General features: G+C 60.1%; 47 protein-coding genes (2 of these 47 cut by a window edge). 26 read left to right on the top strand and 21 right to left on the bottom strand.

The window, feature by feature from the left end; genetic code table 11:
- Positions 1-613: the 5' portion of a UbiA-like polyprenyltransferase gene (locus tag CLV84_RS14840; protein WP_104420562.1), read on the bottom strand. Its footprint begins 266 nt before the window's first position; the window shows 613 of its 879 coding nt (coding positions 1-613); the start codon lies at positions 611-613; its stop codon lies beyond the left edge, outside the window.
- Between the two features lie 149 nt (positions 614-762).
- Between CLV84_RS14840 and CLV84_RS14835 the strand changes: the two genes are divergently transcribed.
- The 9 genes from CLV84_RS14835 (at position 763) to gatB (ending at position 9,293) form a co-directional block, all read left to right on the top strand.
- On the top strand, positions 763-2,067 hold the full coding sequence (locus CLV84_RS14835; RefSeq protein WP_104420561.1) for an LVIVD repeat-containing protein: 1,305 nt from the start codon (positions 763-765) through the stop codon (positions 2,065-2,067).
- 25 nt (positions 2,068-2,092) lie between these two features.
- Positions 2,093-2,896 (top strand): hypothetical protein, encoded by an 804-nt coding sequence (locus CLV84_RS14830; protein ID WP_104420560.1) that lies wholly within the window; start codon positions 2,093-2,095, stop codon positions 2,894-2,896.
- A 4-nt stretch (positions 2,897-2,900) separates the two neighbouring features.
- Positions 2,901-3,455, top strand: coding sequence for an RNA polymerase sigma factor (locus tag CLV84_RS14825; protein WP_104420559.1), 555 nt, complete (start codon positions 2,901-2,903; stop codon positions 3,453-3,455).
- Positions 3,445-4,719 carry a hypothetical protein gene (locus CLV84_RS14820; protein WP_104420558.1) on the top strand — a complete coding sequence of 425 codons (1,275 nt, stop codon included), beginning with the start codon at positions 3,445-3,447 and terminating at the stop codon, positions 4,717-4,719. The genes CLV84_RS14825 and CLV84_RS14820 overlap by 11 nt, the downstream gene beginning before the upstream one ends.
- Before the next feature lie 41 nt (positions 4,720-4,760).
- Positions 4,761-5,162, top strand: a complete 402-nt coding sequence (locus CLV84_RS14815) for a hypothetical protein (RefSeq protein ID WP_104420557.1) — start codon at positions 4,761-4,763, stop codon at positions 5,160-5,162.
- The gene (locus tag CLV84_RS14810; RefSeq protein WP_104420556.1) at positions 5,159-5,692 is read left to right on the top strand and encodes an acyl-CoA thioesterase; all 534 of its coding nucleotides are present in this window, start codon (positions 5,159-5,161) and stop codon (positions 5,690-5,692) included. The genes CLV84_RS14815 and CLV84_RS14810 overlap by 4 nt, the downstream gene beginning before the upstream one ends.
- Positions 5,689-6,462 (top strand): exodeoxyribonuclease III, encoded by a 774-nt coding sequence (locus CLV84_RS14805; RefSeq protein ID WP_104420555.1) that lies wholly within the window; start codon positions 5,689-5,691, stop codon positions 6,460-6,462. Before CLV84_RS14810 ends, CLV84_RS14805 begins: the two co-directional genes overlap by 4 nt.
- A gap of 5 nt (positions 6,463-6,467) precedes the next feature.
- Positions 6,468-7,592 carry a cysteine desulfurase family protein gene (locus CLV84_RS14800; RefSeq protein WP_104420554.1) on the top strand — a complete coding sequence of 375 codons (1,125 nt, stop codon included), beginning with the start codon at positions 6,468-6,470 and terminating at the stop codon, positions 7,590-7,592.
- Positions 7,593-7,859: 267 nt separating this feature from the next.
- Entirely contained in the window at positions 7,860-9,293 is a 1,434-nt protein-coding gene (gene gatB / locus CLV84_RS14795; RefSeq protein WP_104420553.1) for an Asp-tRNA(Asn)/Glu-tRNA(Gln) amidotransferase subunit GatB, read from the top strand.
- 59 nt (positions 9,294-9,352) lie between these two features.
- Here the strand turns inward: gatB and CLV84_RS14790 are convergent, their stop codons facing one another.
- Entirely contained in the window at positions 9,353-10,492 is a 1,140-nt protein-coding gene (locus CLV84_RS14790) for an NAD(P)/FAD-dependent oxidoreductase (RefSeq protein WP_104420552.1), read from the bottom strand.
- 110 nt (positions 10,493-10,602) lie between these two features.
- Between CLV84_RS14790 and CLV84_RS14785 the strand changes: the two genes are divergently transcribed.
- Positions 10,603-12,144: a cryptochrome/photolyase family protein gene (locus CLV84_RS14785; RefSeq protein ID WP_104420551.1), complete on the top strand. Its 1,542-nt coding sequence runs from the start codon at positions 10,603-10,605 to the stop codon at positions 12,142-12,144.
- On the opposite strand, the gene CLV84_RS14780 is transcribed toward CLV84_RS14785, so the two are convergent.
- Both CLV84_RS14780 and xrtK read right to left on the bottom strand, forming a co-directional pair.
- Positions 12,139-14,934, bottom strand: coding sequence for an MSEP-CTERM sorting domain-containing protein (locus CLV84_RS14780; protein WP_104420550.1), 2,796 nt, complete (start codon positions 14,932-14,934; stop codon positions 12,139-12,141). The genes CLV84_RS14785 and CLV84_RS14780 overlap by 6 nt on opposite strands.
- Positions 14,927-15,436, bottom strand: a complete 510-nt coding sequence (gene xrtK / locus CLV84_RS14775; RefSeq protein WP_104420549.1) for an exosortase K — start codon at positions 15,434-15,436, stop codon at positions 14,927-14,929. Before xrtK ends, CLV84_RS14780 begins: the two co-directional genes overlap by 8 nt.
- Before the next feature lie 227 nt (positions 15,437-15,663).
- On the opposite strand from xrtK, the gene sucC reads away from it, so the two are divergent.
- Entirely contained in the window at positions 15,664-16,866 is a 1,203-nt protein-coding gene (gene sucC / locus CLV84_RS14770) for an ADP-forming succinate--CoA ligase subunit beta (RefSeq protein ID WP_104420548.1), read from the top strand.
- Between the two features lie 78 nt (positions 16,867-16,944).
- On the opposite strand, the gene CLV84_RS14765 is transcribed toward sucC, so the two are convergent.
- The 16 genes from CLV84_RS14765 to CLV84_RS14690 form a co-directional block, all read right to left on the bottom strand.
- Positions 16,945-17,961 carry a hypothetical protein gene (locus tag CLV84_RS14765; protein ID WP_104420547.1) on the bottom strand — a complete coding sequence of 339 codons (1,017 nt, stop codon included), beginning with the start codon at positions 17,959-17,961 and terminating at the stop codon, positions 16,945-16,947.
- Between the two features lie 27 nt (positions 17,962-17,988).
- Entirely contained in the window at positions 17,989-18,660 is a 672-nt protein-coding gene (locus CLV84_RS14760; protein ID WP_104420546.1) for a hypothetical protein, read from the bottom strand.
- Positions 18,661-18,717: 57 nt separating this feature from the next.
- A complete protein-coding gene (locus tag CLV84_RS14755) occupies positions 18,718-22,221 on the bottom strand; it encodes a pyruvate carboxylase (RefSeq protein WP_104420545.1) in 3,504 nt (1,167 codons plus the stop codon).
- A gap of 364 nt (positions 22,222-22,585) precedes the next feature.
- Positions 22,586-23,074: a phosphoribosyltransferase family protein gene (locus tag CLV84_RS14750; RefSeq protein WP_104420544.1), complete on the bottom strand. Its 489-nt coding sequence runs from the start codon at positions 23,072-23,074 to the stop codon at positions 22,586-22,588.
- A 24-nt stretch (positions 23,075-23,098) separates the two neighbouring features.
- Positions 23,099-25,375: a glycogen debranching protein GlgX gene (gene glgX / locus CLV84_RS14745; protein ID WP_104420543.1), complete on the bottom strand. Its 2,277-nt coding sequence runs from the start codon at positions 25,373-25,375 to the stop codon at positions 23,099-23,101.
- Between the two features lie 123 nt (positions 25,376-25,498).
- Entirely contained in the window at positions 25,499-25,861 is a 363-nt protein-coding gene (locus CLV84_RS14740; RefSeq protein WP_104420542.1) for a CoA-binding protein, read from the bottom strand.
- A 201-nt stretch (positions 25,862-26,062) separates the two neighbouring features.
- A complete protein-coding gene (locus CLV84_RS14735; protein WP_104420541.1) occupies positions 26,063-26,710 on the bottom strand; it encodes a MarC family NAAT transporter in 648 nt (215 codons plus the stop codon).
- Between the two features lie 34 nt (positions 26,711-26,744).
- Positions 26,745-27,038 (bottom strand): hypothetical protein, encoded by a 294-nt coding sequence (locus CLV84_RS14730; RefSeq protein ID WP_104420540.1) that lies wholly within the window; start codon positions 27,036-27,038, stop codon positions 26,745-26,747.
- Between the two features lie 2 nt (positions 27,039-27,040).
- Positions 27,041-28,213, bottom strand: coding sequence for a thiolase family protein (locus CLV84_RS14725; RefSeq protein ID WP_104420539.1), 1,173 nt, complete (start codon positions 28,211-28,213; stop codon positions 27,041-27,043).
- A gap of 31 nt (positions 28,214-28,244) precedes the next feature.
- Positions 28,245-30,644, bottom strand: a complete 2,400-nt coding sequence (locus CLV84_RS14720; RefSeq protein WP_104420538.1) for a 3-hydroxyacyl-CoA dehydrogenase/enoyl-CoA hydratase family protein — start codon at positions 30,642-30,644, stop codon at positions 28,245-28,247.
- Between the two features lie 431 nt (positions 30,645-31,075).
- Positions 31,076-31,831: a hypothetical protein gene (locus CLV84_RS14715; protein ID WP_104420537.1), complete on the bottom strand. Its 756-nt coding sequence runs from the start codon at positions 31,829-31,831 to the stop codon at positions 31,076-31,078.
- A gap of 14 nt (positions 31,832-31,845) precedes the next feature.
- Positions 31,846-34,299, bottom strand: coding sequence for a YfhO family protein (locus CLV84_RS14710; RefSeq protein ID WP_104420536.1), 2,454 nt, complete (start codon positions 34,297-34,299; stop codon positions 31,846-31,848).
- 9 nt (positions 34,300-34,308) lie between these two features.
- Entirely contained in the window at positions 34,309-35,349 is a 1,041-nt protein-coding gene (locus CLV84_RS14705) for an NAD(P)H-dependent glycerol-3-phosphate dehydrogenase (RefSeq protein WP_104420535.1), read from the bottom strand.
- A 203-nt stretch (positions 35,350-35,552) separates the two neighbouring features.
- On the bottom strand, positions 35,553-35,951 hold the full coding sequence (locus tag CLV84_RS14700) for an RNA-binding S4 domain-containing protein (RefSeq protein WP_104420534.1): 399 nt from the start codon (positions 35,949-35,951) through the stop codon (positions 35,553-35,555).
- Positions 35,952-35,960: 9 nt separating this feature from the next.
- Entirely contained in the window at positions 35,961-36,182 is a 222-nt protein-coding gene (locus tag CLV84_RS14695; protein WP_104420533.1) for a hypothetical protein, read from the bottom strand.
- Between the two features lie 41 nt (positions 36,183-36,223).
- Positions 36,224-36,781: a GNAT family N-acetyltransferase gene (locus CLV84_RS14690; protein ID WP_104420532.1), complete on the bottom strand. Its 558-nt coding sequence runs from the start codon at positions 36,779-36,781 to the stop codon at positions 36,224-36,226.
- A gap of 147 nt (positions 36,782-36,928) precedes the next feature.
- Here CLV84_RS14690 and CLV84_RS14685 point away from each other — a divergent pair, with 147 nt between their 5' ends.
- The 9 genes from CLV84_RS14685 to CLV84_RS14645 all read left to right on the top strand — a co-directional run bounded on the left by CLV84_RS14685 (position 36,929) and on the right by CLV84_RS14645 (position 46,092).
- Positions 36,929-37,831: an MBL fold metallo-hydrolase gene (locus CLV84_RS14685; RefSeq protein WP_104420531.1), complete on the top strand. Its 903-nt coding sequence runs from the start codon at positions 36,929-36,931 to the stop codon at positions 37,829-37,831.
- Positions 37,832-37,969: 138 nt separating this feature from the next.
- On the top strand, positions 37,970-39,376 hold the full coding sequence (gene uxaC / locus CLV84_RS14680) for a glucuronate isomerase (protein WP_104420530.1): 1,407 nt from the start codon (positions 37,970-37,972) through the stop codon (positions 39,374-39,376).
- Positions 39,373-40,407 (top strand): sugar kinase, encoded by a 1,035-nt coding sequence (locus tag CLV84_RS14675; RefSeq protein WP_104420529.1) that lies wholly within the window; start codon positions 39,373-39,375, stop codon positions 40,405-40,407. Before uxaC ends, CLV84_RS14675 begins: the two co-directional genes overlap by 4 nt.
- 65 nt (positions 40,408-40,472) lie before the next feature.
- The gene (locus tag CLV84_RS14670; RefSeq protein ID WP_104420528.1) at positions 40,473-41,141 is read left to right on the top strand and encodes a bifunctional 4-hydroxy-2-oxoglutarate aldolase/2-dehydro-3-deoxy-phosphogluconate aldolase; all 669 of its coding nucleotides are present in this window, start codon (positions 40,473-40,475) and stop codon (positions 41,139-41,141) included.
- Entirely contained in the window at positions 41,138-42,127 is a 990-nt protein-coding gene (locus tag CLV84_RS14665; protein ID WP_104420527.1) for a TRAP transporter substrate-binding protein, read from the top strand. The genes CLV84_RS14670 and CLV84_RS14665 overlap by 4 nt, the downstream gene beginning before the upstream one ends.
- The gene (locus CLV84_RS14660) at positions 42,117-42,545 is read left to right on the top strand and encodes a TRAP transporter small permease (RefSeq protein WP_104420526.1); all 429 of its coding nucleotides are present in this window, start codon (positions 42,117-42,119) and stop codon (positions 42,543-42,545) included. Before CLV84_RS14665 ends, CLV84_RS14660 begins: the two co-directional genes overlap by 11 nt.
- Positions 42,545-43,831 (top strand): TRAP transporter large permease, encoded by a 1,287-nt coding sequence (locus CLV84_RS14655; RefSeq protein ID WP_104420525.1) that lies wholly within the window; start codon positions 42,545-42,547, stop codon positions 43,829-43,831. The genes CLV84_RS14660 and CLV84_RS14655 overlap by 1 nt, the downstream gene beginning before the upstream one ends.
- A gap of 81 nt (positions 43,832-43,912) precedes the next feature.
- A complete protein-coding gene (locus CLV84_RS14650) occupies positions 43,913-44,503 on the top strand; it encodes a Uma2 family endonuclease (protein ID WP_104420524.1) in 591 nt (196 codons plus the stop codon).
- Between the two features lie 416 nt (positions 44,504-44,919).
- Complete coding sequence (locus CLV84_RS14645) at positions 44,920-46,092, top strand: alpha/beta hydrolase (RefSeq protein WP_104420523.1); 1,173 nt, start codon at positions 44,920-44,922, stop codon at positions 46,090-46,092.
- 90 nt (positions 46,093-46,182) lie between these two features.
- Here CLV84_RS14645 and CLV84_RS14640 read toward each other — a convergent pair whose 3' ends face one another.
- The gene (locus CLV84_RS14640) at positions 46,183-46,665 is read right to left on the bottom strand and encodes a YciE/YciF ferroxidase family protein (RefSeq protein ID WP_104420522.1); all 483 of its coding nucleotides are present in this window, start codon (positions 46,663-46,665) and stop codon (positions 46,183-46,185) included.
- Positions 46,666-46,841: 176 nt separating this feature from the next.
- Between CLV84_RS14640 and CLV84_RS14635 the strand changes: the two genes are divergently transcribed.
- The 6 genes from CLV84_RS14635 to CLV84_RS14610 form a co-directional block, all read left to right on the top strand.
- Positions 46,842-48,236, top strand: coding sequence for a c-type cytochrome domain-containing protein (locus tag CLV84_RS14635; RefSeq protein WP_104420521.1), 1,395 nt, complete (start codon positions 46,842-46,844; stop codon positions 48,234-48,236).
- An 8-nt stretch (positions 48,237-48,244) separates the two neighbouring features.
- A complete protein-coding gene (locus CLV84_RS14630; RefSeq protein ID WP_104420520.1) occupies positions 48,245-49,267 on the top strand; it encodes a twin-arginine translocation signal domain-containing protein in 1,023 nt (340 codons plus the stop codon).
- A 48-nt stretch (positions 49,268-49,315) separates the two neighbouring features.
- Entirely contained in the window at positions 49,316-51,961 is a 2,646-nt protein-coding gene (locus tag CLV84_RS14625) for a DUF1553 domain-containing protein (RefSeq protein ID WP_104420519.1), read from the top strand.
- Between the two features lies 1 nt (position 51,962).
- Positions 51,963-53,438, top strand: a complete 1,476-nt coding sequence (locus CLV84_RS14620; RefSeq protein WP_104420518.1) for a DUF1501 domain-containing protein — start codon at positions 51,963-51,965, stop codon at positions 53,436-53,438.
- Positions 53,439-54,894: 1,456 nt separating this feature from the next.
- Positions 54,895-55,194, top strand: coding sequence for a hypothetical protein (locus CLV84_RS14615; RefSeq protein WP_104420517.1), 300 nt, complete (start codon positions 54,895-54,897; stop codon positions 55,192-55,194).
- 430 nt (positions 55,195-55,624) lie between these two features.
- Positions 55,625-57,671: the 5' portion of a galactose-binding domain-containing protein gene (locus CLV84_RS14610; protein WP_170067717.1), read on the top strand. The gene runs 992 nt beyond the window's last position; 2,047 of the gene's 3,039 nt are visible here — the first part of the coding sequence; the start codon lies at positions 55,625-55,627; the stop codon falls past the right edge of the window.

Raw genomic sequence — 57,671 nt, 5'->3', positions numbered from 1 at the left:
CCCCTAAGCGCACCGGAATAGAATACAACTCCTCTTCGCGGTCGAAAGACTCGTCCTGCAGCGCGTAGATGATGTCGAAACCGGATACCCACAGTAACACCACCACCCCGTAAAGTACCGGGAGCAGCGCCCAATGGGCGGTCACCGCCAGGTAAGCGCCTACCGGTGCCAGTGCCAATCCCAGTCCGAGAACGAAGTGGCAAAGGAAGGTGAAGCGTTTGGTGTAGCTATACCCGAGGATCACCAGCAGAGCGACCGGAGAAAGCGCCAAGCAGAGCGGGTTCAAAAAACCGGCCGTAACCACGAAAAGGCCGGCGTTGACCAGCACGAACACCAGCGCCGCGCGGGCTGAGATGGTGCCGGCGGGAATCTCCCGGACCGCCGTACGGACGTTCTTCCGGTCGATATCGCGGTCGAGCCAGCGGTTAAATCCCATGGCCGCCGACCGGGCGAATATCATACACCCGATCACCAGCAACAGCTTGCTCGGGGGGAAAGTGCCGTGATCCATCACCCCAAGAAAGAACCCCAACAACGCGAATGGCAGGGCAAATACGGTATGGGAGAACTTGACGAGCGACAGAAAATCGCCGACCCTGCGCAGGGAGGACATGGTGAGCTGGATAATTGAACTACAAAGGTAATCGGTACCGCAATGGCGGGGGCGTCGGGTCGGAGATCCCCGCCCCTCGCAATTAATTACTACCAACGTCCAACGACGGGCGCTCGGTTTTACGTCTTCGGTATAAAATACCCTGCGCGATGTACAAGATCTTACCCCTGCTTATCCTGAGCGCGGTCCTGACGGGCTGCCTGGAAGACGAGTGCAACGAAACCCTCACCTATACGGCCTGGCACCCGGTAGTAATCAGCGCCCAGGAATGGCGCACCGATGAATTTTCCCTGACCTCCCCGGACCAGGTCTGCGATCCGAGCGGATTTTACGTCTACGGCGACATCCTTTTCGTGCTCGACCGCAGCAAAGGATTGCACATCATCGATAACGCCGACAACGCCAATCCCCGGCCGCTCCACTTTCTCCACATTCCCGGTGGGGAGGGCATCTCGGTGCGCAATGACATGCTCTACGTCAATCAGTATGTCGACCTGCTTGCCTTCGATATCTCCGACCCCACGGAACCCGTTTTTCTGAGCCGCACGGAGAATGTATTCGATGCCCAATCCAATTTCGCGACCGGGGTAATGGGCAACGGGGACGTGACCGTCGACTGGATCGAAGGCACCGAAACCTTTCAGTCCGACTGCAACGACCCCTTCAGCGGTCAGGGCTGGCGTTGGCGGGATCAAACGCTCTTCATCAGTAGTTCCATGGATTTTGCCGCGGCGGTCAATTCCTTTTCCAACACCGCCGGCACCCCCAGCGGAGGCGAGCAGCTCGGCGTAGGCGGAAGCCTGGCCCGCTTCACCATCAATAAAGGCACCCTTTACGCCGTCGACAACAGCAGCCTGCGGGTATTCTCCCTCTCCGATCCCAAACAACCGGAGTTCATCGGGATCAACCGGATGAACTGGGGCATCGAAACCATCTTCCCCTACCGGGATCAACTCTACATCGGCGCCAACGACGGTATGTACATCTACGGTATCGAGGATCCGCTCGCACCGGAGCTGTTCGCTACGGTGCAGCACGTCCGCAGCTGCGATCCGGTGGTCGTCCAGAACGACATGGCCTACGTGACCATGTGGGGCGGTTCCGATTGCGGCAACGTGCAGGATCAACTCATGGTGGTCGACGTGAAAAACCCCCGATCGCCGAAAACGCTGCAGATGCTACCGATGTCCAACAGCCACGGTCTCGGAGTGGATGGGGACAAACTTTTCCTCTGTTCCGGACCGGAAGGACTCAAGGTACTCGAGCTGTTGAGCGACGGTACGGTGGGCGCCGAGCTGCACGCTACCCGGGATTTCCCCGCAAAGGACGTTATTGTCTTGCCCGGCCAGCGGGAGCTGATCGTGCTGGGGTGGGAAACCGCGGGCATTAAGCAATTCGACTACGACGGTTCCGGTCTGCCCACCGCGGTCGGTGAGATCGCGATTTGTGACTAACTTTCTCAGCCTACCTTTCCCCTCGATGCGCCTCTCGCTGCTTATTTACGGTCTTCTTCTTGCCTGCTACTGTCCGGCCCAATCGCGGTCGGATACCGGGCTGGCCGATATCGTGGAGGTCCGGGGAGAACCGGACCTCATCGGCACCCTGATCGGCTACCGGTACGGGGAAAGCGTCACGATCGTTGTCCGAAACGGCGAGGTGGTGACCATACCCTGGGACCGGGTAGGCCGGGTCACCTTCCGTCAGGAAAACACCTCCGAGCCGATCGATACGGAAAACTGGTTCACCCGGGATACGCTGGAAGTACTGCCCGGACGGCGGTGGCGGCACCAGTTGCTGGTCACTACCGGTTTAGGGAATGAGTCCTTCGGTGATGGATTCGGAAGTTTTGGGTCGGTCGGCCTGATCGGACCCGGCGTACACTACCACCTGCTCTATTCCCGGGGCAGGTTGGCCGTGGGGCCCGGAGCCGGATTCGAAGTGATGAACGTGCGGCGGGGCGAGCGCCTGGCTTCCGCCACCGCGCTGGCGGAGTACCACCTGGGCCGGGGAAGGATACGACCCTTCGGCCGGCTCCTGGCCGGGGCCAACCTACCGGTGGGAAGCGATAGCACCCCGATGAGCGGCCGATCGGTCGGCCGTACGGTACACCCCTCCTTCGGATTGCTGCTGGCGCCACCCCGCGGCCGTTGGATGCAGCTGAGTATCGATATCGGCTACCGCTTTTCCGATGTGCGCTTCACGGGCCTGACCGCGAACTTGGAAGAACTCGAGCGGGATATCGGCTACCAACGATTCACCTTCGGCCTAGCGGCCAGATTTTAGCGCTTTGCCAGATTACACGAACGAACGGGAATTGGTCGAGGCATGTCTCCAAAACGACCGCCGGGCCCACGAGGCCTTCTACCGGAGGTTTGGGCCACCGGCCCTGAGCGTCTGTCGCCGGTACGCGCCGGGACGGGAAGAAGCCATCGAGCTCCTGAACGGGGGGATGATGAAAGTTTTCGAGAAACTGGACCAGTTCCGGTGGGAAGGAAGCCTCGAAGGCTGGGTCAAACGGCTGGTATTCAACGCCACCATCGATCACTTCCGGCGCCACCGGCGCAAACCCACCCTGGAGATCGCCCACTGGGACCAACCCACCGAGGATACCGTTACCCACCGGCTGTACGCCGAGGACCTCCGCAACCTTATCGATCTGCTGCCCGAAACCAGCAAGGAGGTCTTCTGGCTCTTCGCCGTCGAAGGCTACAGCCACGCGGAAATTGCCACCAAACTCCACTTCAGCGAGGGCAATAGCCGCTGGCACCTGAACAAGGCCCGCCAGATGCTGCGCGAACGCCTGAACCAAGAACCCCACAAATTCAACCGCTATGCCGGATAATAAAACAGACTGGACGCCGGACGAAGCCTTCTGGAACGAAGCATGGGCGGATATGGAGGATCGCCTGGGCCGCAAACGGCGGCGGCGGCTCGTGCTGTTTCCGTGGCTACTAGGGCTCGCGCTGCTATTGGGCGGCGGAGCGCTGGTGCTACGCAACTGGAACGGCCCGGACCCCTCCTCCCAAGCCACCGGCCAACTTCCCCTGCCCTCCGACCCGGCACCGGCGACCGAGCACCCGCCCGTGGCGGCCAAAGCACCCGCGAGCTACTCCGGGGAAGCAAGCGCGGAAACCGTGAGACGGCGTCCGGATCCCGTGACACGGAATGATTATCCCCGAGAATCCCCGGTCCGCCCCTCGGCTTCCACCGCCCCGGAGCGACTAACCGGGAAAGCGGTAAGGGAATCACTTCTCCCTCCTGATGCCCCCACTGCTCCCGCGCCCCGTTCGCCCGAATCCTTTGCCTCGGAAGCAACTCCGACGGTTTCCGTCGCGCTGGTTCCGTTGGCAGACTTTGAATTGGGAAGTCCCGCCCCGGAACTTCCGGACATTAACCTTGCCAATGAAAAAGCCCCGCCCCTAACGCCCGCGCAACCCGGTGGCCGGTACGCCCTGGCCGTCGGCACCACCGGCTATGTAGGCAGTTTCCTACCCGGCGGTTACCTGCAGTTCGGTCGGCGATTTGGGAAGGGAGCATGGTTTTTCCCGGTAGCGATGCGGTATGATTACGGCCGGCGGACGCTTTCGGTGGGCGAGGATCGCGACCTGGCGGAAGCCCTAAACCTCGTTACGGCCGACGTCGATCCGCAGTTGTCCTGGGCCCTGCAATCCAGTTTGGGGGAAAACAATCGGAACGTAGTAGTGACCCATTCGGTGGAGCTGCGTGGCGGCATTGGCCGGCGGTTCGGATCGCGGTTTACCCTGTCGGCGGGCGGGGCTATCGCCTACCTGCTGGGGGGCAACGGTCCCCGCATCACCAACCTCGGCAACGGCAATTACTACGCCCTGCGGGTGGATGCGGCCCGATTTGGGTTTTCGAACTTCTCCTCGGCCAGCCCTACGTACGGGAACACGGCCGGAGGATCTACCCTAAGTGACGACATCAACAAATTATCGGCAAATGCCTGGCTATCGGTCGATTACCACCTTGTATCGAAGTTTAGCTTACGACTGGGCTTCACGCAGCAGTTGACCCCCCTGTACGCCACGGATGCCCTCCGATTAGAGGCAAGCCGACTGGATGTCGGCGCACTCTACCGCTTTTAGGCTTAGGAGTCGTACCTTCGCGGCCCAATTGCGTATCGCCTATGAAAAAAGACATCGCAACGCCCGAAGTAACCGACGTGAGCGTGGCCGTAGTGCCCCGGATGGACGCCGGAGAGGAGCTGTGGGATATCTACCTGATCAATGCGGGAGATCAGCCACTGGAGAACGTACTCGTGACGAGCCAGGGCTACGGAAGCATCGACGGCGTGGACAAGACGACCACCGTCCTGCGGCATTTCCACCAGTCGCTTCCGCCACGGGAAGCCATCCGGATCGAGCCGATCCAACCCAGCCTCTTCGGTATAAATAACGAATACTGGGTCAGCTTCAACAACGGCGAGCACATGCTCGACAAGCGTTACCTCTTCAAGGCGGGAACCATTCGCCAAGAAGCGCTGCGCACCCTCCCCATCCTCGATCGCCCGGGAGTGATCATGTCATGAGCGATCGGCCGGCTCCGAAGCGCGTAGCGGAGAGTTTCACGACCATGTCGGAGCTCGTCATGCCCAACGACACCAACCCACAGGATAACCTCATGGGAGGAAATATGCTGCGTTGGATGGACATCTGCTGCGCCATCTGCGCCGGTAAGCACTGCGCTCGGCCCGTCGTCACGGCCAGCGTGGACAATGTCGCCTTCAACAGCGCCATTCGCAACGGGGAGGTGATTACCCTGGAAGCCTGCGTGACCCGGGCGTTCAACACCAGCATCGAGGTCTACGTGGAAGTGTTCGCCGCCACCATGCAGGGCACCCACCCTCGCCGCACCCACCACGCCTACTTTACCTTTGTGGCCCTGGACAAGGACAACGGCTCGCCGGTATTGGTACCCCAGCTGATCCCCCTCACCGAAACGGAGGAACAGCGGTACGAAGCCGCCCTGCGCCGCCGGGAACTCCGGCTGGTGCTAGCCGGACGGCTGAAACCCGCCGATGCCGCTCACCTCCAGGAACTGTTCAATAGCAAACCATGAAAATCGTTACCTACAACGTCAACGGAATCCGCGCCGCCCTCCGCAAGGGGCTGGCGGAATGGGCCGCGGAGCAGGACATCGATGTCCTCTGTCTGCAGGAAACAAAAGCAGCACCGGACCAAGTGGACACGGAGGAGCTGATCCAGGCAGGGTACGGCCACGCGGCCTGGCACAGCGCGACCAGCAAGAAGGGCTATTCGGGCGTGCTTACCTTGAGCAAACAGGAACCCAACGCGGTAGTGGAAGGATGCGCGCTCGACGTGTACGATTGCGAGGGACGGGTGATCCGGACCGACCACGGCGACCTCACCATCCTGAACTGTTACTTCCCCAACGGAGGACAAGGTGAACACCGTCAGGCGTATAAGTACCGCTTCCTGGATGATTTTTTGGCCTTCGTCAAGGAATTGCAGCTTACCCGACCGAACCTACTCGTGGTCGGGGATTACAACATTGCGCACCAGGAGATCGATCTCCACGACCCGAAACGCAACGAAAAGACCACCGGCTTCCTGCCCGAGGAGCGGGCCTGGATGACGAAGTGGTTTCGGGAAACGGGCTTCGTGGATGCCTTCCGCCACCTGCACCCCGAGAAGGTGGAATACAGCTGGTGGAGCTACCGGGCCAACGCCAGGGGCAACAACAAAGGGTGGCGTATCGATTACCACAGCTATCCGGCTCAACTGTCCGACCGCATTCTTCGGGTAGAGCACCTCAGCGATGTCTTGCATTCCGATCACTGCCCGATTCTGATCGAGCTGCAGCCCTAGTACCGATGGAACGAATTTTTCTGGATAACGCGGCGACCACTCCCCTCGACCCCGAGGTGCTGGAAGCCATGACGCAGGTCATGCGTAACGACTTTGGCAACCCATCCAGCATCCACGCCGAGGGCCGAAAGGCGCGTAACCTCATCGAGGGGGCTCGCAAGACGGTCGCTAACGTTTTAAACTGCAGCATCGGGGAGATCTTCTTCACCTCCGGCGGAACGGAGGCCAATAACATGGCACTGAAGAATGCGGTGCGGGACCTGGGCGTCCGCCGCATCATTTCGTCCCCGCTAGAGCACCACTGCGTACTGCACAGCCTCGATGCCATCCGGGCCACCGGTGCAGCCCGGGTGGAGATGGTCCGGATCGACGAAGTGGGACACGTGGATCTGGCCGACTTACGCCGCCTATTGGAGCAAAGCGACGAAAAGACCCTGGTCAGCCTGATGCACGCCAACAACGAGATCGGCAACCTGCTCCCACTCCAGGAGGTGGCCGACCTGTGTACGGAGACCGGTGCGTACTTCCACTGCGACACCGTGCAAACCATGGGCTACTACCCTATCGACCTGGAGCGTACCCGGGTGAGCTTCCTGTCGGGTTCCGCCCACAAATTCTACGGACCGAAGGGGATCGGTTTCATCTACATCAACAACGACAACCACATCAAGCCCTACCTGGACGGCGGCGCGCAGGAGCGCAACATGCGCGGGGGAACCGAAAACCTCTACGGCATCGTGGGCCTGGCCCGTGCCCTGGATAAAGCCGTACGGGAGCGGGAAGAGCGGCAGCGCCGCATGGAAGACGTACGCGAATACCTGATCGAACGCTTGCGGGCCACCTACCCTGGCGTCAACTTTAACGGTGACCCCGAACACGGGCACTACAAGGTATTGTCGGTCAGCTTTCCGGAATCCCCAAAGGGCGATCTGCTGTTGATGAATCTGGACATGGCCGGTATTTCCGCCAGTGGTGGTTCCGCCTGTTCGAGCGGCATCGACGTGGGTAGCCACGTGGTCGGGCACCTGCATCCCGATTCGAAGCGGCACACGATCCGCTTTAGCTTCAGCCACCACAACACCCGCGAACAGGTGGATTACGTGGTGGAGCGGCTGGGGGGGATGCTGTAATCGTTTCCCGGTCGGACCGAATCTCGTCGGACGAACCTTCGTCGGACCATTCTTCGTCGGACGAACCTTCGTCGGACCATTCCTCGTCGGACCATTCCTCGTCGGACGAACCTTCGTCGGACCATTCCTCGTCGGACCGGATCTCGTCGGACGAACCTTCGTCGGACCACTTTCGGTCGGACCATTCCTCGTCGGACCAACCCTCGCCGCATTTGAGGCGATTCAGCAGTGCCCCAGTCTCTTGGCGACTACCGTATCTTTCCCCCCATGACCAGCAGCTACGAAACCGTAATTGGCCTCGAGACCCACGTCCAGCTATCCACCGAATCCAAGGCCTTCTGCGCCGATCGCAACGCCTTCGGGGCGGAACCCAACCGACACGTCAGCGAGATCAGCCTCGGCTACCCCGGCACCCTCCCCCGACTGAACGAGAAACAGGTGGAGTTTGCCGTCAAGCTCGGGTTGGCACTAGGATCCCGCATCAACCGGCGCAGCACCTTCGACCGGAAGAATTATTTCTACGCCGACCTGCCCAAGGGCTACCAAATCACCCAGGACGAGCAACCCATCTGCATCGGTGGCGAGCTGCCCCTGCGCATAGCCGGGGTGGCGCGCTCGGTCCGTATCCACCACATTCATATGGAAGAGGATGCCGGGAAGTCCGTCCACGCCGAAGGAGCACCCTACAGCCAGGTCGATCTCAATCGGGCCGGCACTCCCCTGTTGGAAATTGTCACCGAACCCGACCTGCGTTCCGCCGAGGAGGTCGACGCCTTCATGAGCGGCATGCGCCAACTCGTGCGCTGGCTCGGCATCAGTGACGGCAACATGGAGGAAGGCAGTCTGCGCTGCGATGTCAACGTGAGTGTGCGACCGGAGCAAGCCACCGAATTCGGTACCCGCTGCGAGATAAAGAACATGAACTCGATGCGGTTCGCCCGCCGGGCCATCGCCTTCGAGTCACAGCGGCAGATCGAACTGCTGGAGAAAGGCGAATCGGTGGTGCAGCAAACCCGCCAGTTCGATGCCCAGTCCGGCACCACCTCCCCGCTACGCGATAAGGAGAATGCCCACGATTATCGCTATTTCCCCGACCCCGATCTTCCTCCCGTGGTACTCACCGAAGCCTACGTGACCGAACTGGCGGACCAGCTCGGCACCCTCCCCTGGGAAGCATTCGATGCGCTGGCAGGTATGGGCCTCGACGCCGACGATGCCGCCATCCTGAGCGAGGACCGGGATCGCTACGTCCAGTTCCTCCCCTTCGCCGAAGCATCGGCGGCGGTGACCGAACTGGCCAAACTCTGGGTGAACCGCGTATTGCCCCACCTGAACGCCGGTCACGAACTGGAAGTGACGCCCGCCCAACTCGTGGCCCTTCAGCAACTGATCCGCGACGGGGAGGTCAGCGCCGCCAACGCCGCCGGTCGCTTGCTGCCCGACCTACTGGAACGCCCCGGCGATCCACGCGAACGGGCGGAATCTCTCGGCCTGATCCAGAATACCGACGCCGACTACCTAGGTAAGCTCGCCCGGGAAGTGATCGCGGCAAATCCCGGAAAAGTGACCGCCTACCGAAAGGGTAAAAAGGGGCTCATCGGCTTTTTCATGGGCGAGGTAATGAAGCGGAGCGAAGGCAGCGCCGAACCCAAGGAGACCCAGGCGATGCTGCGTAACTTGCTGGAAGGGAATAACTCGTAACGATACGTATCGCACCCCTAACTGCTACCAGTTCCTAAATGAGAAATCGAGAAGACAGATCATAAATACGGACGAATCAGCCTATTGACCCCACCCACCTGCAGCAGTCTTGCCCCCCAATCCACCAGAAAAGGAAAGCGCGAATGGACAGCGAGCACCCACGAGCGTCGGTGCAGGTCCCGTCCCACCGCCTTTCGGAGCGCCGTGGTATACGTACTGGTCATAGTGGCGGAACAATCACGCGCACCCAAACAGCGTACGGCTGCGTTCGCGGCAAGCGTTCCACTCAGTATGGCCTGACCGATACCGTCTCCGGTGAGCGGATCGACGAGGGAGGCGGCGTCCCCGGCCAGCAGGTACCGCTCGCCCGCCACGCTTACCCGGCGTGACCCGAAGGGTAATCCGAATCCTCGAACGGTGTCCAGTGGCGTAGCACCGGCAAAGCGACCCCGTAGCTCGGGCGAAGCCTGTATGAATTCGGCTATACTCGATCGGAGTTGAATGCCGCTCCGCTTGATCGCGCCCGAGTGCATCCCAAAACCAACGTTGCAGTGCCCGTCGGCCAGGGGAAATACCCAGAAGTACCCAGGCATAAATGCCGGCAGGGTATGGATCTCGAGGCGATCGGGTTCCATACCCTGCACCGCCCGATAATACTGCCGTACCGCGCCCCCGTGGTGGTTCAGATCGAGGCGGTTACCGGCCAGTTGTTTGCCCACCGCCGAATGGGCGCCGTCGGCCCCGATCACGAGTTTGGCGCGTACCGCCCCGTTTCCTTGCGACTCAACAACCACGCCGTCCGGGATATACTCCAAGGTGGTGACCCGGCTGCCCAGGCATAGGGTGGTCGCGGTGTATTGGCGCACGAGACCGAGGAGGTAGTTGTCGAAGTCCGTTCGCCGGCAAGTGTATGCCCGGGTTTCCCAGTGAAGTTCTACCGGGCGGTGGCCGTTGAGGTGCAGGCGGGTACGGCGGCTGCGTTCCGCCGTTGGGAGTGCCGCCAGTCCGGTACCGAAGTCGGGACGGATGGCGCCAAGGGCTTTCACCGCCGGGCCGGGAATGGCATCGCCACACACTTTGTCGCGGGGAAAATGATCCCGGTCCAGCAACAGGACTTTCGTTCCCGACTTGCCCAGCTCCAGCGCTGCGGCGCAACCTGCGGGTCCGGCCCCTACGATTACCACGTCAAAGCTTTTCATGACGGGTAAAGGTAAGCCACCCGGCCGCCGCCGATGGAAAGGCGGGCGCCCCGCGCGGCGTCGCGGAAAACCCTACCGTTTCCGTACTGTTAGGCCGCAAACCATGTCTGATGCCTTACACCCGCCTGCGCCTCATTCTGGGCGATCAACTTAACGAAAACCATTCCTGGTTCTCGGAGACCGACGACCGGACGTTGTACTGCCTGTTCGAAACCCACTCGGAAGCCACCTACTGCGAACACCACATCCAGAAGATCACGGGCTTCTTCCTGGCCATGCGTGCCTTCGCGGATCGACTGCGAGCACTGGGCCACGCGGTGTACTACCGGACCCTCGACGAGACCCGCACGGACGGGCTGGAGACCATTACCGATTGCGTCAGCCAGGCCATGCAACACCATGGTACGGAAGTATTTGCATACCAGCTACCCGACGAATGGCGGCTGGACCAGGAGTTGAAAGCATTCTCGGAAAAAGTTGGAGGAGTATCGTGCGATACGGAGCATTTTATGTCGACCCGCAACGACGTGGCCGATCTCTTCCGGGACAAGCAGACTTACCTCATGGAGACTTTCTACCGGGAAATGCGGCAGCGCCACCGGGTACTGATGGACGCCAACGGGGAGCCGGTCACCGGTCAGTGGAATCACGACCACGCCAATCGCGGCAGCTTACCGAAGGAGATCGTCTTTCCCGAGCCTACCGTTTTCGCGCGGGACGCCACTGAAATCGTATCCATGATCCGGTCCCACGATATTCCCACCATGGGGCGGATGGCGGATGAACGGTTCACCTACCCCGTCACCCGGGAAGAATGCCTCAAAGCCCTGCATGATTTCTGCGACAACCGCCTACAACACTTTGGTACGTACCAGGATGCGATGACGGAGGCGGACCCATTGCTGTACCACGCCAATCTCAGTTTTGCCATGAATACCAAGCTGCTCTCCCCCCGGGAGGTGATCGACGCGGCGATAGCGGCCTGGGAGCGGGACCCCGAGCAGATCTCCTTCAACCAAGTGGAGGGCTTCGTCCGCCAGATCATCGGCTGGCGGGAGTACATGCGCGGCGTGTACTGGGCCCAAATGCCCGCCTTCGAGACCGTCAACAGCCTCCAGCACGACCGTGCGCTGCCCAGCTGGTACTGGACCGGCGACACCAAGATGAACTGCCTGCGCCACGCCATTAACCAAAGCCTCGACCGCGCCTACGCTCACCACATCCAGCGGCTCATGGTAACCGGCAACTTCGCCCTCATTTACGGCGCTCATCCGGATGCCGTGGATGCCTGGTACCTAGGGGTTTACATCGACGCAATTCAGTGGGTGGAGATCACCAACACCCGGGGCATGAGCCAGCGGGCCGACGGCGGCCTCATTGCCACCAAACCCTACTGCAGCAGCGCCAACTACATCAACAAGATGAGTGATTACTGCAAGAATTGCCACTACTCGCCCACCAAACGCACTGGGGAGAAAAGCTGCCCCTTCAACAGCCTGTACTGGGACTTTCTCGACCGCCACCGGGAGCGCTTCGCGGGCAACTACCGCATGAAGTTCATGTACGCCACGTGGGAAAAGAAGGGCGCGGAGCAGCAGGCGGAGATCCTGGAACGGGCGGCGTGGGTGAAGGCGCACGTGGAGGAGCTATGAGGTTTTGCGCCGGAGCGCGGGAGAAAAGTACCAAAGTAGCGGTAAGCAGAGTGGCAACAACCACCATCCCGGCTCGGACATTGCCGTGACCTCTTCCAAGTCCAAGCGCGGGTCGGCGGACAGGATCTGTACTTGCTTACGGCGCAGCGCCTCCTCCTGGGCCGCATTTTCCAACACCAGGAACGCGGTTGTCGGCATGAGCACACCGCTGCGAAAGCTTCCCCGTACTTCCTTTAGCCATTCCGGCCTACCGGTTCGGCCCGACCTGCGATTCCGGAGATAGTCCGCGTACTGTTCCATAGCCCCGGTCCAGACGCCGTTTGGGTTTGGGGCTGCCGGCTCAGGGTCCGTAGTGAGCACTATTTCGGGCTTATTGTCCATCCGTAACCATGCCATCGGCGCGGTGGCAGTTGGAAAGGCATACGCCGTGATTGGCTTAGGTAGAGGGACGTAATTGGATGGATCCCGGTCCGCTACGCCATCTTCGTAGGACACGGTAAGCCGGCCTTCCGATCCCAAGTCGTACACTTTCGGATCGAAGGGTACACCCGCGGCGTATATACTTAGATCGTCGTCCAGCACGGGGTCTTCCCCGACAATAATAACAACGGGATAGGTGCGGGAGGAGCCGGTGACGTTGCCGAAAATCCGATCTACCGCGCGTTGCGCGAAAAAGCCCCCCGCCGGTGTACCGTGCAGTTGCTGTTCCCATTCATGCCGGTAGCTCATCTGCCGGACGTAGGTGCCGCACACATTGACAATGGGTTCCGGGAAATCGCTTGGCAAATCCCCCGTGAATTGGTGGATTCGCTCGATCAATTCCGCTTCGGCTTCGGGACTTCGGTGGGAAGCGTCCAGGACAAAATGGATTTGGGGAAGTAACCGCACCGCGGGCAGCGATGCCTTGAACGAAGCCGGCAGGTAGCAACCACCGGCAAAGGTTACCGGATCGGCCCGAGCCCTTGCCGTTTCTATTCCCAGCATCGTAGTTTTACCATCAATCTGGAGGTTCACGGGGTCCCGGTGGCGAACCCTAAAGCCCGTTCGCCGTACGTCTCCCCTCCTAAAGGGGTACACACTAAGCCTGATTCGATCGGCTCCCTCGTACCGCAGCAGACCGGGATCGCGCTGGGTTCCAACGACCTGATTATATACCCAGGTCGCCACGCCGCGCTCGCTGAGTAGACCGTGCTTTTTCCGTTCGCCGACGTAGAGGTAGTAGTCATCGATGAAGCATCCGGGGGGCAGGTCAAAGCGAACGGCATACTCCCCGAGGTTGCCGTGGAGGGTATCGGCCGCTACTTCCAGGTGTACCCACGAAGTCCACGTTTCGGTCCCGGCGTCCCAGCTGCTTTCCGAGGAAAGATCTATCAATTCGGTGTTTTGACTACTGTTCCGGTCTGGCGTTCGCGACGATACGTCGTATCCGGTACCGAGATAGACCCGGCTCAGCCTATCCAGTTTATCGTTCGAAAGGGTCAGGTTGTCAAGCACCAGCCAGGCGTAGTACTGCGAGAGGTACGGCATTTTCTCATTCCCCATGAATGCGCCTTCACTCTTGCGGTGTAAGCTGATGTTATGGATTACGCGTTCCACCGCCCGGGGATCTATTTCTACCTCCTGATTAACGGGACTATACACGTAATCCAGGGCTTCTTGTAAAATGTATCGGTCCGCCCGGTAAGCCACCGTAATACCGCCGGGCAGCAGGCAGCACAGCACCAGGCCCGCGGCTAACAGGTACCGCGGATTGATGTGGCGGACTAAATACGCATAATCACCCTTAAGGAAACGAAGCTGCACCGGTAACATCATCAGGGGCACCAACATCAATAAGCCCGCTCCGTAGTAAACCGTAGCCAACACCGCAAGCGGGACAAAGGGCAGAAAAACCAGCACGAAATAGAGTAGAAAGGGAAGACCGGAACAACCGGCTGCAAACAGTACGGCTCGGTAACCGAGCATGTCGCGGCGGGGCAGGCAACAGTAAATTCCGTTCAGCGCTGCCAGGCTGTAGAAGAGCGGATGTCCGAAATTGCCGAACACCCCTTCCGGACTGGTTACATCCATGTTGAACAGGCTGGAGTTATTGAGCACCAGCCCGATCAGCGGACAACAAACCGTAAGAAGAAAGCGAAAAGCGAGATGGCCCCTGACCGACCACCATTCTCGATTGCGTCCCAGCAAATAGACCGCCCGCAAAACGAAGAAGACGAATACGGTCGAGAAGACGACGGCGATAATGGTCGCTACCTGTTCCGGCAGTACGTCATGCAGCGGATGTACGGCCGGAACCACCACGGTAGCGAACACGTACAACATCAGGGGCATGAAGAGGGCAGCAATAAAGTTCGGCCACGCGCTGTAGGAGCGATCCGCGCGGGTACTCAGATGAATAGCTGCGAACAGGGTGTATACCAGGGCCGGCATTAAGAAAGTCGGCACGTAGAGCGTAGCTCGGTCATCCAACAGCCAATTAGGCACGTCGACCGGAAACAAATCATCCAGCGCCGCAACGGTCCAACTACCGTACGAAACCACCGAAGTAAATAAAACGGCAAGGTGAAGTATACCGATTCGTTTGCCAGCGGCGTCCAGCGCTACCGAGCCGCCAAAGGCAACGAAAATCAAGGCAAACAACGCCCCGCCTTGCTGATGCCAGTACCCCTGTTGGTGGGCCTGCAACAGACTTTCAATGAGGGTATACTGGTAATACCCCAGGCACCAAAGCCCTAACAGGGGCACCACGGCTACGCCCCATAAGCAGCGCGGGTCAAGTAATTTATGCATGCTTAGCTTGTCGGCGGATGGCGGCGTACCGCAGGATCAATCCGGTGAGAAAAAGGAAAACCAGATAGACGAATGCCCCGAGCGCGACGTGTAAACTCCCGGCGGCGAAATCTTTGAAGCCTAAGCGGGTGAAGGTGACCAAGGCTACGATCCGGGACGAATTTGCCAGAACGGTAAGCGGCCAGGCAAGCAGAGGTGCAATCACTAGTTGCGACCACCACCTGGTGTAGGCCAAGGGTGACAGGGCGAAGAGCAAACAGGCCATCAGAAAAAAATTGAAGCCGGCACAGCCAGCGTTCAGTACGAAATTGTCCGAAGGATGATGGAAGCCCAAATCATTCACCCACTGCCCAGGGCTGTTCAGGGTTAGGGAAACCAACTCATGAATCGGGCGCAATAACCAGGATAACTCGTCCGCACCTGCCTGCCGGTACCAGAATTTACCCACCGCATACCCGATAAATGGCAGACTAAACCTCCAGATCTTTTTCCAGTCTATCATGATCAAATATAAAAAAGTACTTTTAAAAATAAAGTGTCCTTTTACTTTATCGTTCCTCTTTTCACTTAGCGCTCCATTTGCCAGCGGCTTCCCGCCATCCTTACAGACTATAACATACAAACCATGACCCAAATCCGCTGTCGACCTACTTTAACCTACACGCTACCCATTCCCTACCGCTCCCCTAACTTTTTCCTACCTTCACGACCCAGCAAAATATAGCCAAAATGAACCTCCACGAATACCAGGGCAAGTCCATCCTCAGTAAGCACGGCGTACCGATCCAGAACGGCTACGCGGCCGATACGGTAGACGAAGCCATGTCCAAGTACGACCAGCTCGCCAAGGAAACCGGCAGCCCCTTTGCCGTAGTCAAAGCCCAAATCCACGCCGGCGGACGCGGCAAAGGCGGCGGGGTGAAGCTGGCCAAGAACCGCGACGAAGCCAAGCAGCACATCTCCAATATCCTGGGGATGCAGCTCAAGACGCCCCAAACGCCCGGCGGCATGGAAGGCCCCGGCAAGCAGGTCAACAAGGTGCTCGTAGCCGAAGACGCCTACGCCCCCGACTTTGACGCCAACAAGGAATACTACGTTTCCATCCTCATGGACCGCGAGCGCAAGCAAAACGTCATCATCCACTCCACCCAGGGTGGTATGGACATCGAGGCCGTAGCCGAGGAAACGCCCCACCTCGTCCATAAGACGTACATCGACCCCGAACTGGGTATGCAGGGCTTCGACGCCCGCGAAGTGGCCTTCAACCTCGGACTGGAAGGCACCGCCTTCAAGAACATGACCAAGTTCATTGCCAAGCTGTACCAGGCCTACTTGAGTGCCGACGCCAGCCTGATCGAGATCAACCCCTGCCTGCACACCGGCGACGACCGCATCGTAGCCGTCGACTGCAAGTTCAGCGTCGACGACAACGCCCTATACCGCCACAAGGACATCGCCGAAATGCGCGATACCACCGAGGAAGACGCCACCGAAGTCGAAGCCCAGAGCTACGGCCTTAACTTCGTCAATCTCGACGGCAACGTAGGCTGCATGGTCAACGGTGCCGGTCTGGCCATGGCCACGATGGACATCATCAAGCTTTCCGGTGGCGAGCCCGCTAACTTCCTCGACGTAGGGGGTACGGCCGACGCCGCCCGGGTAGAGCAGGCCTTCCGGATTATCCTACGCGACGACCGCGTCAAGGCCATCCTGATCAACATCTTTGGCGGCATCGTCCGCTGCGACCGCGTCGCTCAGGGCGTCGTGGATGCCTACCAGAACATCGGCGACATCAAGGTGCCCATCATCGTGCGCCTGCAGGGCACAAATGCCGACATCGCCAAGGAGCTGATCGACAACTCCGGTCTGAACGTCCGCTCCGCCATCTCGCTGGAGGATGCGGCTAATGAAGTAAAGAAGGTACTTTCATAACTTATTAAAGATTCAACCTACGAAAAGGGCTGCCGGCATCTGATGCGGTAGCCCTTTCTCTTTTGCCTATTTACGGAGTTACGGAGTAAATGCACTACCGGGAAAAAGGCAGTGAAATAAAGCCAGCTCACGATCAAAGAGTCCGGGAGTACTGGCAAAAATTTCTAGGTGGGATTGTAGCTGCGCAGCATACAGATACTCGAACCACTCATATTCCGCGTACACCAGTAGGTTAGCGAACGTAGGGCGAATCTTGGCCGCTTGCTCGGAACAACTATCCACGCCCTGCCGAGATGATCCAGCAGCCTCGTAGGTGGCCTGGATTTGCTGAGTTACGTCAGCACGCAAGGACATGTAGGCACTCCAGAATCGCCCGTGAAAGGCGTTCTCCGACTCAGGAAGCTGGGAGGAAAAGGCTCGAAGAACTAGCGCATCTTTTCGTTTCTGGGTCAGCTCGGAGAAGAGGTCCCCGTCGTGCGACATTCCGCTTAGTGCATGAAGCATACGATGGGTCATTCGTTCGCGGTAGGGAGCGTCAACATCCTCTCTCCCATCGGTGGACTCGTAGTAGCCAAGCTGGTCGGTCACCCACAGGAAAGTAATTGCGTGCAGATCCGCATCGGGTTGGTTTAGTTCATCCCCGTAGCGATCGGCGATTTGTATTGCATGGTTGGCGGGGGAAGTCGACGTAAAGGCGTCGTAGACTAACTGCGCCGTAGTAGCGGGATGGCGTTCGTACGATACGGATAGCTGGCTGTCGTCCGTTGTGAGCCGCCAATCTAGGACCACGCTTATATCGTTATCCTGCCCTACGAATACCTCGGTGAAAAATCGCTTGTTACTGACCGGATGGTAAAAGGACAGGGAAACCCAGGCTACCCGCTCATCTCGAAAAAGCTCTATTAACTCATCGGCCGCGCCAGTCAACTCCAGTACCGACCAGTCGTCCATTAACCGATCGCTAAACTCCACCCGGTACCGCAGCGTCCCATCGGGCCCGCTTACCGAAAGCGCGCCGGCAACGAGCGGCCCCGCACTGTGTACTAAAAGGAGTAGAAGGGAGGTGCGACAGAGCAGGGATAAGTGATCGATCATTCCCGTAAGATAGGGGATGATCCAGACTCAATCTTCTTCGCGGATCGGAACAATGATCTCCCGAACCCGTAAACCCAATCCCTGAACCGCCGCCGAATCACTGGAGAGGCGCATGTCCCCGAGTAAGCTATCGGGCAGTCCGCCGCCCACCAGCCGCTCCGGAGCGTAGGTGAGGCGTACGATGAGGTCCTCCAGCTTTCCCCCGTGCCAGTCCACTACCGTACCGGCGTAGTCCCACCCGAAGCCGCTGAACTCAAAGGGCGCCCCGTTCATTTCCCGTAAGTCGTGAAACTCCGTGCCGATGGTCAGCCCAGTAGCCGCATCGTGCCAGTTCGCACGCGGATTGGAGAAGCGAACGCGATCCGGCTGCTTGTCCTCACCCAGCAGGATGAAAAGCTCATCCACGGTGCCGGGGAAAAGCACGTAACCGGGTTCGGTAGTGCCCTCCCCCGCGGGAAGCTTGCGGCTCTCCATCACCCCGCTACCGTAGCGATTCTCAATCTGGGCCACGGGCATACCGGGGGTGATGAGCCCCACGAATTCCCCGGCAGTGAAGCGGCGGTCGGCCTCGGGGGGCGTTTCCGCGTCGTCGTAGGCGTCCTGGTACGGACGGTACAAATTGTCCGTGGGCGGGTCCCCGCTTTCCATGCAGGTGAACACCAGTAACGCAAGCACTATGGTGGCGGTAGCCTTCAGCATGTAGCGGGTTCCTTTACCATTGAGACCGTCGAGCCCCCCGGAAAGTTTAGGCTTCGGTTACCCAATCCGTACTACCAGGTCGTTCGCCTCCACCAGGGTCTTTTCCTTCAGCGGAATGAGGGTCACCTCCCCGTCTACCGGACTGGTAATGGTCGATTCCATCTTCATGGCCTCGATCACGAAGAGCGGATCGCCGGCCTGGACCTCGTCGCCCACCTTTACCAGGATGCGACTTAGGTTGCCCTGCAGCGGACTGCCTACCTCCTTCTCCCCGCCGGCCTTTACGTGGGCGGCCACCTTGCTTTCCAGCGAGCGATCGCGCACCGTAATGCTGCGGGTCTGCCCGTTGAGGCTGAAGAAGACCAGGCGGTTACCGAGCTCGTCGGCGTTGGTCATATTGAGGTACTTGATCGCGATCCGTTTGCCGGCACTTATGCGAACGAGTATCTCCTCGTTGGGCTTGAGGCCGTAGAAGAAAGCGGTGGTGGGCAGGTTGGCTACTTCCCCGTATTCCTGCTGGAATTCCTTGAAGTCGGCGAAAACCTTCGGGTAAAGCTGCTGGCTGAGTAAGTCCTTAATCGTCGGCTCCTCTTCGAAGTCGGCGCGGTACTGCTCGGCTATGGCGTCGAAGTCTACGGGCTCCAGGTGGGCGTTCGGCCGGTCGGTGTAGGGTTCTTCGCCCTTCAGGACCATTTTCTGCACCTCACGGTCGAAACCACCCTCGATCTGGCCGAGGTCGCCGCGCATGAGGCTCTTTACGCTGTCGGGGAAATCCAGTTTCTGCCCGCGCTCCCGCACGTCCTGCTCGGTGAGCCCGTTGCTGGTCATGAACATGGCCATATCACCCACGACCTTGGAGGACGGCGTCACTTTGACCAGGTTACCGAAAAGCCGGTTCGCGGCGGCGTAGTTCTCGCGGATGGTACTGAACTGCTCCTCCAACCCCAGTCCGCGCGCCTGCGGCCGTAGGTTGGAGTACTGGCCGCCGGGGATCTCGGTGTCGTAGATCGTGGCCGTGCCGGCACGGAGCTCGGTTTCGAAAGGATAGTAATAGTTCCGGACGAGCTCGAAGTAGTCGGCGAATTTGTTCAGCAGCGGCAGGTCCACGGGGTTCTCGCGCTCGTGCCCCTGCATCATGGCTACGATGCTGTTGTAGCCTGGCTGGGAAGTTAGGCCGGACAAGCTATTCAGCGCGACGTCCACCACGTCCACCCCGGAGTTGATGGCCTCCAGGTACGTAGCGCTTTGGATCCCGCTCGTATCGTGGGTGTGAAGGTGGATGGGCAGCGTTGTCTCTTCGCGCAGGGCCGAAATGAGCTCCTTGGCGGCCAGGGGTTTGAGCAGACCGGCCATGTCCTTGATGGCCAGAATGTGCGCACCGGCGCTTTCCAGCCGCTTAGCCAGGTCGATGTAGTATTGAAGGTTGAACTTGGTATTCCCCGGATTGGTCAGGTCGCCGGAATAGCAGATGCAGGCTTCGGCCAGACTATCGGTGTTCTCCCTTACGGTCTTGATCGACACTTCCATGTTCTTCACCCAGTTAAGGGAATCGAAAATCCGGAAAAGGTCGATACCGCCGGCGTAACCCCTTTCCTTCCCATCGGCATCATAGAGCATGGAGCCCCGGGCGGCTTCCTCGATAAACTTGATGATGAGGTTATCGGGATAGGCCTTGTACCCCACCCCGTTGCTGCCGCGCAGCAGCATCTGGAAGATGGTATTCGGAATGGCCGTCCGCAGTTTGCGCAACCGCCGCCACGGGTCTTCCATGAGAAAGCGGAGGGCAACGTCGAAGGTGGCTCCTCCCCATACTTCCATGCTGAAGAGATCGCCGGGCTGGTTGGCCGCGTAGCTGCGGCTTACGTTCAACATGTCGATCATCCGCATGCGGGTGGCCAGCAGGCTCTGGTGGGCGTCGCGGAAGGTAGTGTCCGTGTACTGAATCTTCTTCTCGTTGCGGAGCCAGTCCACGAAACCGTCCCGACCGAGCTCCTTCAGCCGGTCGCGGCTACCCTTCGGCACCTCCGCGTACGGATCGAAAGCCGGCACGACGGGCCGCAGGAAGACCCGACCGGGCTCCTTTTTCTTGCCGACGTCGGGGTTGTCGTTGACGATCACGTCGGCCAGGTAGCGCAGCAGCCGGGTACCCCGGTCGCGGAAATTAGGCAGCTCCATCAGCTCCGGGTGGTCGGGAATGAAGCGGACCGTGGCCTTGCCCTCCTGGAAGTCCTGGTTCTCCAGCAGGTTAAGCAGGAAGCCGATGTTGGTCTTCACGCCCCGTACCCGGAATTCCCGGAGGGCCCGGTGGAGGCGTTCCGCCGCCCCCTTAAGCGTGCGGCCGGAACTGGTGACCTTCACCAGCAGGCTGTCGAAGTAGGGTGAGATGACCGCCCCCGGGAAGGCCGAGCCGGCGTCCAGACGGATGCCCATACCACTGGCCGAGCGGTAGGCGATGAGGGTACCGTAATCGGGCTTGAAGTTGTTCCCCGGGTCCTCCGTGGTCACCCGGCACTGGACGGCGAAACCGTTGGCCTGGATATCCTCCTGGCTGCGAATGAAAATCGTCGGGTGGTCGAGGCGGTAGCCCATGGTGACGAGAAACTGCGTCCGCACCAGGTCGATCCCCGTGATCTCCTCCGTAACGGTATGCTCCACCTGGATGCGCGGATTGACCTCGATGAAGTAGATGGACTCGTCCTGGTCGACCAGGAATTCCACCGTACCGGCGCAGTAGTAGCCCACGGCCTCGCCCAGTTGCAGGGCGTAGGCGTAGAGTTTGTCCTTGGTCTCCCGAGACAGGTTAGCGGCGGGCGCCACCTCGACTACTTTCTGGAAGCGCCGCTGCACGGAACAGTCGCGCTCGAAGAGGTGCACCAGGTTGCCGTGGCGGTCGCCCAGGAGCTGTACTTCGATGTGGCGGGGGTTCTCGATGAATTTTTCGAGGAAGATCGTCCCGTTACCGAAGGCTTTTTCTGCTTCGCTACTGGCATCGACTACTTCCGTGCGGAGTTGCTTTTCATTGCGTACGACCCGCATGCCGCGCCCGCCACCCCCGGCGGCTGCCTTAATGATCACCGGGTAGCCAATGCGTTCGGCTTCCTGTGCCGCTACTTCGGGGTTAGAAATATCCTGGTCGCTATCCTGAATCAACGGAACGCCGACGCGCCGGGCCAGTTCCTTGGCGGCCACTTTATCGCCGAGCTGGTCCATGCTGTCCGGACTGGGACCGACGAACTCGATACCCGCTTCCAGGCAGGCGCGGGCAAAATCGACGTTTTCCGACAGGAAGCCGTAGCCGGGGTGAATGGCATCCACGTTCTTTTGCTTGGCCATTTGGATAATGGCCTTGATGTCGATGTAGGGGCGCAGCGGCTCGTCGTCGGGACCGATCTGATAGCTCTCGTCGGCCTTGTAGCGGTGCAGGCTGTAGCGGTCTTCGTAGGTATAAATGGCCACGGTGCGCATCTGCAGTTCGCTCGCGGCGCGAAGGATGCGGATGGCAATTTCTCCCCGGTTAGCTACCAGGATTTTTTTAAAACGTTTTCTCTTTTGCGTGGCCATAGTTCTCATTTTGGGGCGGGGGAAGATAAGCAGGTCCGCAATACATCGGATGTGGGAAGGGCGGTCGAATACGGGCTATTTTACGATCAGCCCGTCTTTGACACTGGCAAAGTAAAGCTTCCAGGCCAATGGCCGGCCCGCTTCCGCTTATCGGTCGCTGCAATTAGCCAGGGTTCCCCGTCAGTGCTTACGCATAAGCCTACCACATTCGCGCAACCGGTGGGTGAGCCGGTCTTTCCTACCGACCGCTTCTCTCCCGCGCTCCGGCGCCCCGATTTGCCCCTTGCCGGTACCGCGCGCGCAGCAGGGTTGGGCGCCGGAGCGCGGGTGCCAGCATCTTGTCGGATCGGTAGCCCCGGGTAGCTTACTGCAGCAGGGCAGCGTCTTCCTCCCCGAATTCCACAAGAATGTTGTCTCCCAGCGTGGTGGAGAGTACCAGGCCACTGTAGGTCACGTAAATGGGCCATTCCTTGTGCTGTCGGTCCACCAGTACGGCCACCTCGATTTTGCCGGGCAGTACGTCTCTGAGGGCGCCGAGGGCGTAAAACAGCGTTCGGCCGGTGTTGGCTACGTCGTCTACGACCAGCACCGGCTTCCCGTTCAGCTCCTGCACGTCGTGGTCCGGTATCGTGGCGCCGTCGAGGGGCTTACGGGGGTCGATGCGCAGATTCCAGAGGTGGAGGGGTGACTGCGAAAGCGTTCGCAGCCCCCCGGCCAGCCTACGGGCCAGCTCCATACCCCGGTTATTGACACCTAGGATGTACAACTCGGTTTCGGCCGTGTTGTGTTCCAGGATTTCCATGGCAAGGCGGGTGACCTTGGCGTCGATCTGACGGTGAGTCAGTAGTTGCATATGCGGCTGGTTTGGACGTCCGGTTTACTCCTGGATCATCTGCAGCAATTTACGCACCTGTTCGACAATCGTTACTTTCCGTTGACCGGCGGCGTTGCGGTTGGCGCGACGAAGTTTGAGGCGGAAGGTGTAGAGGCTGCGGGGACCCAGCAGGAACGGTTCGTCGGCGATGTAATCACCGGGTTTGGGAATGTCGCTGGTGTGGGTATCTACCAACAGCTCCCAGCGAGTGAATTCCTTGACGCCGGGAAGGGTGAATTCCACGCCTTCCCAGTAGGCATTCAGGATCACGAGGAAGATGTCGTCCTTGATCCGCTTACCCCGTTCGTCGTATTCGTCCATGCCTTCGCCGTTGAGGATCATGCCCAGACAGAGCTGATTGCCATCGTTCCAGTTCGCATCGGTCATTTCGTGGCCGGATGGATTGAGCCAGAGGATATCCCCGATGTGGGAATCGTGGATCTTCAGGCCGCTAAAGAAACGCCGCCGGTGGAAAACGGGGTTTTCCCTTCGCAGGGTGATGAGGTAGCGGGTAAAATCGTGGAGCGCCTGTTGATCCTCCGTCCAGTCCCAGTCGAACCAGCTGATGGGGTTGTCCTGGCAGTAGGCGTTGTTGTTGCCGAGCTGGGTACGGCCGTACTCATCGCCCATGCAAATCATCGGCACGCCCTGGCTGAAGAGCAGGGTAGCCAGTTGGTTGCGTTGCATCCGCAGGCGCAACTTGTTGATTTCCGGATCATCGGTTTCCCCCTCTACGCCGCAGTTCCAGCTTTCGTTGTGGGTTTCGCCGTCGCGGTTGTCCTCTTGATTGGCCAGGTTATGCTTTTCGTTGTAGCTGTAGAGGTCCCGCAGCGTAAAGCCGTCGTGGGCGGTCACGAAGTTGATGCTGGCAGCCGGGCGGCGGCCGCTCAGTTCGTAAAGATCACTACTGCCCGTAAGCCGGAAAGCCATATCGGCCACGCCGCGGGAATCTCCCTTCCAGAAGGCCCGGGCGTCGTCGCGGTATTTTCCGTTCCATTCGGACCAGAGTACGGGGAAGGCCCCGACTTGGTAGCCTCCCGGTCCGACGTCCCAGGGTTCGGCGATCAGTTTTACCTGGCTGATGATCGGATCCTGGTGAATGGTGTCGAGGAAGGTGCTCAGTTTGCCTACTTCGTAGAGTCCGCGGGCGAGGGCACTGGCGAGGTCGAAGCGGAAGCCGTCGACGTGCATCTCGGTGACCCAGTAGCGGAGGCTGTCCATAACGAGCTGGAGCGAGCGGTTGTGGACCATATTGACCGTATTGCCGGTGCCGGTATAGTCCATGTAATACTGCTTGTCGTCCTCCACGAGCCGGTAATAGGCCTGGTTGTCCAGTCCCTTCATGCCCAGCATGGGGCCGAAGTGGTTGCCTTCCGCCGTATGGTTGTAAACGACATCCAGGATGACTTCCAGTCCCGCCTTGTGCAGGGTCTTGACCATGTCCTTGAACTCGATGACCTGCTCGCCTGCCCGCCCGGAAGAGGCATAATCGGCGTGAGGGGCGAAGAAACTCTGGGAGTTGTACCCCCAGTAGTTGCGGAGGCCCTTATCGATCAGGTGGCTATCTTGGACAAAGTGATGCACCGGCATAAGCTCTACCGCCGTGACGCCGAGATTTTTGAGGTAGGCGATCGTGGCGGGGTGGGCCAGGCCGGCGTACGTTCCCCGCAATTCCTCGGGGATATCGGGATGCTGTTGGGTCAGTCCCTTGACGTGCATTTCGTAAATGACGGTCTCGTGCATCGGCGTTTCCAGGCGAACGTCCCCTTCCCAATCATAGGCAGGGTCGATGACGACCCCTTTGGTGATGTAGGGCGCGCTGTCCTGCTCGTCCATCGTGAGGTAGCGCTTTGGATCGTCGCTTTTGATGGGATAGGGAAAAACGGCCGGGTGCCAGTCGATCGTACCGTCGATCGCCTTGGTGTAGGGATCGATGAGCAGCTTGTTGGGGTTGAAAAGATTGCCGTTTTTGGGGTTCCATTCACCGAAGGCGCGGAAGCCATACCGCCATCCGGTTTCCAACTGGGGAATGAAACAGTGCCAGACCTGATCGGTCTGCTCCATCATCTGGATGCGGTATTCTTCCTTGTTGGGACTCTCCCGACGGAACAGGCACAGATCCATGCGGGTGGCCCGCTCGCTGAACACGGCGAAGTTCACCCCCGCAGGTGACCAGGTAGCGCCAAGGGGATAGGGTCTGCCGGGCCACACTTCGATGTCCTCGAACCTTCCGTATGGTTTTCGCTCCTGTAGGGTGGCGATTGATTTTTCGTTTGTCATGTAAAGGGTTCACGACCGTCCGCTGTCCGGACAGTTATTGTGAATTTTGTTCTATAAATGGGGGTCCTATGCTTAACCGCCCGATCGTCCAGGCGTTCGTTCCGCAGTTCGTCAATCTACCGTTTAGTAGGCGTCGGCCGCCAGCATAACCAGCGTACAGCCGGTTACCGTCTCAATTCCGTTTGCCTTCGCCAGTCGCATCAGTTCGGGATTCTCCGTACCGGGATTGAAAATGATGCGGCGGGGCGCTACCCGCAACAACCAGTCGTAATACTCGGGTTGGTGCTTCGGGCCGATGTAAAGGGTTACGGTATCGACTTCGGAGACGTCCGGTTTACCGTGCAGGATATCCCTTCCCTGCAGCTGTCCCGACTTGATGCCCACCGGGATGATCTCGTGACCATGACGGACGAGTCGCTCGGCGGCAGCGTACGCATAGCGGGTTGGATTCGGGGTCGCCCCTAATATTAAAGTGCTGTTGTTCAAAACAATCGATTTCGTAAGGGGGTGATTTCAGCCGACTGCACTTCGGCGAATAATGGGTACACGCGACCGGCAGCTAAGGTTCCCTAACCCGGCATAGGGCCCGGTCGACTACCTACGAGTAGAAACTGAGTCCCGCCTATCTTGGTTCTAGCCAGGGATTCTAATCCTTATGAAATTCCATATACTTAGGTGGCCACCCGCCTAGCGCATGGCTTCCACCTGGGGCCAAATATCGCCGATTAAGCTCAACAGCCCGAATAGCAGCAATTGGATCCCGATGGCCATTACCAGGAATCCCATGATGCGGCTCAGGGCGGATAAACCCGCGCGCCCCAGCAGGCGGAACAATAGCGGGGCATAGTACAGGGTGATAAAAACAAGCAGGGCCATTACGGCGACCACCCCGACGATCAACGTGCTCCGCTCCCACCCCTGCTGACCGGCGGAAAGCCCGATCAATAGCGAAATGCTACCCGGTCCGGAAAGCATCGGCATGGCCATGGGCGTAAAGCTGATATCCTCCTTCGTGTAGGCTTCTTCCTCGATTTCGTGGGTGATCCGGCGGCGCTCCGCCTTACTATTGAGTAAGCCGTAGCCACTGTTCACGATAATCAGTCCACCGGCGATCCGCAGGGCGTTAAGGGAGATACCGAAAAATTCCAGGATAACGCTTCCGGCAAAGAAGAAAACGACCAGAATCATCATGAAGTACAGTGCCGTCCTACGCGCCGTTTGCGACCGTTCGGAATGATTGTAATCATTCGTCAACGTCAGGTACATCGGTACGGCGCCAAACGGATTGACAACCGAAAACAGGGAGCCAAGGGTGGCAAAGAAGAAGCTAATCATGGTCCGGAGAACACACCGGAAACGGGGGAGTTTCCTACTGCTTCCCCCGCCACTCCAGTGATTTCCGGTTCATGATTTCGCAGCACTGTCGGTCGGCCATCAGTTGATTTCCGAGGTGGATAGCGCGGCGCAATTGCGTTTCGTCCAATTGATGGATGGCGGGCTTTTTATTGTCCAGCGCCGCCTGCCACTTTTTTTGAAATAAGTGATCGTACACTACCCGTAGGAAGCAATGGTTCCGGTAAATGGGATATCCACCCGCCCGGGCAACCGCGGGGAACTGCCGATTGGCCATGTCCATCAGTTCCTGGCGGAGGACTTCCCGCACCCCTAGAGCCGCTCGTAAATCCCGGCGATGCCCTGGCCGCCGCCCACGCAGGCGGTCACCATTCCGTAGCGGAGGTCGCGGCGTTTCATTTCGTCCAGCAACTGGATAGAGAGCTTAGCGCCCGTGCAACCCAGTGGGTGGCCGAGCGCGATGGCCCCGCCGTTGACATTGACGATCTCCGGATCCAGTCCGACTTCCCGGATGACGGCCAGGGATTGCGTAGCGAAGGCTTCGTTCAGCTCCACCAGCTGGATGTCCTCCAGTTTCAGTCCGGCCTGTTTGAGCGCCTTGGGAATGGCTACGCAGGGACCGATACCCATGTACAGCGGATCCACCCCGCCAACGGCACAGCTAACCAGGCGAGCCACGGGCTCCAGATTGAGTTGCTTGACCATCTCCCCGCTCATCACGATGACGAAGGCCACCCCGTCGCTGGTCTGGCTGGAGTTTCCGGCCGTCACGACACCGTCTTTCTGGAAAACGGAACGGAGTTTGCCCAAGGCTTCCATGCTGGTGCCGCGGCGGACGCCCTCGTCCTGGGCAACGGTATGTGAGCTGGTCTGCCGCTTACCGTCCTTGACGAATACCTCTTCGACTTCGATCGGCACGATCTGGTCCGCGAACAGCCCCTCGTCGATCGCCTTGGCGGCCCGTTCGTGGCTCCGCACGCTGAAGCGGTCGGCTTCCTCGCGGGTGACGTTGTACTTCTTGGCAACGGCTTCGGCCGTGATGCCCATGCTGACGACATAGTCCGGGGTATCCTTGGCGACCTCATAGCTGGGCGCCAATTTGTACCCCGTCATCGGGATATGGCTCATGCTTTCGGCGCCGCCGGCTACGAAGCATTCTCCCATCCCGGCCTGGACCTTGGCTACGGCCATGGCAATGGTTTCCAGGCCGCTGGCACAGTAGCGGTTGACCGTCACGCCGGGCACGGACTTGCCCAGCGCCCGTAAACTGATCTGCCGGCCGACCTGCAGGCCTTGTTCCCCTTCCGGGTTGGCGCAGCCTACCAGTACGTCGTCCACGATTTTCGGGTCGATCGCTTCGTTCCGGTTGAATAATTCCTTGATGACCCGTACGGCCAGATCGTCGGAACGAAAATTCTTAAATCCGCCCCGGCCGGCTTTACCCACGGCGGAGCGAAGTCCGGTTACTATATATGCTTCTTTCATGATGTTTCGGTTTGCGATGATGGACTAGCTACTAGTTCCGCAGCGGTTTATTCGTTTGCAGCATATGCTGGATACGCTCCAACGTCTTCTGCTCGCCGCAGAGACTGAGGAAGGCTTCCCGCTCGATATCCAGCAGATACTGCTCGCTGACCTGTTGGGTGCCGGTCAGGTCGCCACCGCAAAGCACCCAGGCCACCTTTTTGGCAATCTTGATGTCGTGTTCGCTGGCGAAGTGCCCCCGCCGCAGTTCGTTCGCTGCGGCGTAGAGCGCGGCGAGCCCACCACGGCCGAGCACGGTGATGTCGTCCCGTTGCCGGGGCATGGTGTACCCGTCATCGGCCAGGTCGAGGGCCATGCGTTTGGCCTCGGCGATGTTGCGGTCTTTATTGACAACCACTTTGTCCCGGCCCTCGATGAGGTAACCGTAGTTGTAGGCTTCGTAGGCACTCGTCGAAACCGATGCCATGGCGATAGTCTTAAAGCGCTCGATGAGGGTGGGGATCATTACGTCGCCTTCGAAAAAGCTGTCGCTGGTCCGCAGCGCGAACTCCTTGGTGCCGGCGCCGGCGGGAATGACCCCGATTCCGGCCTCCACCAACCCGATGTAGCTCTCGGCGGCTACGGCCGCTCCGTCACAGTGCATAACGGTTTCGCAGCCGCCACCGAAGACGTAGCCCTGGGTCGCGGCGATCACCGGCAGGGCGCTGTACCGAAGGCGCATCACGCTCTGCTGAAAGAGATTCACCGCCATGTTTAATTCTTCGAACTCCTGCTGGTAGGCCAGCTGGGCGATCATCATCAGATTGGCACCGACGCTGAAGTTATCCGCCCCGTTGCCGATGACCAGCCCCCGCCACCCTTCTTCTTCCAGCTGGGTGATCGCTTCCTGGTAACCCCGGAGTACCCCCTCACCGATGCTGTTGTAGGCGCTGGTAAATTCCAGGCAGGCAACGCCGTCACCGATGTCGTGCACGGTGACTTCGCTGTTTTTGTACACCGGCTTCTGTTCGCGCAGGTTGTCCAGAATGATGAACTGCTCGGTGCCGGGTTTGACTTTGTATGTTTTGCTTGCTACGTCATAGTACTTTAGCTGACCGCCCTCCCGCTTGTAGAAGCTGTCATGGCCGGCGGATTGCATATCCCTGACCCACTGGGGTATCGTCGCCCCGTCTTCTTTGGCGGCCTCCATACCGGCTTGCAAGCCTACCGCATCCCAGTACTGGAACGGCCCCATCTTCCAGGCGTAACCGGCCCGCATGGCATCGTCGATGCTATAGAGGTTATCGCTTACCTCGGGGATGCGGTTGGCGCTATAGGCAAACAGCCCGCCCAGCATCCGCCGGACGAATTCACCACCTTTGTCCTCCGATTTGAAGATGGCCTGTACCCGGCGTGGCAGGTCGTCGATCTGTTTGGCGGTCTTCAAACTGGGGAGGTCTTCCCGCTGCGGCTCCTCGTATTGCAGCGTTTTCAGGTTGAGGCCAAGAATCACCCGGTTGCCCTCGGCATCGGTCGTTTTTTTATAGAAGCCCTGACCGGTCTTATTGCCGAGGAATTTATTGTCAAGCAAAAATTGGTAGTACTGCGGGATTTCCATCACCGCGCTGGCCTCGTCGTCGGGGGCGTTTTCGCGGATACCCGTCATGACGTGGGCACCGGTATCGTGCCCCACCAGATCGCCAAGGCGAAAGGTTCCGGTCTTCGGGCGACCGAGCGCGGGACCGGTCAGTTTGTCTACCGTTTCGATCCTCAACCCGAGTTCGTCGGTCAGGGAGTAGCTCTTGGACAGGCTGTAAACCCCGATCCGATTACCGATAAAGGCGGGCGTATCCTTGGCCATGACGGTGGTCTTGCCGAGGTAGAGATCACCGTAGTGCATAAAGAAATCCAGCACTTCCTGCTTGGTATCGGGGCCGGGGATGATCTCGAACAGCCGCAGGTAGCGGGCCGGATTGAAAAAGTGCGTGCCGCAGAAATGCTGGCGAAAATCCTCGCTCATCCCCTCCTGGATCATCCGGATGGGAATTCCCGAAGTATTGGTCGTGATCAAACTACCCTTCCGGCGCACCTTATCGACCTGACCCAGCACCTTCTGCTTGATGTCGAGGCGCTCGACAACGACCTCGATGATCCAGTCGTAGTCACCGAGCTTTTCCATATCGTCGGTGAAGTTGCCGACGGTAATGCGTTTCGCGAAGTCTTTGTCGTAGAGCGGCGCGGGCTTGGACTTGATGGCGTCCTGCAGGGCTTTCGCCGCTACGGAATTGCGCACCTGGGGGTTGGTCTCGGTCTCGGACATCTCCCGGGGGAGGATGTCGAGCATCAGGACTTCCAGTCCGATGTTGGCGAAGTGGCAGGCGATTCCGGAGCCCATTACCCCGGAGCCGAGAACGGCCGCGCGGCGGATGTGTCGTTGGGTGCGTTTGGTCATATCATGATCGTTTAGCGAAAATTCGCTGGCTAAGATAGATAAAATGAAATTCCGCCGGCAAAGGTTGACCGAACGACCACCGGCCGCGCCCGAACCTGGTCCGGTCGGAGCTTATCCGGGTCGAGCCCGTGGGGCCGCCTATCCCGAAAAGCTATCCGGAAACCTTTACCGGCATCGCTGCCTTCCGGTTCGCTTCCCGCGGGACCTTTTACGGTAAGGCGGCGTTCCGGCCCGATAAGAGCGGAAAAGTTGTCCGGTTTGCGAGGTAACCCATCAACCAAGTACAAGGGGGGTCCCGGCTTCGGCGGAATTGGCCGGCTAAGTTGCTACGTTGCCGGCCGTATGGAGGATTCAGCGCAGGCGTAGGGGATACCCCCCGGTGAGCAAGTAGCCTAGGGTACGGGCGGTGTTAGCGATCCAACGGAAGGAATTCAGTCCCGCCGTAAAAAAGTCTGCCGGATGATGTAACCCTTGTCCGCCTTCTCGTCCCAGCTCAGTTCATCGCAGTTGGATTGCGTATTGATGCACTGGGAGTGACGGGCGTCCACAAAGCGTTCCACCAGGCCGATGCCCGGGGCGTACCACTCGTACGCCACCCGGTATTCGACGAGATTGTCGGTGACATCCGCCTGCCGGACGACGACGACGCTATCCACCTGCAAACCGGTGCGCAAGTCGACCGCCGTATCCGTATTGAGGTAGCGGTAATTCCAGCCTTCGTAGACGTCCAGAAGCTCCCCGCCTACAAAGACCTGTCGGCTGTCATCGAAGCCGCGGTTCCCGTCCCAATTAACGCCTTCCCGTAACGGGCTGACCAATTTGGTGAAAGTGAGGTTATCTTCCGACCGCACCAGGCTCGAGCCGTCCCGGTGAACGGTAAACGTCTGCTTGAATTGAAAGGGGGCGGATTCGTTACGGCGTTCCCAGCGCTCCCCACGATAGTAGGTGGACCCGTCGCCGCCCACGAAAGTTTCTACCAGGGTTTCCCGGGCTTCGGTGGAGCTGCTGTCGTAGCGCACCCCTCCGACCGCCCGCACCAAGATGACGCTGTCGACCTGGAAGTAAGTGGGCTGGTTGAGTTCCAGCGGGTAGTAAACTTCCAGCGGATCGGCCAGGGGCGCCAGGGGCGCTTCCTCACAGGCTAATACACCGAGCAGGGCCAAACAAAAAATCGAGCTTCGTACCATTCGTTTTAGGATTATCACGCGCTTGTGCGGGGGGAACGGTATTGGTATACCAGTGCCCCCACTACCCCGAATAAGATCAGAACGCTGCACACCAGGGAGATGGTACGCCCGAATGCGTAACTCGAGGGCGCGAAGGTCATCACGATCTCGTGGTCACCCGCCGGGACCGGCAGCGCGCGCAGCGCGTAATTGGCCCGGATCAACTGGGCGGGTTGGCCGTCGATGGTAGCTTCCCAGCCTAGGTCCGGACCGTACCAGATCTCGGAGAAAACGGCCAGCTGATCGCTGTCGGAACGGAAGCGGTAGGTGAGCCTGTTCGGGGCATAACTCGTTAGTTCGATGGTACCCTGGCCGTTTGGGTTCAGGGCGCCGAGCGCGGGTGCAAAGGCTTCCTCCACAATAGCCGTATTCCGCAAATCCTCCACCGTTCCCAGTGCGGCGAATTCTGCGTCCGCCCCCTGCACGAAATCAATCTCCTCTACCAGCCAAGCATTGCCAAAGGCGTCGGGATTTTGCTGAGCGCGAAGTTCCCCGCCCTCGCCGGGAATGAGGAAATACTTCGTGTTCAGCATGTTGATCACCTGCGGATCCCGCCGGGCGAGGTAACCGTCGATCAGGTCTTGGTAGCGGCGCATCTTAACGGCGGAGTAGCCCCCGAGGCTCTTGTGAAAGTAGCTCGTGAAGGCATCCTGGTCGAGGGGGCGGGAGAGGTTAAGTACGCGGTAATTGGGATCCGGGTCCTGGAGGATTTGTTGGTCCGCCGGACTCGGCTGTACCACATTGCTGACGACCCGGTTCGGCTGGAAGTCGTCGTGGGTAAGGTAACGGCTATTGATGCCGGCAAAGTCAGCCAGGGCGAGTATCCCTATGGCTACAGCTCCCCAGGTAAGCGACAGGCTTCCCTTCCAGAGCAGATAGATGGCTCCGTAAGTAAGGCCGACGAACAGCAGGCTGCGCATGGCGTCGTCGAAGTAGAAGTCCGAGCGCGTAGCTTCCAGTGCACCAACCAGTTGGTTGACGTCGCCCTGCCCGCCGGTGAAGCGGGCAATCTGGGCCGCGTCCTGGGCCGCGGTGAAGTCGAAGGTAAAACCGAGCAGGACGACCAAGACACCAAGCGCCGCGGCGGTATAGCCGGCGAATTTGAGTTGACGACCCGCCGCAAGGCCGTCGCCAGCCGCCAGTTTGATCCACCGGTGCATGCCCAGGAGCCCGAGGGTGACCATCAGGAAAGCGGATACGCTCAGGGCGGAGTTAGGGGTCCGGAAGTTATTTAGCAGCGGAAGGTAATCGAAGAGCAGCCGGTTGATGCCACCGGCGTTGTTCCCCATACTTAATAGAAAGATGAGGGCCGTGCCCCCCGCGAGCCACACCCTGGCGGTGGTGGAAGCCGTAAAGAGCCCAAAGACGAACAGGGCCCAGGCTACCGCCCCGAGGTAGATCGGCCCCTCGGTGAAGGGCAGGCTGCCGTGGTAGAGCGGAGCCTGGAAAGTAGCCGGGAGTCGGAACCCCGCGCGGGTCATCGCTTGTCCGAAATCGGTATCCCGCTCGATCTCCTGACCGCTGCCGCCACCCGCTGCGAGGGGAGCGTAGGTAGCGATCATGTCTTTAAAGCCATTGCTCCACTGCATGGCGTAATCGTAGTCCAGCCCCCCGGCCTCCGTGGCCTGGGCCGCGCCGGCTTCGGCCGCCGGGCTACTCAGTACCGAGCCGCCCCGCATCGACTGCGGTAAATACTCGGAAGTGGTGAGTAGGTTACTTGCTCCGGCCCCCATAGCGAGTGCCAGGCCCACGAGCAGGGCTCCCATGGCCTTCGCGAATTCGACGAGCGTACCCTGCTGATAGTGGCGGATCAGTTCGGCTAGGCCAAGGAAAGGAAGGGTAAGCCCGAAATAGTACAACATCTGGGGGTGGTTGGCCAGGATCGACAGCCCCATGCCCAGGGCGAAGACCGCCCCACCTAGCAGGTACTTGCTGCGGAAGGCAAGCAGTACGCCGGCGGCTACCAGCGGTAAGTACATGATTACCCCTAGTTTGCTGACGTGGCCGGCCTCGTAGAGTACGATGTTGTTCGTTGCGATGGCCGTGGCGATGGCTCCGGCCAGGGCCAACCAGTGGTTGACCCCGAGTAACACCATCATCAGGTAAAAGGTCAGCATGCCGCAAAAGACGTAGCCGGCCGGTCCGCCCAGGAAGCCCCGGAATACCTGATTCGCCAGGGTCAGCTGGTTACCCGCCGATACGGCCGAGATTTGATAGGTCGGCATTCCGCCGAACATGGCGTTCGTCCAGTTGGTCCGCTCGCCAGTCTGGTCCCGAAACTCGTTGAGTTCCCGGGAAGCGCCGCGGTATTGCACGATGTCCCCCTGCTGTAGCGACTCCCCCTGAAATTGCGGCAGAAACAGCACCACCACGGTAAGGAAGAACAGGACCAGGGCGAGCAGGTGGGGCCAGAGTTGTTTGATAGTCATACGGTAAGCTTAGAGAAAATCTACGTCTACGTCGTAAGGATAGGTGATCAGGTAGTTCATGGCCTCGTCGACGGGGAAACCCTCGAAAACGATTTGGTACAGCATCTCGGTGATTGGCACCCGGAGCCGCATACTCCGTGCCAAATGGCGGGTAATCATGAGGGTGCGCACCCCTTCGGCGAGCTCCTGGCTGGTGGCCATCACTTCCTGGAGGCTTTCGCCGGATCCGATGCGGTAGCCGAACATGTAGTTGCGGCTCTTGCGTGAGGTGGCCGTGGCGATGAGGTCGCCGATGCCGGCCGTCCCGAAAAAGGCCCGCTTATCGCTTCCCAGTGCTTGGCCGAAGTGAACCATCTCGACCAGGCCGCGGGTTACCAGCATGGCTTGGATGTTCTTCCCCAGCCCGATGCCCTTCAGGATACCCGATCCGAGGGCGATGACGTTTTTCAGTACGCCGGCCAGCTCGGCCCCCAGGAGGTCGTGGGTACCGAAGACGTGAAGCTGCTGCGACTTCAGCACCACTTTCGCCCGGTTGATTACCTCGTCGAATTTGCTGGCAATGACGGAGGCCGAAGGCTGACCGTCCAGAAGCTCGCGGGCGAGGTTCGGTCCGGTAAGCGCCCCCACCCGTACCACTACGCTTTCCTGGCGGATCACGTCGGTCATGGTATGCACGTTGCGGCGTTCGATTCCCTTCGTGCGGATATCCTTTTCCTCGATGCCGGTCACGTCCAACCCCTTGGTGCCGTGGATCAGGACGTGGCTCGGCCTAAGGTGATCCGTGACGCTGCGCATCATTTCCCGGAAGTTATCCGATGGGACAATCGGCAGAATGAGCTGGCAACGCTCGGCTACCTCCCCGAAATCATTGACCAGCCGGACCCGCTTGTGCAGGGGAACCCCAAAGCGGAAGCGCTCGCGGTTGAGCCGCTCGGTGAGTTCGGCGCTGCGGCTATAGACCAGCACGTCGGTGTTCAGCGCCAACAAATTGGCCATGGCGGTACCGAAAGTACCCGCCCCGATCACCCCTACCGGTTCTGCTTTGGACATCCATGAAGATTGAGGGGGCGAAGGTACGGTGCGTAGATCATCTTAGCCCGGAGGGCACTCAACCTCGGAACGTTCATGGCTCGAGTAAAATCCAGGGTCGAGACTTTCCAAGGCGAGCGGGGAAGCGCCAGAACAGCACTGCGGAAGTAGCAGTCATCCACGGTGAGTTGGTGGGCGTAGCTTCCTCCTGGATACGCCCGCTTCTATTCCGTATCCGACCGCGGATCTTCTTTGAACGACTCGATCTCCCGCCGCTCCCGCTTCGTGGGGCGGCCCGCTCCTTTCTCCCGAAACTCGCCTTTAGACTTACCGACAAACCAGTCCTTATACTTATTCATCTCGTCTTCGGGGGTGTGATCGACGTAGCAGGTGACGGCCAGGGGCGCCCCTACCCGTTTGTTGAGCAACTTGACGACTTCAATCTCCAGGTTGAAGCCTTCCTTCTGCACCTGGAGGCGGTCCCCCTCCGTCACGGTGCTGCTCGGTTTGACGGGCTGCTGGTTGATGCGGACCTTACCCTTCTTGACCACGTCGGTGGCCAGGGTTCGGCTCTTGAAGATGCGCACGGCCCACAGCCATTTATCGATTCTTACTTTGTCCATACCGGGGGATTACTCCACTAATTCGTACTCAATATCGAGCTTTCGCAGGCTTCGGTAGGCCGAGCTCTCATTAAAGCTCACCTCAATCTCAACGGGCGAACCCGCCAATAAAATATCGGTGTACTCCGTGGCGGTGCCGGAATCGACGTCGTCGGCAATATCCTCGATGGTGCGGGCGATGGCACGCCGGTCCGGCCGGAGGGCGTCGCACTGAAGTAGTCTTACGGTCATGGGCGCAAGATACGGCAGTCCGAGAAAATAAACAAATTGTTTCAAGTGCCGGAACCGCTCCGCTGCCACTCCCGCCGTAGGATCCGGTACTGCACGACGGTCCAGGCGTTACCGTCCTTGATGATGAAGTCGTCCAGGGTGCCCTCCAGCTTCAGTCCATTGGCCAGGAGGACCCTGCCCGAGGCCGGGTTGTCGTCGCGGTGATTGGCCTGGATGCGGACCAGGTCGGTATGGCGAAATCCGAAATCGATTACCGCGCCAACTGCTTCCCGGGCGTAGCCACGGCCCCGGTACGGTGCCCCCATCCAGTAGCCGAGCTCGGCGTAGCCGAACTTCGGTGAGATGTGTAGCCCTACGGCCCCCAGCATTTCCCCGTTCTCGGGGTTGCGGATGGCGAAGGAAAAGGCGTGATCTTCCGCCCACCCCTCGTTAATGGCGGCCAGCCACGTGATGGCGGCGGCTTCCGTGTACGGATGGGGAACGGACAGGGTGAATTCGGCGATCACCGGGTCGTTGGCCAGCTCCACGATGCGGCCAGCATCCGCCAGTTCGGGTTTGCTGAGGAGTAGGCGGTCGGTGCGGAGTTCAGGGGCTTGCATCGGGTCTGTTTGATGGGGTAACGGTGGAAGGTACTCGGTTAGTTGCACTTTCCGTTCCCGCGCTCCGGCGCAAAACCCCCGCGCTTGAAAAGTCTGCCCGATGAATTCCGTAGCGCGAGGCGTACCTTATCGGGCAAACCGACAAGCATGCGCAGACGCCGCTTTTTAACCACCACCACCGCCCTGGCGGCCGGCACCCTGCTGCGCCCGTTGGCGGCCCGTTCCTCCCTATTCCTCCCACCGGCGGTAACCATGATCCGTGATAATGTCGGCTTCTACACGGAGCGCGGTGGCACGATCGGCTTCTACCACCCGCAGAACGGGGTCGGCGGCGTGGTGATCGACTCCCAGTTTCCGGATGCGGCAACCAATTTCCTCGGGCAGGTTTTCGGTAATGACGCCCCACTCGATTTACTGATCAATACCCACCACCACGGCGACCATACGGGCGGCAACGGGGTGATCGCCCCGCTGGCCCGGGACTACGTCAGCCACGAACGGGCGCATGCTAACCTCGCAACCAGCGAGGCCAAGCGTACCGAAGGGGAAGCCGTGCCGCTGCCCAAGACCACCTTCGCGAAGGAGTGGTCGGTCGAACTGCCCGGCGCCACCGAGACCGTGACCGCCCGCCACTTCGGCCCGGCCCACACCGGAGGGGATGCCGTGATCCACTTTGAAAATGCCAACGTGGCCCACCTCGGCGACCTGCTGTTTAACCGGCGCTTCCCCTACGTGGACCCGGAGGCCGGCGGCAACCTCACCAACTGGATCGACGTGCTCGGAAAGATCCGGAAGACCTACGACCGGGATACGGTGTTCATCTTCGGCCACGCCGCGGAGTCCTACCCGGTGACCGGCGACGTGGACGACGTGGCTTCCTTCCGGGATTATCTGCGCAACCTGCGGTCGTACGTAAAAAAGGAAAAGCGGAAAGGAACCACCCTCGAGCAACTGAAGGCGAAAACCACCACCATCCCCAACGCCCCGGAATGGCGCTTCGGCGACCGGTTGCGGGACGTCAATCTGGAGGTGATGTGGGGGGAGGTGTAGGGGGATGGCGCCGGACTTTCCGGTAAGGTATCTTTTCACTTTTCCGGTGCAAAGTTTCACATATACCATTACCCCACCACCTTTGGATAGCTGCCTACCCAGCTATTCCTATATTGGCCGGCCCAAAGTAGTTGATGCATGCAGAATCCGATTGTCGCCGAAAATTTCCTCCTGGAAACCGACGCAGCCCGTAAGCTTTATCACGATTATGCGGCCGACATGCCCATTATCGATTACCACTGCCACCTGCCCCCGTCCGAGATTGCCCACGATCACCAGTTCACGAACCTGACCGACGTATGGCTGCGCGGCGACCACTATAAGTGGCGGGCCATGCGCGCCAACGGCATCCCCGAAGATGGCATCACGGGCTCGGCCAGCGACCGGGAAAAGCACCGTAATTGGGCCGCTACCCTACCCTACACGATGCGTAATCCGCTCTACCACTGGTCGCACCTGGAGCTGGACCGCTACTTCGGGATCACCGACCTGCTCGGCCCCGACAACGCCGACGCCATATACGACCAGTGTACCGAAAAGCTGCAGGGTGCCGATTTTTCCGTGCGCTCCCTGGTAAAGCGGATGAACGTGAAGGTGATCTGCACCACCGACGACCCGATCGACAACCTCGAACACCACGTGGCCATCGGTAAGGATCCCTTCTCCTGCCAGGTAGTGCCCGGCTTCCGCCCGGATAAGTCGATCATGATCGACGCCGAGGGCTACGCGGAATACATCAGCAAACTGGCTACGGCGGCCGACCGGGACATCAACGATTACAGCGACCTGCTAGCCGCGCTGCGCCAGCGCATCGACTACTTCCACGGGCTCGGCTGCCGGGTATCGGACCACGGACTCAACCAGCTCTTCGCCGAGACCTGCAGCCCGGAAGACGCCGAACGGATCTTTACGAAGCGGCTGCGGGGCGATTCGGTCACCCCGGCGGAGGCCCGGCAGTTCCAGACCGCCCTGCTCACCGAGCTCTGTAAGGTTTACCACGAGCTGGGCTGGACCCAGCAATTTCACCTCGGTGCCCTGCGGAACAACAACCAGCGCATCCTGCGCAACCTTGGCGCCGACGCCGGCGTGGACAGTATCGGCGACTTCCGCCAGGCGCAGGGAATGTCACTGTTATTCAACGCCCTGGACAATACCGATCAGCTGGCCCAGACGATCGTATACAACCTCAACCCGGCCGATAACGAGATCATGGCCACCATGGTCGGCAACTTCAACGACGGCAGCGTAGCTGGCAAGATGCAGTACGGCTCGGCCTGGTGGTTCCTCGACCAGCTTGACGGAATGGAGAAACAGATCAATGCCCTGTCCAATATGGGCTTGCTAAGCCGCTTTGTAGGTATGCTGACCGACAGCCGCTCCTTTATGTCCTTCCCCCGCCACGAATACTTCCGCCGCCTGCTCTGCAACCTGTTCGGACAGGATATCGAGCGCGGCCTGCTCCCCAACGACCAGCAGTGGATCGGCAAGATGATCCAGGATATCAGCTACAACAACGCTAAAAACTATTTTAATTTTCCCGCATGAAAGTTGTCACCTTCGGAGAGATCATGCTCCGCCTGACCCCCCCGGGTCACCTTCGTTTTTCCCAGGCCTCCGAGTTCGACGTCGTCTACGGCGGCGGTGAAAGCAACGTGGCCGTCGCCCTGGCTAACTTCGGCCTGGACGCCCACTTCGTTACCCGCCTGCCGAATAACGACATCGGTGAATGCGCGCTGATGGAACTCCGCAAACGGAACGTCAAGACGGACTACGTCGTCCGCGGGGGCGAGCGCCTCGGCATCTACTTCCTCGAAATGGGCGCCGTGCAGCGGGGCAGTAAGGTTGTCTACGACCGTGCCCACTCCGGCATGGCCACCATCGAAAAGGGGATGGTCGACTGGGACGAGGTATTCAAGGACGCCGACTGGTTCCACTGGACCGGGATTACGCCCGCCCTCTCCCAGGGTGCGGCCGACGCCTGCCTCGAAGCCATCCAGGCCGCCAACCGGCTGGGCGTACCCGTCTCCACGGACCTGAATTACCGCGCCAAACTATGGAAGTACGGCAAAGACCCCATGGACGTCATGCCCGCACTCGTGGAAGGATGTGACGTAATTCTCGGCAACGAGGAGGACGCCGAAAAGCACTTCGGTCTCCATCCCGAAGAGGTGGACGTAACCGCCGGCGGGGAAATGGACGGCAAAAAGTATCTGCCCGTCCTGAAGGAACTGATGAACAAGTTCCCCCGCTGCAAAATGACCATCACCACGCTGCGCGGTTCCGTCAGTGCCAGTCATAACAGCTGGGCCGGCGTACTCTGGGACGGCGAAAAGCTGTACGAAACCAAGACCTACCAGATCACGGACATCGTGGACCGCGTCGGCGGCGGAGACAGCTTTATGTCGGCCCTTATCTACGGCCTGCTCACCTTCAAGGACGACAAGCAGCACGCCCTGGACTTCGCCGTCGGTGCCTCCTGCCTCAAACACACCATCTACGGGGACGCGAACCTCGTGACGGTGGACGAGGTCAACAAACTCATCGAAGGCGACGGTTCCGGCCGCGTTGCCCGCTAATCCAATGTGCCTATTCTGGGGAGCCGGTGTACGCCGGCTTCCCCTTACGATCATGACCCTTTCCTATGTCCTTACATTCCCGTCTTCACACCCTGTCCGTTATCCACGAGCAGGGGATCATGCCCCTTTTCTACCACAAAGATGCCGAGCTGGGCAAGGAAGTCCTCCGCGCCTGCTACGCGGCCGGTGGTCGCCTGCTAGAATTCACCAACCGTGGTGACTTCGCCCACGAGGTATTCCGCGAACTCAACGTCTTCGCCCGCAAGGAACTGCCCGATATGGTGCTGGGCGTAGGCTCGATCAACGACGCTGCCACGGCCGCCCTGTACCTGCAGTTGGGAGCAAGCTTCATCGTGTCGGCCTCCCTGCGGGAAGACGTCGCCCTGGTCTGCAACCGCCGCAAGGTGCCCTACCTGCCTGGCTGCGCTACCCTGACGGAGATCGGCCGCGCCGAGGAACTGGGCTGTGAAATCGTCAAGTTGTTTCCCGGGAGCGTCTACGGCCCCGAGTTTATCAAATCGGTACGGGGCCCCCAACCCTGGACCAGCATCATGCCCACCGGCGGCGTAACCACCGAACTGGATAACCTGAAGGGGTGGTTCAGTGCCGGAGCCGTTTGCGTGGGCCTCGGATCGCAGTTAATCGGAAATTCGGTACTTTCCGATCGTGATTTCTCCGGGCTTACCGACAGCGTGCGGGATGCCCTGAAAATCGCGAAAGATTTGCGATCATGACAAAAGGATTGTTTTACTGCGGCTTCTTGCTGTTTTTGCTCAGTGGCTGCACCGAGGAATCCGAGGGCAGGGTGCTGCGGCTGGCCCACGGACTGGACACCAGCCATCCCGTCCACAAGGGCATGGTCAACATGGCCGAGCGCCTCGCGGAACTGTCCGACGGGGAGCTGACCATCAGCATCTACCCCAACAACCAGCTCGGCACCGAGCGCCAGAGCCTGGAGCTCCTACAGATCGGCAGCCTCGACATGACCAAGGTCTCGGCGGCGGTACTCGAGAATTTCTCCCCGGAGATCGCCGTCCTTTCCCTGCCCTACATTTTCCGGGGCCGGGAGCACGTCTATAAATTTCAGGACAGCGAACTCGGCCGGGAGATGCTGACCACCAGCGAGCAGTACCGCTTGCGCGGGCTGGTCTACTACGACGCCGGCCAGCGCTCCTTCTACACCAAGGACCACCCGGTCAACGTACCGGATGACCTGAAGGGGGAAAAGATCCGGGTCCAGCTGAGCGCCACGGCCATCGCCATGGTGCAGGCCCTGGGGGGCTCCCCTACCCCGATCTCCTACGGCGAGCTCTATACCGCCCTCCAGCAGGGGGTGGTGGACGGGGCGGAAAACAATCCGCCCAGCTTCTATACCTCCCGCCACTACGAGGTGTGCAAATTCTACACCCTGGACGAGCACACCGCCGTGCCGGACGTGCTGATGATCGGTACCGAAGCCTTCGCCCGCCTCAATGAACAAGAGCAGCAATGGCTACAGCAAGCGGCCGATGAATCCGTCACTTACCAGCGGGAGCTGTGGCAGGAAGCGGAGCAGGAAGCGCTGGACGCAGTGGAAGCGGAAGGGGTACAGATCATCCGCCCCGACAAGGGGCCATTCATCGAGCAGACCGCCCCTATCCTGGAAAGCTACCGGGACCAGCCCCGGCTGTACTCCCTGATTCAACAGATCATCGCAATGGCCCCCGAAAATGAAGGATAAGGTTGATAAAATACTGGGATACGTCCTGGTGATCATGCTCGCCGTGATGACGCTCGACGTACTCTGGGGGGTCTTCACTCGCTACGTGATGAGCAACCAGGCCAGCTGGTCGGAAGAGATGGCGCGCTTTTTACTGATCTGGATCGGTATTCTCGGCGCGGCCTACGCCAGCGGCCAACGCATGCACCTGTCCATCGACCTGCTGGACAACAAGCCGGTCAAACTTATCGCCTCCCTCATCATCCTCTTTGCCCTCGGCGTGATGGTCGTAGGAGGCACTCGCCTGGTGCTGCTCACGGCCCAGCTCGGTCAGCTCTCGCCCGCCCTGGGCGTCCCCATGTCGATCATTTACTCCGTCGTACCGATCAGCGGACTCCTCATCATCTACTACCGCCTTTCCGACTTTAAAGCCACCTGATGGAAGTCACGATCCTCGTACTCACCTTCGTCGTACTCATCGGTATCGGCATGCCCATTGCCTGGTGCATCGGCATCAGCGCTACCGTGACCATGCTGGTCAGCATTCCCAGCCTGCCCGCCCTGACCACCGTTGCCCAGCAGACCGCCTCCGGGCTCGATAGCTTCAGCCTGCTGGCCATCCCCTTCTTTATCCTCGCCGGCCAGATCATGAACCAGGGGGGCATCGCCCGGCGGCTGATTGCCTTCGCCCGCTCGCTGGTGGGGGGATTGCCCGGTGGACTGGCCCACGTTAACATCATCGCGGCCATGCTCTTCGGCGCCATCGCCGGATCGGCCGCCGCCGCAGCTTCCGCCATCGGGGAGACCGTGGGCAAAGCCATGGAAAAGGAAGGCTACAGCAAGGAATTTTCCGCCGCGGTTAACATCACTTCCTCCACGACCGGCCTAATCATTCCACCCAGTAACATCCTCATTGTCTACAGCCTGGCAAGCGGGGGGGTGAGCATCGCCGCGCTCTTCCTCGCGGGCTACATTCCGGGGCTGCTGACCGGATTCCTGCTGATGATCGTCGCCGCCATCGTAGCTAAGCGTAAGGGGTATACCACCCGGGGCACCTTTTCGCTCGGCGAGATCGGCCGCACCTTCGTGGGGGCATTGCCGAGCTTATTGCTGCTCATCATCGTCATCGGCGGCATCGTGGCCGGGGTGTTCACGGCTACCGAGGCGTCGGCCGCCGCGGTGCTCTACTGCCTGGGGCTGTCGTTCGTGTACGGCGAAGTGAAGGTATCCGACCTGCCGCAGGTTTTTCTCAACGCGGTGGGTACCACCTCCATCGTGATGATCCTGATCGCCACTTCGATCTCCATGTCGTGGATCATGGCCTTCGAAAACATCCCCCAGGACATCACGACCTTCCTGCTGGCTACGAGCGACAACCCGATCGTCATCATGATCATCATCAACCTGATCCTGCTCTTCGTCGGCGTGTTTATGGACATGACCCCTGCGGTGCTCATTTTTACGCCCATCTTTCTCCCGGTGGCCGTCCAGATCGGCATCGACCCGGTTCACTTCGGCATCATCATGATCCTCAACCTGTGTATCGGTCTGTGTACCCCGCCCGTAGGCGCCGTGCTCTTCGTAGGCGTGGGCGTGGCCGGAACCACCATCCAGAAGGTGGTGCGGCCATTGTTGCCTTTCTTCGTAGCGATGCTGGTGGCCCTGCTGATCGTGACGCTGGTGCCGGGGTTGAGTACCTGGTTGCCGGCGCAGTTTGGGTTTTAGGGTTTTTGCGGCGGAGCGCAGGTAGAAAGTTGCCAACCTGCCTACGTAAATTCACGTTTAAGCAGATGAACGCATAACGCCATGACCGCTACCGCCGATCCGAACATTGAGTTACTCGCTCATCTACACTTCATCACCGTGGAGCGGTACCACGCGATGATCGAAGCCGGCATTTTAGGAGAGGACGATCCGGTGGAATTACTGAATGGGAAGATAGTTGATATGAGCCCGATTGGACGTTTTCACGCTGTTTGTGTGCGCACGATTAACGCCCACTTCGTCCAATTGCTAGCAGGCAAGTACGTATGTAGTCAGGAGCAACCCATTACAATAAACGAGGGCTCCGAACCCGAACCGGACTACGTCATCGCCCGGCTTAGCGAACACAACTACCTCGATCACCACCCCTACCCCACCGACATCCATCTGCTCATCGAGGTAGCCGATAAAACCCTGCCGCGTGACCGGGGAGCAAAGCGGGGCATCTACGCCCGGGCCGGCATTCCCGAGTACTGGATCGTCAACCTCATTGATCGCCAACTTGAGATCTACTCCGCCCCCGATACCACAGCCGGCACCTATTCTCAGGAACGCATCCTCAACGAGCGCGATACCCTGCCCGACCATCCCCTGGCGGGTACGGTGGCGGTCAGCAAGTGGATACCCGGGTGAGCCTCAGGCAAACCGCATACTGTTCATAGCAGGACAAGATATCCCTGTGTTCCCCGCATACTTTCACTGGCCATTCATTGGCGTGAAAGCTTTTTTTGCGCCGGAGCGCAGGAGGAAAGCAGGTAACGTGCCGTACATCGACTTGCTCACCCTCATTCACCTTCTCATAACGGACCGCTAAGTAGCAAGGCGGTGAGCCGGCACTCCGGCGCAACATACCGTGGCCGTAAATCTATGACCGCATACGTGCCGAAGGGAGCACGACAGTTGGGTAGTTGAGCATAATTTTCGCAACACAGACACGATTTCCGGGTTGTACTACTCAAATATCGGCAATTTCTATTCCGAGGCCTCCCCGTTGAGTACGATTTGTACTATTTCAATGTTGGCAGCCACCCAGTTCAACGCAACCTTCCATGCAGCAAATTACCAACCCGCTGGTAGCCCCCACCCGGGCGACCTCTCTCTCCCGTCTTGTCCGTCTAGCCGGCCTGACCATCCTACTGGCCGCATCGCTGACTTCCTGCAGCGACGACGACGATCTCTTCCTTTCCGGAGACGAGCTGATGCTGATCGAGCCCATGGGTCCCAAACCCGACTACGCCCCTGACATGGACGACCAGATGTGGGCCGTCATCGAGCAATTCGTGGCCTTTGGCGACCCGGCCCTGCCTGAGCTCACCGCCCGTCAGGCCCGCATGGACCACAGCGTCACCGACGCTCTGAATACGCTGCTGGCTAAAAACAACCGGCCGGCCCCCGTGCCCGCCGTCACCACCGACCAGCGCATCCTGCCCCCCAGCTATACGCCGCAGTCCGCTCCCGACGGCATCCCCGTGCGGGTGTACACCCCGACCGATACCACTTCCGGCAACCGCCCCGGTATCGTGTATTACCACGGCGGTGGTTGGGTGATCGGATCCCTGGAAGTCTACGAGCCCTCGGCGCAGCTGCTGGCCGAGCGGACCGGCGCCGTGGTCGTATCGGTGGACTACCGCCTGGCTTCCGAGGATATGAATAAGTTTCCCGCGGCCCACGAAGACGCTTTTGCCGCCTATAAGTGGGTACGGGAAAACGCAGCGACCATCGGCATCGACTCCAGCCGCATCGCCACCGCGGGCGAAAGTGCCGGAGGCAACATGGCCGCTGCCGTCTGCCTGATGGCGCGTGACCGGGGCGTTGCCCTCCCCGTACACCAGCTCCTGGTTTACCCGGTCGCTAACAACGACCTCATGACCGAGTCCTACGAGGAATACGCCAACGCCGTGCCGTTGAACCGGCCCAATATTCTCTTCTTTACCGAGAAGTATTTCAACTCGCCGGCTGACGGTGATAATCCGCTGATCTCGCTGGTCGACGAGGCCGACCTGACCGGAATGCCGCCCGCCACCATCATTGCCGCCGAAATCGATCCGCTACAGACCGAAGGCATGCTGCTGGCGCAGGCGCTGCGGGACGCGGGAGTAACGACTACCTACCAGCTGTATCCCGGCACCACCCACGAGTTCTTCGGTACCTATGCCGTCGTACCCCTGGCAAACGAGGCCCAGGACCTGGCAGCCGATCAACTGAATGCCGCGTTCCGGTAAGGCATTGCCCAATGTATAAGCGCCGCCCCGATCTACTGACCAGGGCGGCGCTTGTCGTTGTACGGTATGGGTTACGCCGGGGCGCCTGACCTATACCGCCTTTTGGTTAATCTCCTGGATGGCCAGATCGTTTAGTTCCTCATCGAACCGAGACTCTTCGTCCAGGATCGCATCGAGTACCTCGACCATGTCGTCGTGGCCGAGGGTCATCGCGTACTTCGTAGCGGTGCCGTAACCCGAGATTTCATAATGCTCGCAGCGCTGGGCTTCGGCGATGAGGCCGGCGTCCTTGACGGCGGCGGTGGTATCCTCATCGATCATGCCCTGGCACTCCTTGATGAGGCCGGCCATGGCTTCGCACTTGACGCCGCCCGGTTTGACGTCGATGTCTTCCAGAAGCTGGCGAACGCGGTCTTGTTGCGACTTGGTCTGCTTCAGGTGATCGGTGAACATGGCCTTTAGCTTGGAATCGGAGGCGGCGGCGACCATCTTCGGGAGGATTTCCGCGTACTGTCCTTCGGCGGAGTAAAGGTCCCGTAATTGATGCTCTAGGAGGCCCTGTAGGTTTTTCATAGGATAATGTTATCTGTGGTAATTGCTATGTAGGGGCAACCCCACCCCGCAGGCGATGTTCGACCCGGGCCCGAGCACCCTTCGGACAAGGCAGTCCTGCGTAATGGGCACGCCATAGCGCGAACAGCCGGCAAATCCCTACCTTAGGCTCGGCGCGCGCCGCCCCGATTTCGATCATGCAATTACCGGTTCTCGCAGATTTCTCCCTTTTCGTCGGTCGCTTTCACCCCCTGGTGGTGCACCTGCCCATCGGCTTCCTGCTGTTGGCCGTGGTGCTGGAGTGGTGGCCGGGCCGGACCGCCCGACCGGCGGTCCGGATCGCCTGGACGCTGGGGGCCGTATCCGCCACCGTAGCGGCGGTCTGCGGCTGGTTACTGGCCGCGGAAAGTGGTGGGGGCGACACGCTATTCTGGCACCGCTGGCTCGGCGTGAGCGTGGCGGCACTTTCGATGGGCGGGATATTCGTCACCAGTCGTGGCGGCAGATTGGCCAAGGCATACGGAATTGTGGTCGCCGCCGTACTCGGACTCGCCGGTCACCTCGGCGGAAGCCTCACCCACGGGGAAGACTATCTCTATCAGCATGCCCCCGCGGTAGTCCAACGACTGGTGGGGCACGCGCCGGATTCGAGCGGCTACCGGGACTGGTCCCAAACCGACCTCGATTCCATCGCGCTGTACGCGACCTTTCTGCAGCCGGCCCTGGAGGAGAGCTGCGTCAGGTGTCACGGCGCGGGGGAACAGCGTGGCGGACTCCGACTGGACGCGCCCCGCTTCGCCTACGCCGGCGGTGACGACGGACCACTCTTCGTGGCCGGGGAACCCCTGCGCAGCCACTGGGTCGAACGGGTAACGCTGCCCCGCGACGACGTCAAGGCCATGCCCCCCGGCGGCGATCCCTGGACCTACACCCAGGTGGAGTTGCTCCGTTACTGGATCGCGGAGGGAGCGGATACCAATTTCGTCCTCGACCTGAACGAGACTCCGGAGGACCTGAAAGTCCTGCTCCGGCGGGATTACGGGCTCGATCTGCGCCCGCGCCGGTTCGTGGAAACCGTGGAAGTCCTCCCCCTGCCGGAGGCCACTATGGACGATCTACGGTCAATGGGCTGGCAGCTCGCCGTACTGCAGCCGGACGGGGGCGCGCTGGAAGTCCAGCCGAAACCGGGCGGACGGATCAGCGGCGACGACCTGCGTCAGCTGGCCGCCCTGGCCGCCGAGCAAGTGGTGTACCTGAACCTCGACGACCAGCCCCTCGACGATGCGGACCTCGCTCCCCTGCCCCGCTTCACCAACCTCAACCGCCTCCGCCTCAACGGCACCCGACTGACCAACGTAACCGTGGAATTGCTGGCGGAGCTAGCGCACCTGGAAAGCCTGAACCTGTACCGGACGCGGGTGGACGACGGCATCTTCCAGCACCTGCCAGCCTACCCCAGTCTGGAACGCCTTTACCTCTGGCAAACGCACGCAAGCTCCGAAGCGGCCGCCACCTTCGCGAGCAGCCACCCCCGGATCACCGTGGAAACCGGCGTACCGGCCGGAGCACCGCCCGCCAGTCAAACGAAATAAAGCAAGCCATGCCGACCAAGCCCACCCGCCGCCAATTCCTACAGACCGCCGGCACCCTATGCGCCACTGCCGGACTACCCACCTTGCTTACCGGGCAGCCGCGGAAGCCCGCCGCGGACACCGTCGGTCACGGTGACTTCACCTACCGCCCCGACCACCGGTGGGGCAAACTCGACGCGCGCAACACACCGGTAGTTCACTTCCACGAGATGGTGCTGGACGGCCGCGGCCGGCTCGCCTGCTCCGTCGTGAGCGACCGGGCGGACATACTCCTCTTCGACCGGGACGGCCGGGTGGTCGATACCATCCACCACGACCTTCCCGAACCCCACGGGCTTACGCTGGCGGGCGAAGGCAGCGACCAGACGTACTGGCTGACGGATTCCGCTGCCGGCCGGGTGATTAACCTCGACCTGGACGGACGGATCATCCGCGAACTGGCGGTACCCGCGGAGCACATCCCGGGAGGCAGTCAGTTCAAGCCCACGGAAACGACGGTGGCCGAAAACGGCGATGTCTACGTGGCAGACGGCTACGGCACCAACCAGATATTTCACTTCGACGGGCAGGGGAAATGTAAGATGGTGTTCGGCGGCCCGGAGCACTTCCAGTGCTGCCACGGCATTGTGATCGACAGCCGCCGCGGGGACTCGGAGCTGCTCATCACCAGCCGGAGCAACCAACAGTTTCAGCGGTGGTCCATGGACGGCCGCCACCTGGCCACTTACGAACTCCCGGGGCTGAAGATCTGCCGCCCCGTGCTCTCCGGCGAGCATACGCTATTCGCCGTCATCTGGACGAAGAGCAACTGGAACTACGACGGTATGGTAGCCGTGTTGGACAAGGACTTCCGGGTGGTTTCCCTGCCGGGAGGATCCGCGCCTAGCACGCAGGAAAGCTTCCGCGACGTGGCCTGGGACGGCCGGACCTTCCTGAACCCCCACGATGTATGCACCGACGAAGATGAAAACCTGTACGTTCCCCAGTGGCTGTCGGGCATGACTCAACCCGTGCGGTTGCGGCGGGTGTAGCGTTGGGAAAATGCGTAAATTACCCTTGCGCGCTAAAGTTTTCCGATCATGCAACGACTCGTCTGGCTATTCGTAATGGTGGTACTTGCTGCCTGCCAGGAGGAGCGGGCGGTGAGCTTCAACGAGCACATCCGCCCCATCTTCAACGAGAAGTGCATCGGCTGCCACGGTGGCGTGAAGCAGGCGGGCGGCTTTGGTTTGGTCTTCCGGGAAAACGCGCTGCGGAAGACCGAATCGGGTAAGTTCGCCATCGTGCCCGGCCAACCGGGCCGCAGTGAAATCATCGCCCGGGTACGCCACGAAGACGAAGCACTGCGGATGCCCTACGATGCAAAGCCCCTTTCGGAAGCAGAGATCCGGCTACTGGAAACCTGGATCGATGAGGGTGCCGAATGGGAAGAACACTGGGCTTATCAGCCCCCGGTCAAACCGGAAGTACCGATCGTCAATGGGAAGCAACCGCTTCATGCGATCGATGCATTCGTGCAGGCCTCCCTTGTGGAAAAAGGCCTTTCACCTGCGCCCGCCGCCCAAAAAAGAGAACTGCTGCGGCGCGTCGGTTTTGACCTGACCGGTCTGCCGGCCCCCGATGCGCTCGCTGACGCCTTTCTGAACGACCTGATCTCGTACGAAGCGCTAGTGGACAGCCTGCTGGCCCGGCCGAGCTACGGGGAGCACCAAGCCGCCAAATGGATGGAACTGGCCCGCTACGCCGATTCGCGGGGCTACGAGCGGGACCGGCCCCGGAGTATCTGGCGCTACCGAGACTGGGTCGTCGCCGCGTTTAATGACGACCTTCCTTACGCCGATTTCGTAACCCACCAACTGGCCGGCGACCTCCTGCCGGAACCGACGGAAGACCAGCTCGTCGCCACGGGCTTCCACCGCAATACGCAGAGTAACGGCGAGGGCGGCACGGAGAACGAAGAGTACCGCGTGGCCGCCGTCATCGACCGGGTGAATACCACCTGGGAGGTCTTTCAGGGCACCACGATGGCCTGCGTACAGTGTCATGCTCACCCCTACGATCCCATTACCCACGAGGAATATTATACCAGCTACGCGCTGTTTAACAACACGGTAGATCACGATCACGTCACGGAAGCGCCGCTTTTGCGGACGCTTTACGCGGCCGATGAGGCGAAGTACAAATCTCTTCAGGACTGGCTACGCGAGCACGCCGAAGCGGAGGCTAAAACCCAGTTGCGGGAGTGGCGGGAACTGATCAAAATCCGCGAGCCCCGCCTACGGCCGGACGTCTTTGAAGACGTGGTGGGGGGGGTCTTTACCGCCCGGGCCGACGAGGATTTCCTCTATCTGTCTCCGAATAATTCGTTCGCCTTGCCCCGCCGGGATTTCAGCGACGTGGCGGCCCTACACCTCGACATCCGGCCAATGGCGGCGGGCAGCCTGGAGGTCCGGTTGGACGGCCCGGAAGGTGCCGTCATAGCGGAACAAACCTTGGATAAAGATCGGCAACGATTCCCCCACGCCAGACTGCCGATTGAGGTACCCGGCGGTACGCACGCGCTCTACATCGTGGCACGTGGGGAAAAGGATGGAAAGATCGTGGCCGTAAACGCTATCGGGTACGAACCAAAATTACCCGGTGCGAAGGAGCCCGGAGTGGAGCAAATCGAGGCTTACATCGCCGATCTATTGGCCGCGGAAGATTCCATCACGACGCCGGTCATGGTCGAAACGTCCGGGCCAAGTCGGCGCAAGAACCACCTGTTCGAACGCGGCAACTGGTTGGTACACGGCAAGGAAGTAACGGGCGGCGTACCCAAATTGCTGGACGGGGCCAAGCAAACCAAGGTGGAGAATCGCCTCGATTTCGCCCGCTGGCTCACCTCTCCCGACCAACCGCTGACGAGCCGGGTGGCCGTAAACCGGGCCTGGGCCCAGCTCTTCGGGATTGGACTGGTCGCTACCCTGGAGGATGTCGGAAGCCAGGGAGCGAAGCCTACTCACCGGGAATTGTTGGATTACCTGGCCACCGAGTTCAGCGGACCGCTCGAATGGAGTACCAAGGCGCTATTGCGACAGATCGCCCTCTCGGATACGTACAAGCAGTCGTCCGAAGCCGGTCCCCAGCTACTCGCCCGCGATCCGAACAACGAACTACTGGCCCGCGGACCGCGTAAACGATTGAGTGCGGAAGAAATCCGCGACCAGGCACTGGCGGTGAGCGGACTCCTCAGCCCAAAGCGGGGCGGCCCAGGCGTGATGCCGCCTCAACCGGACGGCCTCTGGAACAACATCCCCTACAGTGACATCGAATGGGTGACCAGCACGGGCGAAGACCGCTACCGGCGGGCGCTCTACACTTACCTGCGGCGCTCGTCCATCCACCCGGGCATGACCACCTTCGACGCGTCGAACCGCGAGCTCTGCCTCAGTAGGCGCACGATCACCAATACCCCGCTACAAGCCCTGATGACACTCAACGACCCGGCTTACCTGGAAGTAGCCGATAAGCTCGCCGATAAGGTGGCTCCGTTGCCGGACGTACCCGCGCAAATTGACGGCCTTTACCAGCTGATGCTCCGACGCCCGGCCGCACCCGAAGAGCAGCGTATCCTTTCCACCCTCTACCGGAAAGCCTACGCGGAAGGGCAGGATTCCCACGAAGCGCTGACGGTAGTTGCTACTGCCCTCCTAAATATCGATGAATTTCTGACCACCAGCTGATATGGACGCCTTACTCAATGAATTTCGCCACCGGGAGGCGCATTACAACAGTCGCCGAAACTTCCTGCGCCAGGGGGCCATGGGACTGGGCGGGCTGGCGCTGGGTAGTCTGCTGGGCTGCGGTAATAAGGCGCGCGTGCCGGACACCGACGCCGGAGAAAACACGATGAAAACCGCCCTCCACTACGCCCCCCGCGCCAAACGCGTGATTTACCTGCACATGGCCGGGGCGCCGTCCCAACTGGAGCTATTCGACTACAAACCGGCACTGGAGAAACTGGACGGGCAGCCCTGTCCGCCCTCACTGCTGGCGGGTAAGCGCTTTGCCTTCATCCAGGGGACACCGATGATGCTGGGCCCGCAGGCTAACTTCCGGCAGCACGGGCAGAGCGGAGCCTACGTCTCGGACCTCCTTCCCCACTTCAGCGAGGTAGCGGACGAGGTCGCTTTTCTCAAGGCGGTACACACCGAGGAATTCAACCATGCGCCGGCGCAGTTGCTGATGCAAACCGGCAGTCCGCGACCGGGTCGTCCGTCGTTCGGCTCCTGGGTCACCTACGGTTTGGGGTCCGAAAACGACAACCTGCCGGGCTTCATCGTCCTGGCTTCCGGTGGGCGGAACCCGAGCGCCGGTAAAAAGCTATGGGGCAGTGGCTTTTTACCTTCCATCCACCAGGGCGTTCAGTGCCGTACGGCGGGGGATCCGATTCTCTACCTCAGCGATCCGGACGGGATGTCGCGGGACCTGCGCGGCCACTCCATCGCGGCCATCAACGAGATCAACCGGCGGCAGTACGAAGCGGTAGGCGACCCGGAAACCCTGACCCGCATCCGCCAGTACGAGATGGCCTTCAAGATGCAGGTATCCGTTCCGGAAGTGATGGACATCGAAAAGGAACCCGACTACATCCACGCGATGTACGGCACGGAGCCGGGTAAGTCCTCTTTTGCCAACAATTGCCTACTGGCGCGGCGGCTGGTGGAGTCCGGCGTCCGCTTTGTCCAGTTGTACGACTGGGGGTGGGATGCCCACGGTTCGGACCGCTCCACCAGCCTGGAAGAGGGCCTGCCGGCACAGTGCCGGGGCATCGACCGCCCGATGGCGGCCCTGATCAAGGACCTCAAACAACGCGGCCTGCTAGAGGATACCCTGGTCGTATGGGGCGGCGAGTTCGGCCGCACTCCGATGCGGGAGAACCGTGGCGGCGTCGAGATGCCCTATTTGGGCCGCGACCACCACGGCGAAGCCTTCACGATGTGGATGGCCGGCGGTGGGGTGAAGCCCGGAGTGGTGTACGGGGAGACGGATGAAATCGGGTACGCGGGCGTACGGGATCGGGCCCACGTGCACGACGTGCAGGCTACGGTGCTGCAGCTGCTGGGTTTTGACCACGAGCGATTTACTTACCCCTTCCAGGGGCGCCATTTTCGACTAACGGACGTGGCGGGTACGGCGATTCGGGAGTTGATGGCGTAGAATGATTTTTCGGTCATAAGCGGAGTTCCGGAGCCCGGCCAGGTAAGTCTTCCAAAGTGGCCGGCGAAGGCAACGGCGGCATCGGGAGACAAGGTCGATCGGGATACGACCTTTCCGGTAGCTTTTGCTGGTAGGCGACCGTTTCTCCGCAATACACGGCTGATCCCCTCTGCCCGTAAAACCTCCAATTTGTTCATTTGGATAGAACGACGGTATATGCCCGCCCGGACCGGCCTTACCCAGTGGGTGTATCGTTAGCCGGAAGATGTTGTGCAACGCATTCACAAACGGTTATTGGCCATACCCCGTAAATTTCACCGGTGCGGGTTCCGCTCCGAACCGATGGATAAGTTGCCGTAGGATACAGGGTATTTATTCTCCTTGACTTACCGTGACCGATTCAGCGATGGGACCTTTCAGCATGGATACATGCTATCCCGCTAGGGACCGCATGCCTGGAACTGCCTAAGCAAAATTCCGAAACCTTTAAGCAGAAAAACAACCTTCTATCGGATATCCCATGCGAATCAAATGGGGTGGAATGCCCATACCCCATAATCAATTTAACCGCCGGGGAGTAGCGATAGCGGAACCCATTATCCCCTCAACCGAAAAACTCAGTAACCACGCGAATGGCTCCGCAGACTCGCTATCGCGCTACCTCCCGCATTCTCCGATTCGCTCTCCCGCCTCGCTACCAGTATGCGGGTAAACTGGTTCCGTATTTTGTGTAGCAGCCGAACGCTCCATATCCGTATACCGCCCAAAAGGGAAACTTTCTACACCCTAATCTTCGGAGCATATTGGGACTTCAGGTACCCTACCGGAGGCATAGTCGTGGTTACTGATGGGAAAACGTCCATTCCCGTACAAACGGATGAACCCTCGATGCTGATGCTGGAATAGGGAGCGAAGGAGAGGATGCCGGAAGATGAATAGACGGTATTTCTCGAGGCTCCGGATACCGGGAAATAATCCTTTGGGAAGCCTACTTCACGATAATGCTCCTATGTACCATCGGAAAACGGAGCAAGAAGGAGGCATGAAGTCGGGCTGGGAAAAACGCATCGGCCCGAACCCGAACTGGCCCAATATGGATCACCTTCCGAACGAGGCGGCCTAACGTGCATCCCGACGACCTGTCAAGCTGGCCCGATCCCCTACTTGCTAACCGGTGGCCGGGGGGCGTTTGCGGCGGTTCCGGGCCCTTGCGCTGGTAATCCAGTGACGGAGGTGCTCCTGTCGATTGCCGGGCCTTTAGCACGTGCCGGTAGGCCGGTGAGGGAACGATAATAAATGCGGGCGCCGGAGCGCGGGTGCGGATGGAAGCTCCATTTGGGTATGACCGTTGGTTAAACAGAAATCTAGTGCGGGTTCCTCCGAACAATGAGTTTACGGAACACATAAACCCTTACATTGCCAATACCCCAAGTGGCAACATTCACCTGGTACCGTAATGGAGCAGCTCGACCCCATAGCCTTCGCGCATTTCACCTACCACCGATCGATTTTATTAGAATCCGGCATAAAGGTCGAGCTATGGTTTGCCGCGGCGAAGTCGATCGAACTGACGATCCAGCAGGTCGATGCCCAACCGTTTACCATTCCCCACGCCGAGTTGAAAGATCGGGCGACCGCCATCTTTCGGTTTCTGCCGTATGCCCCGGCGATAACCGTCTTGGAACGGATCCAGATACCCGTTTCCACTTACCGGATCTGCTGGACCGTCTACCCTTACTTTCCCAGCGAAACGTGAACCCACTTCAGGGTCTGGATAATTTCCTTCGGGGTAATGCTATATTCCTGCGCTCCGGCGCCCGATCCGAATCGCCCCGGGAAATGCGCGCGACCGTGGGCGACTCCATTTCGATGTAGTTACATCTGATCGCGTATGCAATTTTTTGCGCCCGAGAATCATTTAGTGATCGGCTTCCGGACTATTATCCGGAAGCCGATCAGACCCCGACAATTTACTTGACCCATTGGTCAACGACGACTTTACTCCCGTGCGCCGCCCCAAGCTTCTCTACCTCCCCTCCACCGGAAACCGGCTGCTGGGTGCCCTGCCGGCTGCAGTACGCCCCCGGCTACGCGCTGCTATTCATACCATCCGTCGCGGGCAGATGGGTATCGCTGGGCTTCGCTGGAACCGCACGGCCTTGGTGACGCTCCTATTCCTATGTAGCTTGACCGCAACCGCTCAGGGCACGATCAACCTGGCCCGGGGGCGACCCGGAACCGCCTCCACCTCCATCGACGGCAACGTACCGGGCCGGGCCTTCGACGGCAATACCGGCAGCCGGTGGGAAAGCGAATGGCGTATCGACCCCCAGTGGATCTACGTCGACCTCGGCGCATCCTTTCCCATCGGTCGCGTACAGCTGATCTGGGAGGGCGCCTACGCACGGGATTACCTCATCCAGGTTTCGGACAATGCCACCGATTGGCAAACCGTCCGTACCGTCACCGGCAACACCCAGCTCAGCAATAACCTGACCGGTCTCAACACGGACGGCCGTTACGTGCGCGTGTACGGTACCGCACGGGGCTCGATCTATGGCTATTCCCTTTACGAATTCCGGGTATACGGCACCGATAATGCCCCGGCTGTCAGCCTGACGTCACCCGCCGGGGGGGCCAGTTTTCTCCAGTCGGCGGCTATCCCCCTGGCCGCCAATGCCACCGCTCAGGGTAGCAAGACCATTTCCCGGGTGGATTTCTTCAGCGGTACCGACCTCATCGGATCGGTGACTACCCCACCCTATACCCTGACCTGGACGAACGCGCCCGCCGGAACCCATACGCTCACGGCGCGGGCCACGGACAGCAACAACTTGACGTCCGATTCCGAGCCGGTCGCCATAACCGTCACCCGGGAAAATCTGGCCCGCAACCGGCCGGCCGTAGCAAGCACCCGGAACGATATTGCCCGGGCCGCCTTCGACGGCAACCTCGGCAGCCGGTGGGAAAGCGTGCACGGCGTCGACCCCCAGTGGATCTACGTCGACCTCGGCGAAGAATACGCCATCGACCAGGTGCGACTCACCTGGGAAACGGCCTACGCCAGCGACTTCCGGATCGAGGTGTCCAGCAACGCTACGGATTGGACTACGGTCGCCTCCCGTACGAACGCCCGCGACCTCGGAAACCGGCTGGTGAACGATGTAACCGCACACCACGCCACCGGCCGCTACGTACGGATGTTCGGTACCGGCCGGACGTCCGATTACGGATACTCGCTGTACGAATTCGAGGTCTACGGTACGCAGGGAGTGGATATCATCGCGGCGCCCGCCGCCGAATCCGTCTACACTGCCCCGGGCGCGGTCGACGTGGTCGTGGACGGCGGAGCGGCCGGAACGAATGCATACCGCATCGAACTATTGGTGGACGGAGTGGTCGTGGATACCCGCGGCGCGACCCCGTCCGCGTATACCGTACCGGTAACCGGCCTGGCCGCCGGCAACTACGCGCTGGCCGCCAGGATCTACTACACGGACGGATCGGTTACCGGTGCGTCCACCGTACCGGTCTACGTGATCCCGGCGACCACCGGTGGCGAAAGTTGCGGTGACGCGATCACCGTTTCGGCAGCCGGGGCCCCGGCGGGCGGCACCTACCGCTGGTACACCGTGCCGACCGGCGGCGCGCCCATTGCCGGAGAAACCGGCCCGAACTTTGTCACGCCCCCCGTCGATATCACCACCACCTATTACGTGGCGGCCGTGGGTCCCGACGGAGCGGAGAGCCACAGGGCGGCGGCGGCAGTCCGGTACATCGGGCTGGCCCAGCCGTCAACGGAAGGCTTGACGATGGCCTATCCCTTCCACGGCAGCGGTACGGATGCAACGGGGGGCGGCAACGACGCGATCGTCAGCGGGGCCACCCTGGCACCGGATCGGTTCGGACGCGCCGATGCGGCCTACCGTTTTGACGGCGTCGACGACTACATCACCACCACGACTTCCTTCCCTACCAACATCGAGGGCACCAACACCTTCTCCGTAAGCCTGTGGTTCCGGACCACGACGGGGGGCGGCGGCAAGCTACTGGGCATGGGCACCTCCCAGACCGGGAACAGCGGGGAATACGACCGCCACCTCTACATGAACAACGCGGGGCAGCTGCTCTTCGGCATCTACCTCGGCGCCCACCTGACCATCAAAACGGAGGCGACCTTTAACGACGATCAGTGGCACAACGTAGTCGCCACCGTTTCACCGGACGGGATGC

It is taken from the genome of Neolewinella xylanilytica (genome assembly GCF_002934605.1).
Classification (GTDB): Bacteria; Bacteroidota; Bacteroidia; order Chitinophagales; family Saprospiraceae; genus Neolewinella; species Neolewinella xylanilytica.
The sequence above is the reverse complement of the archived record's forward strand: the minus strand, read 5'-3'. Positions and strand labels throughout refer to the sequence as shown.

Bases quoted from the DNA above. Each gene is read 5' to 3' on its own strand.
- CLV84_RS14835 (WP_104420561.1), top strand. From the start codon at position 763: ATGTACAAGATCTTACCCCTGCTTATCCTGAGCGCGGTCCTGACGGGC.
- CLV84_RS14830 (WP_104420560.1), top strand. From the start codon at position 2,093: ATGCGCCTCTCGCTGCTTATTTACGGTCTTCTTCTTGCCTGCTACTGT.
- CLV84_RS14820 (WP_104420558.1), top strand. From the start codon at position 3,445: ATGCCGGATAATAAAACAGACTGGACGCCGGACGAAGCCTTCTGGAAC.
- CLV84_RS14815 (WP_104420557.1), top strand. From the start codon at position 4,761: ATGAAAAAAGACATCGCAACGCCCGAAGTAACCGACGTGAGCGTGGCC.
- CLV84_RS14810 (WP_104420556.1), top strand. From the start codon at position 5,159: ATGAGCGATCGGCCGGCTCCGAAGCGCGTAGCGGAGAGTTTCACGACC.
- CLV84_RS14805 (WP_104420555.1), top strand. From the start codon at position 5,689: ATGAAAATCGTTACCTACAACGTCAACGGAATCCGCGCCGCCCTCCGC.
- CLV84_RS14800 (WP_104420554.1), top strand. From the start codon at position 6,468: ATGGAACGAATTTTTCTGGATAACGCGGCGACCACTCCCCTCGACCCC.
- gatB (WP_104420553.1), top strand. From the start codon at position 7,860: ATGACCAGCAGCTACGAAACCGTAATTGGCCTCGAGACCCACGTCCAG.
- CLV84_RS14790 (WP_104420552.1), bottom strand. From the start codon at position 10,492: ATGAAAAGCTTTGACGTGGTAATCGTAGGGGCCGGACCCGCAGGTTGC.
- CLV84_RS14785 (WP_104420551.1), top strand. From the start codon at position 10,603: ATGCCTTACACCCGCCTGCGCCTCATTCTGGGCGATCAACTTAACGAA.
- CLV84_RS14780 (WP_104420550.1), bottom strand. From the start codon at position 14,934: ATGCATAAATTACTTGACCCGCGCTGCTTATGGGGCGTAGCCGTGGTG.
- xrtK (WP_104420549.1), bottom strand. From the start codon at position 15,436: ATGATAGACTGGAAAAAGATCTGGAGGTTTAGTCTGCCATTTATCGGG.
- sucC (WP_104420548.1), top strand. From the start codon at position 15,664: ATGAACCTCCACGAATACCAGGGCAAGTCCATCCTCAGTAAGCACGGC.
- CLV84_RS14765 (WP_104420547.1), bottom strand. From the start codon at position 17,961: ATGATCGATCACTTATCCCTGCTCTGTCGCACCTCCCTTCTACTCCTT.
- CLV84_RS14760 (WP_104420546.1), bottom strand. From the start codon at position 18,660: ATGCTGAAGGCTACCGCCACCATAGTGCTTGCGTTACTGGTGTTCACC.
- CLV84_RS14755 (WP_104420545.1), bottom strand. From the start codon at position 22,221: ATGGCCACGCAAAAGAGAAAACGTTTTAAAAAAATCCTGGTAGCTAAC.
- CLV84_RS14750 (WP_104420544.1), bottom strand. From the start codon at position 23,074: ATGCAACTACTGACTCACCGTCAGATCGACGCCAAGGTCACCCGCCTT.
- glgX (WP_104420543.1), bottom strand. From the start codon at position 25,375: ATGACAAACGAAAAATCAATCGCCACCCTACAGGAGCGAAAACCATAC.
- CLV84_RS14735 (WP_104420541.1), bottom strand. From the start codon at position 26,710: ATGATTAGCTTCTTCTTTGCCACCCTTGGCTCCCTGTTTTCGGTTGTC.
- CLV84_RS14725 (WP_104420539.1), bottom strand. From the start codon at position 28,213: ATGAAAGAAGCATATATAGTAACCGGACTTCGCTCCGCCGTGGGTAAA.
- CLV84_RS14720 (WP_104420538.1), bottom strand. From the start codon at position 30,644: ATGACCAAACGCACCCAACGACACATCCGCCGCGCGGCCGTTCTCGGC.
- CLV84_RS14715 (WP_104420537.1), bottom strand. From the start codon at position 31,831: ATGGTACGAAGCTCGATTTTTTGTTTGGCCCTGCTCGGTGTATTAGCC.
- CLV84_RS14710 (WP_104420536.1), bottom strand. From the start codon at position 34,299: ATGACTATCAAACAACTCTGGCCCCACCTGCTCGCCCTGGTCCTGTTC.
- CLV84_RS14705 (WP_104420535.1), bottom strand. From the start codon at position 35,349: ATGTCCAAAGCAGAACCGGTAGGGGTGATCGGGGCGGGTACTTTCGGT.
- CLV84_RS14700 (WP_104420534.1), bottom strand. From the start codon at position 35,951: ATGGACAAAGTAAGAATCGATAAATGGCTGTGGGCCGTGCGCATCTTC.
- CLV84_RS14695 (WP_104420533.1), bottom strand. From the start codon at position 36,182: ATGACCGTAAGACTACTTCAGTGCGACGCCCTCCGGCCGGACCGGCGT.
- CLV84_RS14690 (WP_104420532.1), bottom strand. From the start codon at position 36,781: ATGCAAGCCCCTGAACTCCGCACCGACCGCCTACTCCTCAGCAAACCC.
- CLV84_RS14685 (WP_104420531.1), top strand. From the start codon at position 36,929: ATGCGCAGACGCCGCTTTTTAACCACCACCACCGCCCTGGCGGCCGGC.
- uxaC (WP_104420530.1), top strand. From the start codon at position 37,970: ATGCAGAATCCGATTGTCGCCGAAAATTTCCTCCTGGAAACCGACGCA.
- CLV84_RS14675 (WP_104420529.1), top strand. From the start codon at position 39,373: ATGAAAGTTGTCACCTTCGGAGAGATCATGCTCCGCCTGACCCCCCCG.
- CLV84_RS14670 (WP_104420528.1), top strand. From the start codon at position 40,473: ATGTCCTTACATTCCCGTCTTCACACCCTGTCCGTTATCCACGAGCAG.
- CLV84_RS14665 (WP_104420527.1), top strand. From the start codon at position 41,138: ATGACAAAAGGATTGTTTTACTGCGGCTTCTTGCTGTTTTTGCTCAGT.
- CLV84_RS14660 (WP_104420526.1), top strand. From the start codon at position 42,117: ATGAAGGATAAGGTTGATAAAATACTGGGATACGTCCTGGTGATCATG.
- CLV84_RS14655 (WP_104420525.1), top strand. From the start codon at position 42,545: ATGGAAGTCACGATCCTCGTACTCACCTTCGTCGTACTCATCGGTATC.
- CLV84_RS14650 (WP_104420524.1), top strand. From the start codon at position 43,913: ATGACCGCTACCGCCGATCCGAACATTGAGTTACTCGCTCATCTACAC.
- CLV84_RS14645 (WP_104420523.1), top strand. From the start codon at position 44,920: ATGCAGCAAATTACCAACCCGCTGGTAGCCCCCACCCGGGCGACCTCT.
- CLV84_RS14640 (WP_104420522.1), bottom strand. From the start codon at position 46,665: ATGAAAAACCTACAGGGCCTCCTAGAGCATCAATTACGGGACCTTTAC.
- CLV84_RS14635 (WP_104420521.1), top strand. From the start codon at position 46,842: ATGCAATTACCGGTTCTCGCAGATTTCTCCCTTTTCGTCGGTCGCTTT.
- CLV84_RS14630 (WP_104420520.1), top strand. From the start codon at position 48,245: ATGCCGACCAAGCCCACCCGCCGCCAATTCCTACAGACCGCCGGCACC.
- CLV84_RS14625 (WP_104420519.1), top strand. From the start codon at position 49,316: ATGCAACGACTCGTCTGGCTATTCGTAATGGTGGTACTTGCTGCCTGC.
- CLV84_RS14620 (WP_104420518.1), top strand. From the start codon at position 51,963: ATGGACGCCTTACTCAATGAATTTCGCCACCGGGAGGCGCATTACAAC.
- CLV84_RS14615 (WP_104420517.1), top strand. From the start codon at position 54,895: ATGGAGCAGCTCGACCCCATAGCCTTCGCGCATTTCACCTACCACCGA.